Raw genomic sequence first — 57671 nt, 5'->3', positions numbered from 1 at the left:
GTTGCCTGGCCGCCAATCGGTGCCGGCGGGAACGGAGCATCCCTTGAGCCGGGTGATCCGCGAGATCGAGGATATTTTCACGGGTATGGGCTATACCGTGGAAGAAGGGCCGGAGGTGGAGACGGATTATTACAACTTTGAAGCGATGAACATGCCGAAAAACCACTCCGCCCGGGATATGCAGGATACGTTCTATGTCACCGAGGAGCTGCTGATGCGGACCCATACGTCGCCGGTGCAGGCGAGAACGCTGAAGCGTCTAGAGGGACACGTGCCCGTGAAAATTATTTGCCCCGGCAAGGTTTACCGGCGGGATGAGGACGACGCCACCCACTCCCATCAATTCACGCAGATCGAAGGGCTCGTGGTGGATAAAGGAATCCGCATGAGCGATCTGAAGGGAACGCTGCTCCAGTTCGCCAAGGAAATGTTCGGGCCGAACACCCGCATCCGGATTCGTCCCAGCTTTTTCCCCTTCACTGAGCCTAGTGCCGAGGTTGACGTTTCCTGTATGATGTGCGGGGGCGTTGGCTGCCGGACGTGCAAAGGCAGCGGTTGGATCGAGATTTTGGGCTCCGGGATGGTGCATCCCAACGTGCTGCGCATGCAGGGATACGATCCGGAGGTATACAGCGGCTTCGCCTTCGGCATGGGCGTAGAACGGATTGCTATGCTGAAGTACGGGATCGACGATATCCGGCATTTTTACACCAATGATATGCGCTTGTTGAAGCAGTTCAGCAAGCTGTAAGGGAACAGCGTTTAACAACGCAGGCAACGAAATGCAAAGTGTGTGAAATTGAAATAAGGACGTGATATAGATGAAAGTATCATACCGGTGGTTATCGGAATATGTGGACCTTTCCGGCTATACGGCGGAAGATCTGGCGGAGAAATTGACCCGCAGCGGTATTGAAGTCGATGGAGTCGAAAAGCTGAACAAAGGCGTCAACGGCGTTGTTGTCGGTTATGTTAAAGAAAAGCAAAAGCACCCGGATGCGGATAAGCTGAATGTATGTACCGTGGATGTCGGCGGGGAGCAGGATCTGCAGATCGTCTGCGGCGCCGCCAATGTGGCGGCTGGGCAAAAGGTGCCGGTTGCGGTGATCGGATCGGTACTGCCTGGCGATTTCAAAATCAAGCGGGCCAAGCTGCGGGGCGTAGAGTCCCAAGGGATGATCTGTTCCGCCAAGGAACTGGAGATCAACGATCGCTACATGCCGAAGGAGATTCAGCAAGGGATCTACGTTCTGCCTCCTGAAACGCCTGTTGGCGAAAGCATTCTCAGCGTGCTCGGCCTGGATGATGAGATTCTCGATCTGGATCTGACGCCGAACCGTTCCGATTGCTTGAGCATGATCGGCGTGGCTTATGAGATCGCAGCTATTCTCGGCCGGGATGTCAAACTGCCCGATCCGCAAGATGGGCTTGCCGTCACCGGTGAACAAGCGGCAGACAAAATCAAGCTCTCCGTCGAAGACGAAGCGGCATGTCCTTACATTTCGGCAGGATTTGCCGAAGGGCTGACCATCGCGCCGTCGCCTTTGTGGATGCAGTTACGGCTCATGGCTGCAGGCGTTCGCCCCATCAGCAACGTGGTCGACATCACCAACTATGTCATGTTGGAATACGGCCAGCCGCTGCATGCCTATGACGCCGATAAGCTGCAGAGCGGAGTCCTCGGCGTACGCACCGCCCAGCTTGGAGAAAAGCTGGTCACCCTCGACGACGTCGAGCGGACCTTGGAGCCGCACATGCTGGTTATCACCGACGGCAGGGCGCCTATCGGCTTAGCCGGCGTTATGGGCGGAGCAAGCACCGAAGTGAGTGCAGAGACAACGCGGATCATGCTGGAAGCCGCCAAGTTCTCCGGCGCTTCGGTGCGCCGCACTTCCCGCCAGTTGGCGCTGCGCTCAGAAGCAAGCCAGCGGTTCGAGAAAGAGGTTAACGCCGATGCGGTAACCGACGCGCTGAACCGCGCCCTCTCGCTGATGTGCTTGTACGCCGGTGGTAAAGCCGCCCAAGGCTATGCGGAATCCGCGCCGCGGAAGGCAGAGCCGATTAAAGTCACCTTGTCTCTGGAAAAAGTGAACGCCCATTTGGGTACGGAACTAACCGCCGATCAAGTGGCGAATATTTTCACGAAACTGGTTTTCCCTTTTACAACCGAAGGTACAGGCAGCAATACTGTATACACGGTTTATGCTCCCGGACGCCGCGGAGACATAACCGGCGGGGTTGATCTGATCGAAGAAATTGCCCGTTTGAACGGCTACGACGAGATCCCCACCACGCTGATGTCCGGGGTGACGACGCCGGGCTCGCTCTCGGCGGAGCAAAAAATCCGTCGCCGTCTGCGATCCATGCTTATTGACAACGGACTGAGCGAAGTGATTTCCTACTCGCTGGTGCATCCGGATGCGAACAAGGAGTTCCCCGGCGCTTATAAGGAAGCCAACCCGATTCCGCTGGCCATGCCCATGAGCGAGGAGCACAGCGTACTTCGCACCAGCCTTGTTCCCCAACTCTTGGAAACGGTGCAGTACAACCGCAACCGCAACATGGGGGATGTGGCTTTGTTCGAAATCGGCAAAGCGTACGTATCCATGGAAAAAGCCATCAGCGAGCAGCCTACCGAGAGATTGCTGCTGTCCGTTATTTTGAGCGGTAACCGGACGGGGATGCATTGGGCGGCCAAACCGGAGAAGTTTGATTTTTATGACCTGAAGGGGATTTTTGAAAAGGTTGCGGCCGTTCTTGGCCTTCCCGCTACGGTCTACCGGGCGGCAGCACCGGCAGGCTATCATCCGGGACGCACGGCGGAAATCGTGCTTCCTGTGGATGGTAAACAAGTACCCGTGGGCTTTTTGGGCCAATTGCACCCTGATCTGCAGCGCGAGAAGAGCTTGGGCGACACCTTCGTATTTGAAGTTGAACTGGATACCCTCAGCCAATATGCTGATTTTGCCGTCACCTATAAACCGATACCTCGCCACCCTGTGATCAGCCGGGATATCGCGGTTGTTGTGGATGCGTCCGTGCCTGTAGGCGAGATGCTGGCCAAGGTGAAGGAGACGGCAGGCGAGCTGCTGGAACATGCCGATATCTTTGATATTTATACCGGGGAACGGTTGGGAGAAAACCGCAAGAGCGCGGCGTTGTCCTTAATCTACCGCCATCCGGAAAGAACATTGACCGACGAAGAAGTGACGGAGCTCCACGGCAAAGTTGTCACGGCTCTCGAGCAAACTTTTGCGGCTGAACTGAGAAAATAGCAGGAACCGGGACGGAGTTCCGCGAATATGTAAACAACGCGTAAAAGGAGGTTTTTGATTTGAATCCGGAAGAAAAGACGCGGCTTACGGTTGACATATACGGATCATCTTACCGATTGAAAGGTACGACTAGCCCGGGCTATATGAAGCGCATCGCGGCCCAGGTTAATGAACAAATGCATCAGATCGCCGGCTCCAACGAGCGGTTGGACACGACGAAAATCGCGGTATTGGCCGCATTCAATATGGCCGATGACCTGACGAAGCTGAAGGATGAATGGGAAGAAAACACGGTTCGCACTAAGAGGCTGGAGCAAAACGTCTCCGAGCTCAGGGATAAGGCTGCCCGCGCAGATGAATTGCGGGAGCTGAACGCAGCTCAGCAGGAAGAGCTGGAGCGGTTTCACGAGGCGGAGAAGCGCTGGGCTGAGGAACGGAAGCAGCTGGAGCTTGATAGAGCGGCTGTTGCCGGCGAGCGGGACGATTACCGCAAACAGTCCGAGGAAACGTCTGCCAAACTGCTGACACTGACCGAGGAGCATGATGCGCTGACCAGCGAGACCGCTGCTTTGCGGCATGACCATGAAGCGGACCAGACAGCACTCACCGAAGAGAAAGCTGCCCGCCAGTCTGAAAAAAGCAAAGCCGACGCCAAGCTGCAACAACAGGCTGAAGAGCTGACAAAGTCGGCGGAACGCCTGAAGGAATATGAAAACATCCGCAACACCCTTGTTCAAGAACGGAAAACGCTGCAGGACAAATGGAACGTTTTGCAGACAGAGACCACCGAACTTCGTAAGGACAAGGAAAAATCGAAGGTGCGCTTGGAGGAACAAGCCCGCCGTGAGAAGGATTTGCGGGAGCGGCTGGACCGCTCCCAGCAAGAACACAGCGAAGAACTGCGCAGTTTGAAGTCGGCTCACGAGGAGCAACTGAACGGTTTGCGCAGCGAGCATCTGGAACTGCTCCAGGAAAAGGATACCTCCCATTCCGATCAATTGTCGGAAATAGAGGCAAATCATGCTGCTGAGCTTGCAGGCAAGGAGAGCGCCTATGAAACGAAGCTGCAGAGTCTGATCGAGGAGCATGCCGAAGCATTGCGCCAGACGGAAGCCTCCGATGCCGATAAGCTGAACAAATTGAGAAACGAACATATCGCAGAACTTCAAACGGTAAAAGAGAGCTACGGCGAAGAAATGAAGTCTGTCCAGGATGCCCATTGGGAAGAGCTTGTGGCTTTGAGAGGCGCCCACGATACGGAACGGCAGAATGAGCAGGAAGAATGGGAAGCCGAGAGAAGCCGTCTTTTGTCCAGCCATGAAGATGAGCGGAACAGCATAAGAACGTCCTATGAAGATGAAATCGCCAAACTCAAGGCGTCCCATCGCGACGATTTGGCGCTGATAGAGATGACCCGGGAGGAAGAACTGCAAAAGCTGGCGACAAGCCGGGCGGAGGAAGTCGAACGCAAGGATCTCTTTTTATCGGATGAACTGGATCGGCAAAAGGACGAGCTTGCGAAAGTATGGGACGTTGAGCGCACCGCTCTGGAGGAGCGGCTCGGTAGTCTTGAAGCGGCGGCTGCCGCGGAACGGGAGAGCTTCGCCTCCTCAGAGTCCAATTGGCTTGAAGATAAAGAAGGGTTGGAGTATGCCCTTTTATCGGTACGCATGGAATTAAACCAGTTGACGGAGCGGGAAAACCGGCTAGCCCATGAAAGAGAAAGCTGGGTTACCGAGCACGCGGCTACGTTGGAGTCAACGGATGAGCTTCGCGACTCCTTGGAGGAGCGGGAGAAAGAGCTTGCTTTGAAAAACGAGGAGAACGAGAAGCTGCTGGGAGCGCTGCGCCTGGAACAGGAGCGGAATGCCAATCGGCCTAACGAGGATAGCGAGCTTACCGAGAAGTATGACCGTCTGCTGCAGGAATACGAGATGCTGAAGAAAGAGTACAACGAGTGGATCGAACTGGTAATGGAAGAAGACACTGAGGAAGCAGGAAGCAGATAGGAGATGGCGATGAACGTCATTGATCTGATTATCGCCGCGGCACTTTTGGTCGCCTTTGTTGTCGGATACCGGCGGGGCATGGTCAGTCAGTTGGTCTCCCTCGTGGGACTCGTCCTTGCTTTTTATATTGCCTACCGCTATTCCGACGATTTGGCGCCGCATTTGAGCAAGTGGATTCCCGTGAGTACCTTTACCGGGTATGGGAATTACCAATACGTGCTGCACACTTTGCAGGCGGATGACTATATCCTTCGGGCGCTCTCCTTTGCGCTTTTGTTCATCGCTGTAAAAATCGTATTGTCCGCAGTCGGGCACTTGCTCAATATCGTCGCCAAAATCCCCGGCTTAAACGCCTTGAACCGCTGGGGCGGGGCTTTCCTCGGAGTAGCGGAAGCCGCATTGCTTTCTGCCGTTATCGTATACGTCTTGTCGGTTACGCCGTCGGACCCGGTGCAAAAAGCTCTTGCCGGCTCAAAAGCTGTTCCGTACATTATGGACACCGTCCCGGAACTATTGCAGGGGATAAAAGGCTCCGATCTGAACACCCCATCGACTCCATCGGACACTCCCGCAGAAACGCCGGATGTTTCGAATGGGAAGAAAATTTGATCGATGCAAAAGAAAGAGACCGTCTCTATGAGACGGTCTCTCTTTATTCCCATTAACTCACAATCAGCTTGGATACCATGTCCTTGTGGCCGCTGCCGCAAACGATGCTGCATTTGATTTCGTAGGTGCCCGGCTTATCGAGGGTCACCGTTTTACTGGCGTTGTTCCGCTTCAAATTTACTCCCAGTTCTTTGATGGCTAAGCCGTGCATTCCTTGGCTTTTGAAAGTGATTTTGACTGTTTTTCCTTTGGTTAAGTGGTATTCTTCTTTATCGAACTTATAGTTGGTCGCATGGATGACAAGCTCTTCGTCGGCAGCAACAGCCTTATCACCGGAATTTTTATCAGAAGCTGCGGAAGGCTCGTTGTTCCCGCAAGCGGATAAAGCGGAAGCTAAAGCCAGGGTGAGAAAAAGTGCCATCATTCTTTTCATGCAGGACAAAGCCCCTTTCCCGATTCGTAAATAATAATTGTTATTGTGACAATTATCATTGTACATCAATGGAAAGGGGATTTCTGTGTCTGAATTATGACGACGCACAGAACCGTTTTCTTAAGCCCTGCCGCGGTTGCGGTTCTTGTTGCGGCCGATCACGCCTGTCGGCACAAAAAGATCAATGATGCCGACAACGAGGGCGGCAAGAAGCGCTCCCAGTAAGGTCACTTTGACGTTGCCGACGATAAATTGCGAAAGCCAAATCACAAGAGCGGAGAGCAGAAAGCCGACGATTCCGCGTCCAAAGGGAGAAATATCCCGGTTGAACAGGCTTTCCACCACCCAGCCCAAAACAGCGATGACAAGGGCAAGGACCAAAGCGGATCCGAAACCTCCCACTGAGAATCCCGGAACTAACCATGCAGCAACTAACAAAGCAATGGCAGATACGACGAACCGGACTACGGCTCCGATAACTGTCATAATGGATCATCCTCCTCGATTTCGTGATATTGGGTAGTGTCTCCTGAATGATGTTGATGTATGTAAGATCCAAATGCTGCCGCGGGAGGATTTTTTTCTTATAGAAATATAGACGAATGGCTTCCGGGAGCCGCATTGGCTATAATAAAAAGGATGAAATGATGAATAGGAGAACGACGACTTTGGACAGTAAAATTATATATAAGCTGGAATTTCATAAAGTTCGCGATACCCTTGCCGGGCTTGCAGCTACATCTCTCGGTAAAAGCCGGGCGGAGGTTCTGCAGCCAAGCGGTAAGCTGGAGGAAGTGAAGCACCGCCTGCAGGCGACAGATGAAGCCTTTGCCGCAGACCGTTTGAAGGGCGGAGCGCCTTTCGGCGGCATCCGCGATATTCGGGCTTCTCTTAAGCGCTCCCGCATCGGCGGGATGCTGAATCCCGCTGAGCTGTTGGATATTGCCAATACGATGCTGGGTGCCCGCAGGTTGAGCCGTTTTCTCGAAAACGTCCATGAGAACCGGCCGATTCCTCTGCTCATGAGACTGGCTGAACAAATCAGCGAGGACCGGCAATTGGAAGATCGCATCCGCGATTGCATTGACGAAGGAGCTTTTGTGGCGGATAAAGCGAGCCCTGAACTAAGCCGTTTGCGTCAGGAACTGCGCAATGGCGAGGGCCGCGTCCGCGAGAAGCTGGAGCAAATGGTGCGGAGTTCTTCCATCCAGAAGATGCTGCAGGATAATTTGATCACCATACGCGGCGACCGGTATGTCATTCCCGTCAAACAGGAGTACCGGAGCCATTTTGGCGGAATCGTTCACGACCAGTCCGCTTCCGGAGCGACCCTTTACATTGAACCGGAATCCGTCGTGCAGATGAACAACCGGCTTCGGGAACTGCGCTTGTCAGAGGAACGGGAGATTGAACGAATTCTCATGATCTTGACCTCTCTAGTCGCCGATTTCGCCGATCCGCTCGAAACGACTCTGGAAGCTTTGGGTGAACTTGATTTCATTTTTGCCAAGGCTTCTTTGGCTCGAGAAATGAAGGCGACCCTGCCGATGATGAATGACAGGGGCTTCCTTAAAATCCGTAAAGGCCGCCATCCTCTCATAGCAAAGGATCGCGTGGTTCCCCTTGATGTGGAACTGGGTAATAAGTTTTCGACGATCATCATCACCGGCCCGAATACTGGGGGCAAAACCGTTTCGCTCAAAACCGTCGGCCTGCTCAGTTTGATGGCCATGGCCGGGCTTTTCGTTCCGGGGGAAGACGGCAGCCAGCTCTGCGTATTTGACGCCATTTACGCGGATATCGGCGATGAGCAGAGCATTGAGCAAAGCTTGAGCACCTTTTCCAGCCATATGACCAATATCGTCACGATTTTGCGGGAGATGACGCCGAAAAGCTTGGTGCTGCTGGATGAAGTGGGAGCGGGAACGGACCCTGCCGAAGGATCGGCTTTGGCTATATCGATATTGGAACACATCCACCGCATGGGCTGCCGTATGGTAGCCACGACCCACTACAGCGAATTGAAGGCATATGCCTATGAGAGGGCAGGGGTCATTAACGCCAGCATGGAATTCGACATCAATACCCTCAGCCCCACCTACCGGCTTCTAGTAGGTGTTCCCGGACGGAGTAACGCCTTTGCTATTGCGGAGCGACTCGGTTTGTCGGGGCGGATTATCGAGCATGCCCGCGGCCAAGTTGGTGAAGACGACCAGCGGGTGGAATCCATGATCGCTTCACTGGAGGAAAATCGACTGACGGCGGAAGCGGAACGGCTCAGCGCGGAGAAAGAGCACCGCGAAGTCGATCTTCTGAAGCGGCAGATGGAGGAAGAGCGCCGCCGTTTCGAGGAGGAGCGGGGCAGGCTGCTCGCAAAAGCGGAACGGGATGCGGAGGAAGCGGTAAAGAAAGCGCGGCGCGAAGCGGATGAGATCATCGCCGATCTGCGCAAGCTGGCGATGGAAGAACGCTCCTCCATTAAGGAGCATCAGCTGATCGATATGAAGCGGCGCCTTGACGAGGCGGTACCGGAACTAGCTCCGAAGAAGCCCGCTGGGATCGGCAGCACGCCCAAAAAAGCGCGGCCACTGCAGACAGGGGATGAGGTGAAGGTGATCAGCTTTGGCCAGAAAGGTCAGATCGTCGACATTAGCCCGGAGGAAGCGACGGTGCAATTGGGCATCCTCAAGATGAAGGTGGCCCTTTCCGACCTTGAGCTGCTGAAATCGGCTCCCCAGAAGCAGCAATCGGTGCAGCAAGCGACAACGGGATTGAAACGGACGCGGGACGAAGGCGCACGGTTGGAGTTGGATCTGCGCGGCAAAAACATCGAGGAATCGATCATCGATGTCGACCGCTTTCTGGATGAATCCTTTCTCGCCAGCTTTCCGCAGGTTTACCTCATTCACGGCAAAGGAACCGGCGCACTCAGGGCAGGTATCCAGGATTATTTGCGCAGGCACAAACATGTGAAAAGCTTCCGCATCGGGGCATATAATGAGGGAGGAACCGGCGTAACGGTCGTCGAATTAAAATAGGTCTTGGAATTTATGGAAAGTGAAACGCCCCGGCTCATCTCACGTATGAAAAGGATGTACGAAACATCCATTCGAAATGAAATGACTATTCATAGGGAGGAAAAGAACCATGGGTATTTTCAAAAGACTTCGCGATTTGACGGCTGCTTCTATTAACGACTTGCTGGACAAAGCAGAGGACCCGGTAAAAATGTTGAATCAGTTCCTGCGCGATATGGAGCAGGATATCCTGGATGCGGAAGCCGCTGTAGCCAAACAAATCGCAGTGGAGAAAAAGTTCCAGGGGCAATATGAAGAAGCTTACGATATGGTAGAGAAACGCCAGCAGCAAGCGGAAAAGGCACTGGAGCAAAACAACGAGGATTTGGCTCGCCGCGCCTTGCAAGACAAGAAAGAGCACCAAGTCCGCTATGACGAAATGAAACAGCAATATGACATTGCCAAGGCAAACGCCGACCGCCTGCGTGCCCAATTGGCGGAGATGAAGGACGAATTCGGCAAGATGAAGAACAAGAAGGATCTTCTTGTCGCTCGCGCCGAAGCAGCCAAGGCTCAAAAATCCATCAATCAGGCGATGTCCGGCTTCGGCATGGATAATGCGGCCCGCGGTTTCGACCGAATGAGCGACAAGGTCGCCCAATTGGAAGCGGAAGCGCAAGCCAGCGGGGAATTGAACGACAAGAACCGCGGCCTCGATAAAGAACTGGCGGAACTTGATAAGAATGATGGAGTGGAAGACGAATTGGCTGCCTTGAAGGCGAAGGTTTCCCAAAAGCAGCAAGAGCAGTAATACAGCCGGTTGATGCCCTGTTTTCAGGAGGATCCGTTGGCAGGATGACAAAAGACGAGGCTTTCCAAGCGCGGCGATTCAGGCCGGCGCCTTAAACGGCGCATGGACCATGAGCGGGTGTTAAGGAAAGCCTCTTTCTCTCTACATAAGAAATTATAAGTTTGGACTATAATTAGCCTTATTCCGCAACGGTAAACGTCGCTCGTCCTCATGGGACGGCGAAAGCCGTTTATCCTTGCGTTAAACGGAATTTTTGCAGGTCTATCGGAAATTTGTTGGTGGAGGAACAGCCATGAATAAAGAGGTGGATACCTTGCTGCAAAACCCGTACCTGAACACCCTTGCCTATTACTCTGTGGCGGCGATTGCACTTATCCTGTTTATGGTAATATTCAACCGGATCACCAAGTATAACGACTGGGAGGAGATCAAGAAGGGCAATGTTGCCGTGGCGATGGCCACCGGCGGGAAAATATTCGGGATCTGCAATATTTTCCGCTTTGCCATTCTTAACAACGATTCGCTGCTGGAATCTCTTGCATGGGCCGGCTTCGGATTTGTTCTGTTGATCGTCTCCTATTATTTATTTGAAATTTTGACTCCCTATTTTAAAATCGACGAAGAGATCAAAAACGGCAATAACGCCGTGGGACTCATTTCCTTTCTTATCTCGGTGTCCATATCGTTTGTAATCGGAGCAAGTGTATTATGAAGTATTTGTGGGGAATGCTTTTTGCTCTCGCCCTTGTTTTTCTCGCCATCGGTGTCTATTATGTGCTTCATAATTGACGCGGGGATAAATAGACCAGAGGCTTTTCGTAAGTTCGGTGAACTCGCGAAAGGCCTCTTTTAAGCTTCGGGTATTTTCTTGTTTGAATAACGGGAATTGGTGTTAAAATGATGACGTACCCCGTAATTGACCACCCCATTTTTTTATACTACCATTAGAGAATCTCGGAAAGCCGAGGATTGGCGTGAAGTCGCTTCCCCACATGACGGGTGTTTGCGTATATAATGGATGTGCTACAGGATGTGCTACATAGAAGGAGGGATTGCCCATGAGTTCCAAAGACAAACAAATCTGTCCCTGGTGCCAGACGGAAATTGTTTGGGATCCGGAAACCGGACCGGAGGAAGAATGCCCCTATTGCTTTAACGAGTTGGGCGAATACCGCAGCGTTTCGTTCCGGATGGGTGCCGAAGCCGAAGCGGATCTCGATGATGAAGATGACCAAGACCTCGACGATGCGGACGATGATGTAGTTGACGCGATCGACGACTTGGATGGCGATGACGATTATGATAACGAAGATAAATATCGTGATGCATACAGCGAAAATGTGGAACGTATCATTGATAATCAGGAGTTTGCTCCGGAATGCTCTAATTGCCGTGAATTGATGCTATATGGCGGCAGGCTGCAACTGTCGGGTCACGGGTTCACCCCGGTTAGACCGCAAGTGGTAGAGCGGGAGTTGTTGCCGGAAATTCTCGATATGAGTTTATATGTCTGTCCCTCGTGCTTCAAAACAGATACGTATCTGTCCGAACCTGGGCGGCTGCGCCTGACTCAAGTATTGGGTGAAGAGTAACGTCGAAGGGTGCGAATCGATTTTGGCTTTAACCGGATGACAAAGTTTCCTGGCGGTTTCGTGAACGGAGGCTTTGTCTTCTTGCATTTATTACATATTGGAGGGGTTATCGGTGAAAAACTTTTTCGACAAGATGAAGGACGGGGCTCAGGAAGCCGCGCGGCTTGCGCAGCAGACAGTGGAAACAACCAAATTGAAGACGCAAATCTATGGTTTGGAAAAAGACGTGGATCGTCTTTACCTTACCATCGGCCGGCAAGTATACCGCAGCTTTGAGCAGCATGGCACTCCATACGATGATCAGGAATTTATTTCGGTATTTCAGGAAATCCATAAGCTGCTTGGGGAAATCGACGAACTGGAACGGAAAATCCGCGAGATTCGCAATGAGAAAGAATGCGCTTGTGGCAAAGCGCTTCCGGTAGATGCCAAATTTTGCCCGAATTGTGGCGCTTCCTTTGCTCCACCCCGGTCCGTTGATGCGGACGTTATCCCGGTAACGCCGGAGGCATCTGATTCCGGTTCCTCTCAACCGGTGCAAGAATCTGCTCAACAAGAGTCGGCTCAAGAGCAAGAAAGTCAAGACCAGCAAGTGAAGGAGAGCAAGGATGGGATTGGCGAATAGACGGAATGTCGGCGTTTTTGCCCACGTGGATGCGGGAAAGACGACGACGACGGAATACATGCTATACGAATGCGGCAAAATCCGCGCGCCGGGCAAGGTAGATACAGGGACCTCCCAGACGGATTGGCTGGACGTCGAGCGGGAACGGGGGATATCGGTACAGGCGGCGTCTACCTCTTTTCTTTGGAAGGATACGGCGATTAATCTGGTCGATACACCCGGGCATGTCGATTTTCTTTCAGAAGTAGAACGGTCGATGCGGGTGATGGACGGAGCGGTTCTGCTGGTGTCCGCGGTAGAGGGCGTACAGGCGCAAACAGAAGCGGTTTGGCATGCCCTCAGGACGATGAATATTCCGACGATCGTTTATCTCAATAAAATGGACCGGGTCGGCGCCGACCCGGAAAGGACGCTGGCGGAGATTCGTCGGGTGCTTACACCGGTGGCAATTCCGGTGCAGATTCCGGTCGGACGGGAGCAGGCATATACGGGCAACTGCAGTCTCTGGCAGAATCCCGGCATCGGCGCGTTTTCGCTGCAAGACGCCGTTGAAAGGCTCGCGGAGGCTGATGATGCTATTCTGGAGCGTTATTTAAACGGGGAAAGCTTATCGCCGGAGGAACTTCGGCAAGCTCTCGATGAGCTTGCCCGGACCGGCTTGGCTTTTCCCGTTTTGTTCGGCTGCTCTGCTCGGGGCATTGGTGTCGCGGAGCTGCTGGACGCCATCGTGGAGTTTTTACCTGAGCCAAAGGGAAGTGCCGAGGAACCGGTATCCGGCGTCGTATTTAAAATTGAGAGGCACAAGACCATGGGCAAGCTGGCCTATGTTCGGATGTACGGAGGAACGATCCGCAACCGGGCAGCGGTATTCAACGCCACTCGGAATGTCCACGAGAAGATCACGCAAATCCGCAGGATGGAGGGACAGCGTGGCGAGGATATCGGACTGCTGGCAGCAGGGGACATTGCCGCCGTCTGCGGCTTAACTTCTGCCCAAGTGGGCGATATTTTAGGAAATCCGGCGGGGGTTCCGCCGCAGCTTCGGATGGCGGTGCCGCTCCTGATGGTGCGCGTTTACTGGCAGCAGGAGCAGGATTACCCAGCGGTCGTCGCCGCCATGCAGGAGCTGGCGGAAGAAGATCCGCTTCTTGGCATGCAGTGGCACAGGCAGGAGAGAGAACTGCATATCAACGTCATGGGGCCGATTCAACTGGAAATTTTGACGGCTGTGATGAAAGCTCGCTTCCAGTTGGACGTTACTTTCGGACAGCCTTCGGTCATCTATAAAGAAACACCCTCCCGTACGGCAGAGGGCTTCTATGCGTATACGATGCCGAAGCCATGCTGGGCGATCCTCCGCTTTCTAATCGAACCGGGGGAGAGGGGCAGCGGCCTCGTCTATCAAGGGCAGGTGCGGACGGAGGATCTGCTCCTCCAATATCAGAAACAGGTGGAGCGGCAAGTACCCGAAGCGTTGCTGCAAGGTCTCCGGGGTTGGGAAGTAACGGATTTAAAGGTGACGCTTCTATACGGCGAGCATCATGTTTGGCACACCCATCCCCTCGATTTCGTCGTCGCCACACCGGTAGCGATTATGGAAGGCCTACAGGCTGCCGGCACGACGCTTTTGGAGCCGTTGCTATCGTTTCGCATAACGGTGCCGGAGGAGCTGGGCGGCAAGGTCATGGCCGATTTGGCGCAGATGCGGGCTGAGTTTTCACCTCCGGAGACAGCGGGAGATCGCATGACGGTGGAGGGGAAAATCCCCGTGGCTACCTCTTTGGATTACTCCGTCAAGCTTTCATCTCAATCCAAGGGTAGAGGAACCATGGTCACTTCCTTTTGGGGATATCAACCGGCTCCTCCCGGCACAGATGTGTCGAGACCGCGGATCGGCGTTAACCCGTTGGATCATTCCCGTTACATCTTGAGCGTAAGGAACGCGCTATCTGAGGAGTGGTGAGTATTGCGGTCTGACGTTAAATGGTGACCGCCTAGTGAAAGGCATCATTCCACTGACATGCAACGATTCCATCCGGTTTGGGTATGTTAATGACGTTCTTCGTCCAGATCCGACCGGCAGGTGAATCGATGAATCCTAACCGAAAGAAGAAAGCAAGAACCGTAGACTTGTCCCTTCAGGCAAAATGGCTGCTCCTGGTTAACGGTCTGTACGTTGTGGCCAACGCGCTATCCGGCACTTTCGTTAACGTCTATTTATGGAAGGTGAAAAACGATCTGGCCATGCTGGGCTGGTTCGCTCTTTATCAGCAAGCTGCCATGGCTCTCACCTTTTGGCTTTGCGGCAAGTGGGCGAAAGAAGGCAACATCATGAACTGTCTGCGAACGGGACTGGCGACGGCAGCTTTGTTTTACTTGGTTGTTCTTGTCCTGGGCTCCACGGCCGTTCAATGGATACCGCTATTGGGCATCGTGCAGGGGCTTACTTCTGGCTTTTTCTGGCTCGCCTTCAATGTGCTTTACTTTGAAATTACAGGACCCGAGGATCGGGACAGCTTCAACGGCTGGGCAGGACTGTTGGGCTCCGCTGCGGGTATGGCGGCTCCCTGGATTTCGGGGCAATTGATTTTCCGATTGAAAGATGTAAATGGATACCGGCTGATTTTCGCTCTGTCCCTCGGCGTATTTGTCGCGGCTTTCTTTTGCTCGTTTCTGCTGAAAAAGCGTAAGGCGGAAGGACGCTATCTCTGGAGCTTCGGAGCTCGGATAGTTCGACGGAAAAACGGGGTTTGGCGGCGTGTGCTTCCGGCTCTCGTCGCGCAAGGGCTGCGGGAGGGAGTCATCGCTTTCATGATTCCGGTATTGGTTTACATAAGCACGCGAAACGAAATGAAGCTGGGCAATTACTCTCTGGTCACCTATGGGGTTGCGTTGTTTACCTTTTTGGCAGCAGGTCGTTACGTTCGTCCCCATCGCAGGAAATGGGCTATGTTGATAGGTGGAGCGGGCATGACGGCGGTGGTACTGCCTTTTTTCAAACAGGTAAGCTACGGAACGCTTCTTTTCTATGGAGTGGGTACAGCGTTGTTTCTTCCCCTGTTCTTTATACCGGTAACATCTGTAGTCTTCGACTTGATCGGAAGGGAACAAGACGGCGGCGCCAACCGCGTCGAGTACATTGTCGTCCGGGAAGTGGCGATAAACGCAGGGCGAATCATCGGAACGGTGGTTTTTATTGGCGTCGTCTCCGCCACAACCTCCAGTCTGGCGACGAATCTGCTGCTTTTTGGAATCAATCTTTCGACAATAGCAGTATGGCTGCTGCTAATTCCGTGGCTTGGTGCTAAAAAAGGCAAGCTTTCCGGTATGAAGGGCAGCTAATTTCTCTTTTACAGCCGTAACCTTTCGTTGTATAGTGGTAATAACATTTTTTTCTCCATAAGAGCTTATAAGTTTAGCACTATAATAAGCCTTATTCCCAATGGTAAACGCCGTTCGTCTTGAAATGGACGGCGTTAGCCGTTTATCCTTGAGTCACCATGCATCGCCATTACACGATCGGAGGGTTTCATATGAGTGAACTGAAGTTGAAAATTCTGGACCTGCTCAAGGAGGATGCCCGAATGGACGCGGCAACGCTTGCGACCATGTTGGGAACGAACCGGGAGAGTGTTGATGCGGCGATCGCGGAGCTTGAAGCGGAACATGTCATTGTCAAATACGCGGCGGTAATCAACTGGGGCAAGGTCAACGACAAAGTCACCGCACTCATTGAAGTTCAGATTACGCCGGAACGTGGCCGTGGTTTCGATGCCATCGCCGAGCGAATTTATCTATATCCGGAAGTGAAATCGGTTTATTTGATGTCAGGAGCCTACGATCTGCTGGTTGAAATCGAAGGCCGCACTCTGAAAGAGGTCGCTTCTTTCGTTTCCAGTAAGCTCTCGCCAATCGACAGGGTATTGTCGACGAAAACGCATTTCATTCTGAAAAAATACAAGCAGGACGGGATTACGTTCGAGGATCATGAAGAAGATCATCGGCTCCCGGTCTCCCCGTAGGTGAGCGGCCATGATTGAGAACACACCAACAAAAACAAAGTCGATGCGGGATTTCCTCAATCCGATCGTTCGCGATATTCCACCTTCCGGAATCCGTAAGTTTTTTGATCTGGTCAGCGGAAGTAAGGACATCATTTCTCTTGGGGTTGGGGAGCCGGATTTCTCTACGCCCTGGCATGTAAGAGATGCTGCCGTTTATTCTCTGGAGCGTGGCCATACCCGCTACACCTCCAATTCCGGCATGATTGAGCTGCGGGAAGCCATTTCGTCCTATTTGGCGAACTCCTTCCATGTTGAGTATCAACCACAGGATGAAGTGCTCGTTACCATCGGCGGCAGCGAAGCCATCGATTTAGCTTTGCGCGCTTTGATTACGCCAGGGGATGAAATTCTCGTTCCCGAGCCCTGTTATATTTCCTATAATCCGATCACCAGCATAACCGGCGGCGTTCCCGTAGGCATTGAAACCTTCGCCAAGGATGGCTTCAAGCTTACCGCAGAATCTTTGCAGGCCAAGATTACACCCCGGTCGAAGATACTCGTTCTATGCTATCCCAGCAATCCGACAGGGGGAATCATGACCTACGAGGATTATCTCCCCATCGCTAAAATCGTCGAGGAAAACGATCTGATCGTGATATCCGATGAGATTTACGCTGAGCTGACTTATGAAGGCAAGCATGTGAGCTTCGCTTCTTTGCCAGGTATGAAGGATCGGACGATTCTTGTCAGCGGCTTCTCCAAAGCTTTTGCCATGACCGGCTGGAGGCTCGGTTATGCCTGCGGTCATCGGGAATTGATCGCCGCGATGATGAAAATCCATCAATACACGGTGATGTGCGCTCCGATTATGGCTCAAGTGGCCGGAATTGAGGCGCTGACAAACGGGATGGAAGAAAAGGATAAGATGATGGAGTCCTATAATCAGCGGCGCAGGTTGGTGGTAAGCGGATTCCGGGAGCTGGGCTTGTCCTGTCATGAACCTCACGGAGCATTTTACGCTTTTCCCAGTATCGAATCGACGGGTCTCTCATCCGAAGAGTTTGCTGGGCGCCTCATTAAGGAGGCGAAAGTAGCAGCTGTGCCCGGGAACGTATTTGGCCTGGGGGGAGAAGGGTTTCTCCGTTGTTCTTATGCGACTTCCGTCGCACAATTAAACGAAGCTCTTGAGCGGATGGGCGTATTTTTGCAGAAAATCCGACAAGTGTAAGCCTTTGGAACCAGGTCTATATGAGCTGGGTAATGAGAAAGTTCTATATCTTTTATGACATTATTATGATATATTTATGGCATTAAATTATAGAATTTGTAAATAAATTTAATTTTTCCCTTGCTGTTTCAATTGTATATCGCTCCCTTTTGCAAAGCTTTCATTCTTTTTGCAGGAATCGGTTAAGACAAGGAGGGATCAGGATTGTTATACAAGGGCGGCATTGCTGTCACTTCTGATGGCACTTTTGTCATTCGAGAGAGTGGATCCGGTATTTTTGGCAAATCCTATCTGCCTTCTCCAACCTCTTCTCTTTATTTCCTGGAGGAAGAAATTCGAATTTTGCGTCTGCGCATGGAAGAATTGGTAGAACGGGAGAAGTCACTCACCGCGCCCCGGGTTGTGGAAGCAAGCAGCAAGCTGGACATCAAGATCAATGAATATATGTATACGATAGGAAGCTGCTGATGCAGCTTCTTTTCACTGTATAAGAAAAGAAAATACTTCGCATCCTTCCTTCTGTCAGCTTGCATCAAATGGTAGCATCCCCTATACTTTTGACTAAGAGATTAGCTTGAACCCGATGAATTCATTTACTGTCAGGTGCCCGGATATCGCCGAAAAGCGTACGGGTTAAAAGGGAAGCCGGTGCAAATCCGGCACGGTCGCGCCACTGTAACCGCGGGATTGCCTCAGATCAGCCACTGTCCGATAAGGGCGGGAAGGCGAGGCGGTCGGCAACTGCGGAGTCAGGAGACCTGCCTGGCGGTTAGCTGACGAAATCCTTCGCGGAAAAGGATGCGGCTTACCGGGACTTGTCACGGCATTGTTCTGCCGTCCCGTCGTATGTCGAACCCCATCCGTTAGGATGGGGTTTTTCGTTGTGCGTGAGATCGGCCCGGTATCAAGCTCCTCTCATATGGCGGAATGCCAAACCATATGGATAGGAGAGAGATCAGGATGATGGAAATGAAGCTTTGGGGGAAACGCATCGGGGCGGTAGCGCTATCGGTGGCTTTGGCGGCAGGCTTGACGGCTTGCGGCGGATCGAAGAAGGACGACGGCGGTGCGGCAACGGCAGCTCCTACGGTGGCAGCAACAGCTTCCATGGCTCCGTCTGCAGCGCCAACAGCAGCGCCGACGCAAGCGGCTGCGGCGAAGACGGTATATCCGCTAACGCTGACGGATGCCACGGGACAATCGATTGTATTTGAAAAAGCTCCGGAGCGAGTGATAACCCTTGCGCCTAGTGAAACCGAGGTTGTTTATGCGATTGGCGGCGGCGATACGGTTGTAGGCGTGGACCAATACAGCAATTATCCAAAAGAGGCGAACTCGAAGCCAAAGGTGGGCGACATGACGACTGATATTGAAGGGGTAGTTGCCCTTAAGCCGGATGTTGTGTTTGCTGGCGCGTCTTTGAATGCAAAAGCGATTGAAGCATTGCGTAAGCTGAATGTGAAGGTTTATGCGTCGGAGCCAAAGACCTTCGATCAGGTTGTGGAGAAAATTGAAACGGCGGGCGTCATTTTGGACCGTCAGGAAGACGCTGAGAAAACGGCGAATCATATGCGCGAGGAAAAAGCACGCATTGTTAACGCAGTGAAGGATTTACCGAAGAAAAAAGTATACATGGAATTTTCTCCGGGCTGGAGTGTTGGCAAAGGCGAGTTTATGGATGAGCTGGTTACCCTTGCAGGCGGCGAAAATGTTGCTCAAGATCAGCAGGGCTGGTTCGAGATTAACGCCGAAACGATTATCAAAAGCAACCCGGATGTCATTCTGTACACAACAGGACCGGGTATTGGCGATGCGGTCAAGGATGCCATCAATAAACGTCCGGGCTTTGACTCTCTGGCGGCAGTTAAAGAAAATCGTATGTTCGCGCTCAATGAAGATATCGTTTCCCGCGTAGGCCCGCGTTTATTGGATGCACTCGTCGAAATGGCGAAGGCGATCCATCCGGAAGCGGTGAAGTGAAGCAATATAAATTGAACGAAAGAAAGGGATGAAGGAGCGGAGAAACCGATTGTTCTGGAAAAGGTTCAGCGGTCGCCTTTGCGACGATATCGGAAAGTATAAAACTTCGGAGCATCGGCTTCCTGATATCGCAAGAAAAACTACCTTTATACGCGGTCTGGCTTCTTTGAATGTACATCGATAGGTGTTTTTCTTATCAGATTCCTACCTTTAAACAACTATATAATCAAGGAATCTTAGCGCAACAGCGACTCTCCAGAATAATCAGGTTTTGCAGTGACGGAATCCTTACAATCTTAAGTTCAACTTATATTGAGATCGGCTGGTGAGTTATGGGTAAAGGAAGAGCTTGGGTTTATGGAGGAGGCGCCTGCCTCCTCTTACTACTATCCGTTGTCGTTAGCCTTTCTCTTGGTTCAGCGAGAGTGCCGCTGAAAGAGGTTTGGGATATCCTTCTGCATCGACTGCCTTTTATCGGCGATCTTTTCCCTTCGGGCGGATGGAAGCCAGAGAATGAGGTGATCGTTGCTCTGGTTCGTCTGCCGCGGGTTGTTTTGGCTATGCTGGTAGGAGCATCACTGGCCGTTGCTGGGGCTGGTTTTCAAGGGGTGTTGCGCAATCCGTTGGCTGACCCTTACACGCTGGGCGTGGCTTCCGGTTCTTCGGTGGGGGCGGCATTTGTCATTCTTTTTGGCATGCAATCCTTGTGGGGAATGTGGGCAGTGCCTTTCGCGGCTTTCGTTATGGGACTACTCACCTTAGTGATTGTCTATTTTTTGTCGGGGCGTTCCGGCAGGCTGCGTATTGAAACGATTATTCTTTCCGGAGTTATCGTGCAGGCCTTTTTCGGTTCGTTTGTTTCCTTGATGGTGTCGCTTTCCCGCAACGTTGTGAATGAGATCGTTTTTTGGCTGATGGGCAGCGTTGCTATGCGAGGATGGGAATATTCGCGGTTGGTAGCTCCTTTTTTGATCGTGGTAACGGTAGTTTTAGTCGCATTCAGTCGAGCGCTTAATCTATTTACACTTGGCGAAAAGCAGGCAGAGCATATGGGTGTCAACGTGCAGGTAACAAAGCTTGTGGTACTTGGTGCTTCCAGTTTATTGACTGCAGCGGTTGTGTCCGTTTCCGGCGTTATCGGCTTTGTCGGGCTTATCGTGCCTCATCTCGTGCGGCTTTTTGCAGGGCCGGATCACAAGCTGTTGATTCCACTGTCTGCGATAGTTGGAGGGATTTATGTCGTGTGGGCGGATACGCTGGCGCGTCTTGTTTTAAGCGGGCAGGAAATTCCTCTCGGCGTTGTCACTGCGCTGGTCGGCGCTCCTTTCTTCGTCTATTTGCTGAAAAAAAGGGATAGGGAGGCGACCCGATGATCGACGTGAAGAAGCTTTCGGTAGTTGCCGGGGGGACGGAGATCTTAAAAAATATCGCCTTCAACGTCCCGACCGGGGTGTTTTATGGCATTATCGGCCCGAACGGCAGCGGCAAGTCTACCTTGCTGCGGGCCATTTCGGGGCTTGCACCGGAAATGAAAGGGACCGTGCGGGTGGAAGATAAGCCGGTTCATTCCTATTCCCGCAAAAAACGAGCGCAGCTGGTGGCGGTTCTCGCCCAAGAGGGACTCGAGCCGGTGGAGTTTACGGTCCGGGAAGTGCTGGAAATGAGCCGCTTTCCCTATCAAAATTGGTTGGGGCGCGAAAAGGGAGATTCCTCCCGAGTCATTGAGGCTGTCATGGAAAAGCTGAGTTTAGCGCATCTGGCTGACCGCGGCATCGCCAGCCTGAGCGGCGGGGAACGGCAGCGGGTCGCTTTGGGACGGGCGATGGTGCAGTCGCCGCGGCTGCTTTTGCTGGATGAGCCAACGACCTTCCTCGACATCGGGCATCAGGTGCAAATGATGGACTACGTGCGGAAATGGCAGCGGGAAAGCAACTTGACGGCGGTGGCGGTACTGCATGACTTGAATTTGGCCGCTCAGTACTGCGACCGGATTTTGGTGCTGCATGAAGGCAAAGTTGTTCATATCGGCACCCCGGAGGAAACGATGCGGGAAGAGCTGATTGAACGGGTATATGGCACCCGGCCAACGATTTTGCCCCATCCGGAAACGGGATCGCCGCAGCTTTTGCTGCGTCCGGGCCATGCCGGTCAGCAGGCCGGGAAGGCGGATGCCTTTCGGGAGGGTTTGCAGCAGGCAGAGGATTTGGAAAGCCGGCAAAATTATGAGAAAATGAGCTCAGACTTGGCAGTCGGAGCAGGGAAGGTGAGACCGTGATGAAGATCTATACGAAGTCGGGAGACAAAGGACGGACGTCGGTCATCGGCGGAAGGGTAGAGAAGGATGACCCACGGGTGGAAGCCTACGGTACCGTCGACGAACTGAACAGCTTTCTCGGCCAAGCCATCTGCTTGATGGAAGGTCCGCTTTACGAAGACATGCGGGCGGATATGGAGATGGTCCAGCATGAGTTGTTCGACTGCGGCGGAGATTTAGCGATTTTGCCTCCGGAAGGCGTGGACGAGTCGATTCCGCGTCCTTATAAGCTGCAGGCTGACAAAGTGGATAATCTGGAAGCTTGTATCGATAAGTACGATGCGGAAACACCGGATATCACCAAGTTTATTTTGCCGGGAGGAAGTCCATTAGCTTCGGCCCTGCATATATGCCGCACCGTCTGCCGCCGTGCTGAACGCCGAGTGGTGACGCTGGCGAAAGAGGCGGTCATCAACGAGGAAGCGCTGCGGTATTTGAACCGGCTGTCAGACTTGTTTTTTACGGTGGCCCGTACGGCGAATTTCCGGGAAGGCAAAAGCGACGTGGAGTACGTGCGCAGCGCGGATGTATTCCACACCCGGAAGGATAAAGAGTAAAGATCCGTTTCACGCTTGAGCCACCGATCAGTATAAGTTGAACGAAAGGAAGGATGAAGGAGCGGAGAAACCGATTGTTCTGGATACGCCACACATGCCGCTTGCACGTCACGAGCGAATGTGTGAAAATCGGCGAAGCCGCCTGAAACCGATCTTAGATTAACTAAGATTCGTTCAGGATAGCTTCAGCGGTCGCCTTTGCGACGATATCAGAAAGGATAAACTTCGGAGCTTCAGCTTCCTGATATCGCAAGAAAAATAACCTCTATACGCGGTCTGGCTTCTTTGAATGTGCGTCGATAGGCGTTTTTCTTATCGGATTCCTATTTTTATGAAGTAGTCTAATCATGGAATCTGAGCGCAACAGCGATTGGAAGAATAATCAGGTTTTGCAGGGACGAAATCCTTACAACCTTTTGTTCAACTTATTTTATGGCAGCCGCAAACAAGATTTTACGAAGAGGATGAAACCGTTGAAAGAGAGCGAGCTTACCTATTATCAGCCTTTAGTCCACGTCGTCACAGATGAGCAGGACGGTCTTCTTTTACGGACGCTGCTTTTGAACAAGATGGGTTTGTCCCGCAAGCTTCTATCCCGCCTTAAGCTTACGGAGCAAGGCATTTTGGTTAACGGCGAAAGGCGGTACACCAACACGCGGGTAGCGGCCGGCGACCGGGTGGAGATTCGCATGCAGGAGGAGGAATCGGAGGAGATTTTGCCCGAGCCGATGCCTTTGGCTATTTTATTTGAGGACGAGCATCTGCTCATTCTGCATAAGCCGGCGGGAATCATCGTCCATCCGACCCACGGGCATTACACCGGCACTCTGGCCAACGGAGTCGTTCATTATTGGCGGGAAAAAGGCGAAAACGTCCGCTTCCGGCCGATCCACCGATTGGACCGGGAGACCTCGGGGGTGCTGGCGGTGGCGAAGACGCCTTACGTGCACCAGCATGTCTCAGCCCAGATGATGGCGGGAACAGTGGAAAAGGCGTATACCGCTCTGGTGAGGGGATACCTGGAACCGGCGGAAGGCACCGTGACGGGACCAATTGATCGGCATCCAGAGGCTCCCTATTTCCGCATCGTCACTCCTGACGGCTATCCGGCCGTGACCCATTACCGGGTGGAGGAAGCCTACGCCGCCGGTTCGGTGGTGGACATCCGTCTGGAAACCGGACGGACCCATCAAATCCGTGTACACATGCGGCATTTGGGCCACCCGGTGATCGGCGACAGCATGTACGGACCGGACACGGATCACCCCGACAATCCGATGGCTGGGTCGGCAATACTCGATTCGATGGAATGGAACTACCCCATCGAGCGGCAAGCGTTGCACGCCCGGATGCTCGCTTTTCAGCACCCGGCAACAGGCGAGCGTATGTCATTTGTTGCGCCGATGCCGGAGGACATGGAAGAAACGACGGCATATCTGCGACAGAGCAAGGAATAGCAGGACGCACGCATACACGAAAGGGGCAAGTTGGCGTGGAGCTTACGATGTACGGGATTCCCAATTGCGGCACATGCAAAAACGCCAAGAAATGGCTGGAATCCCACGGACATAAAGTGGAGTTGGCGGATTTGAAGATGAGTTCGCCCTCGGAGACGACTTTATTAACATTAATCCAGCAAAGCGGGCTGGACGTGGATCGATTTTTCAACACGTCGGGAGAGGTTTACAAGACGCTGAGCCTGAAGGACAAGATCAAGTCGATGAGTTTGGATGAGAAACTCCACATTCTCTCGAGCAACGGAATGTTAATGAAACGCCCCGTTGTCACCGATGGGAAAACGACAACTGTGGGCTTCAAAGAAGAAACCTACCAGTCGGTATGGGGCTCACATTAATTCGAAATCAGCCACGAGTCATTGGCCTGGTATATAAGACAGGGCTAGTCTAGCCTTTTTGTACCTCCATGCCGGTTGTGGCAGTGGAGGTTTTTTAAATGGCAAAGGTCATCATGGTGCAGGGAACGATGTCTAACGCAGGGAAAAGCTTGATTGTAGCAGGTTTGTGCAGAATTTTTAAGCAGGACGGGTACCGTGTGGCACCTTTTAAATCCCAGAACATGGCGTTAAACTCCTATATTACGGAGGAAGGGCTGGAGATGGGAAGAGCACAGGTCATGCAGGCGGAAGCGGCGGGCATAAAGCCCTCCGTACGGATGAATCCGATCCTTTTGAAACCGACAAATGATATCGGCTCGCAAGTGATTGTGAACGGGGAAGTCCTTGGCAACATGAGTGCCAGAGATTATTTTGCCTATAAGAAGAAGCTGATTCCTGATATTATCAAAGCCTATCGAGCTCTGGAAATGCAGTCGGATATTATCGTTGTTGAGGGCGCGGGAAGCCCGGCTGAGATCAACTTGAAGGAAAATGACATTGTAAACATGGGACTCGCTGATCTGTTGGATGCGCCTGTCCTTTTAGTCGGTGATATTGACAGGGGCGGCGTATTTGCTCAATTAATTGGAACGTTGATGCTCTTGGAGGATCAAGAGAAAGCAAGAGTTAAGGGACTTATCATTAATAAATTTCGCGGGGATAAGACCATTCTCGATCCTGGCATTACGATGTTGGAAGATAAAGGGCGCGTCCCGGTAGTCGGCGTTGTTCCCTATATGAATATATCTCTGGAGGACGAGGACAGTCTGACCAGTCGTTTTGACAAAAGAGAAGCGGCACAGATCGATATTGTGGTCATTCGCCTGCCAAGGATTTCCAATTTTACGGATTTTGCCGTTTTTGAGCTGATTGAAGGCGTGTCTGTCCGATATGTGGACTCTGTCTCCCAGTTGCAGCATCCGGATATGATTATCCTGCCGGGCAGCAAAAATACGATAGGCGATCTGAAGTGGATGAGACAGAATGGGTTGGAGGCGGCAGTTAAAAAGAAGAAAGAGGAATGTATTATCTTCGGGATCTGCGGCGGCTATCAGATGCTCGGTCGCTCGATCTCCGATCCCTATCGTATCGAAGAAGGTGGAAGCATTCTTGGCATGGAATTACTTCCAATGGATACGGTGCTGGAAAAAGAAAAGATTCGCACCCAGGTGCAAGGGGGATTTGGAGAACTATCCGGATTATTCTCAGAGTTGTCTGGAATGGAACTCACGGGTTATGAAATCCATATGGGCATCAGCACCGCAGATCAGGGCAGCAGGCCGCTGTGCACCTTAACGGATGTGCGGGAAGGGAATAAGAAGGCGGATGGCCTGTCAGCGGACAATATTTACGGCACTTATGTACATGGCCTATTTGATCATGGGGCACTCGCATCTGTGATCATAAGAAAGCTTGCTGAGAGAAAAGGGTTGTCCATGGAAAGCGGCTTGACGATGGATTATGCGACGTTTAAAGAGACTCAGTACGATAAGTTGGCGGATACCTTGCGGCAATATCTGAATATGGATGAAATCTATCGAATGATGAATGAAAGGAAGAGTGACGATGAAAGAGTTAATTGAATTCGCGATTGATAGACCGGATGAAGCGATGAGACAAAGAGTAAAGGAAGTCTGGGACGGAATCGCCAAGCCTTTGAACGGCATGGGACAATTTGAGCCGATCATTGCGCAAATTGGCGCGATCACGGGAACGGCTGATATCGATATTTATAAAAAAGCGGTCATCGTAATGTGCGCGGACAATGGAATTGTCGAAGAACAGGTAAGTCTGTTCGGATATGAGATGACCGCCATTATCGCGGGTGAGCTAGGTAAAGGAAGCACCTCTGTCTGCAAAATGGCAAGACAGGTCGGAGCTGATGTCATCCCGGTGGATATTGGCATTCATCAAAAAGAAGAAATCCCGGGACTTATTCGGCATAAAGTGGCACATGCTACGAAAAATTTTATAAAAGAACCCGCGATGTCGGAGGAAGAGGTTCGAAAGGCGATTGAAATTGGAATCGCAATGGTGAGTGATTGTAAAGATAAGGGCTACCAGCTTATAGCCACGGGCGAACTAGGCATGGGCAATACGACGACCAGCAGTGCCATGGCAGCAGCCTTGCTGCAATGTAAGGCGGAAGAAACGACCGGCACGGGAGCGGGACTCAGTAGGGAAGGATTAATGCATAAAAGCGAAGTGATCAATAAGGCTTTAGAGAAGTACCGGTTCTCCAAGGACGAAACCCTTCGCATCCTTGCGAGTGTCGGGGGTCTTGATATTGCAGGACTTGTGGGCGTATTTATCGGCGGCGCCGTCTATCATATTCCGGTCATTATAGATGGAGTCATCAGCGCGGTGGCGGCATTGACGGCTGAACGCCTCGTTCCAGGGGTTAAAGAATATGTGGTGCCTTCTCATTTAAGCAGGGAACCAGCGGCAAAAAGAATACTGGAGGAGCTTGGCGTACATCCGATCATCGATGCTGGGTTAGCATTGGGAGAAGGGACAGGGGCGGTGATGATGTTTTCCCTGCTTGATATCGCCTTATCCGTATACCACAGCGGAGCTACCTTTGGCGATCTCCATTTGGGCAGCTGAGTCTAAGATCGGGGGAGAACATGCGCGTATTCATTATCGGCGGTGTTGGCAATGGGAAATCCGTTTATGCGGAAAAGGTAGTAAGTGCATTAGCGGCAGGTCAAGATAATCTGTACTACGTGGCAACGATGCAGATCTATGATGAAGAGAGCCGGAGAAAAGTGGATCGGCACCTGGACGTAAGGGCGGGCAAAGGATTTGAAACCATTGAGCAGCCCGCTAATGTTGCAGAAACTCTGGCTCATATGAAGGATGGCGCGACCACTGTATTATTGGAGTGTATGACGAATTTGGTGGCAAACGAAATGTTCTCCGAGGCAGAAATGAAACCTCCCCTTGATGTCGCTGCCAAAATTTTTGAAGACATATGTTTCCTTAGCGAGAGGGTCGACCATCTGGTTATTGTCAGCAATAACGTGTTTGAAGACGGCATTCCATATGAAAATGGAACCAGAAGCTATATCGAAGCGCTTGGGAAGGTGCATGAACAGATCGCAAGCTGGGCGGATGTTGTAACGGAGGTCGTGGTCGGCATTCCGGTTCCGATTAAGGGTGAGCTATATAAATTGAACAAAAGAAACGGATGAAGGAACGGAGAAACCGATTGTTCTGGAAAAGCGTTAGCGGTCGCCTTTGCGATCCGATTCCTACTATAGGGTATTGTCTAATCGGGGAATCGGATCGCAACAGCGATTGGAAGAATAATCAGGTTTTGCAGGGACGGAATCCTTACATTCTTTTGTACATCTTATATAGTCATTTGACGATAGGAGTTTTTCTTATGGGGGAAGGCATATGTCGGTACTAAAAGCATTCGTGATCGCATTTTCCATGTACTCGAAAATCCCGATGCCACAGTTTGAGTGGAAGGACCGGGATATGAAATATGCCCTTTGCTTTTTTCCATGGGTCGGAGCTGTGATCGGACTTCTAACTTACGGTTGGGGAATGCTTTATCAGCATTATGAAGTCGGGCCGCTTTTCTTTGCAGCCGTTGGCACGGCAATCCCCATTCTCGTATCCGGCGGGCTGCATGTCGATGGGTATATGGATTCTATGGATGCCTTTCATTCTTATCAAAGCAGGGAAAAAAAGCTGGAGATCCTAAAGGACCCCCATATCGGCGCATTTTCTGTGATCCGAGTGATCGTGTATTATCTGCTTTATGTGGGCGCCTATTCGGAGTTAGGAAATCTGAAAGCGGTGGCGCTGGTGGGGGCAGGCTTTTTTCTTTCCCGCACCTTATGCGGAATTGGAGTAGTGAGCCTTCACGGTGCTAAAAAAGAGGGCCTGTTGTACATGTTCTCGAGCATTGCGCACGAAAAAGCGGTGAAAATCGCTCTGTATGCTCAGCTAGCGGGATGCGCGGCTGTCCTGCTCTATCTATCCCTATGGGTAGGAATAGCCGCTCTGGCAGGCGCATTACTGACCTTTTGCTATTACCGGTATCGCTGCTACAAAGAATTGGGAGGTATTACCGGTGATACGTCAGGATACTTTGTAACCCTCTGTGAAGGTGCAACGGTGATTATTGTCGCTGTATGCTGCATAGGCAAATTCATTTAAGGACCGGTGATTATGGAGCTCTATATTGGGGGATGTGCCCAAGGCAAATTAAACTATGTGCTAAAACAGACAGGCATTTCCGAGGAACGGGTAGTAGATGCTGCAACCTATTCTGATGGTGACGTTGAGGATGGGGCGAGAATTTTTAATCATTTTCATCGTTGGGTACGAAGCCAGGTTAAAGCGGGAAAAGATCCAGAGGATATGATCGCGAGGGTGCTATCCCGAAATCCTCATCTCATCATTATCAGCGATGAAGTCGGCAGTGGAATCGTGCCTATGGAAGCGGAAGAGAGAGAATACAGGGAGAAACTGGGCAGAATTCTTTGCAAACTGGCGGAAAAGGCGGTTAAGGTGGAGCGAATCCTATGCGGAATCGGACAGAAACTCAAATAAATCTGGTATTGATTAGGCATGGAGCAACTCCATCCAATGCAGAAGGCCGATATCTTGGACGAACGGAAGAGGATCTGTCTGCGGCCGGAAAAGAAAAGCTGCTTTTAAACAAGAAGATGGGAAAATATCCGCCGGCATCTATCGTTTTTTCAAGCCCCATGAAGCGTTGCAGGCAAACGGCGGATCTTCTCTATGACTGCAAGGATCCTATTTTGATAGAAGAGTGGAGAGAAGCGGATTTTGGCCGCTTTGAAGGAAAAAACCACCTTGACTTGAACGGCGATGCAGAGTATCAGAAGTGGATAGACAGTAACGGGGAATTGCCTTTTCCGGACGGTGAGAGCAGAGAAGATGTCATGGATCGATGCAAAATGGGCTTGATGAAGGTTGTAGACGAGCTATCCGTAAACGGCTTGACCGCAAAAGAGTCGTTCATAGCCGCTGTGGTACATGGAGGGAGCATGATGGCGCTTTTAAGCTCCTTTGGCGGCGGCAATTATTTTGATTACCAGTGCAGCAACGGAGAAGGGTATGTGTGCCGACTCACTTTTCTGGAGCACTCGCAGCCGAGTCTGGAAATATTGCGGAAATTATAGAGGGATATAGAATGACCTATCATATTGCAGCCTTTTTTATTGGCTTTGCGCTGGATCTGATGTTTGGTGACCCCTATTGGCTTCCCCATCCCATCCGGCTGATCGGAAGATGGATTGCGAAACTGGATCGCGTGCTTTTTGGCGATATCGGAAGGCAGCAGAGGGATAACAAAAGAGAGCTGCAAAAGGGGATTCTCTTGACGGCTCTCGTGTTGATTATGACAGCAGCAGGGAGCTTTTTTATTCTGTGGGGAGCTTACAAGATCGCACCTGTCTTTGGGCTGGTAGTGGAAAGCCTTATGACTTATCAGATTCTTGCCACCAAGTGCTTAAAGCTGGAGAGCATGAAGGTCTATGCCAAATTAAAGGAACAGGATCTGGAAGGCGCCAGGACGGCAGTATCGATGATTGTAGGACGGGACACGCAGAGCCTTGATGAAATCGGCGTAACCAAAGCTGCGATTGAAACCGTGGCTGAAAACACTTCAGACGGCGTTATTGCACCGATGCTCTATCTGGCGGTCGGTGGACCCGTTCTTGGTTTTCTCTATAAAGCGATTAATACCATGGATTCTATGGTGGGCTATAAGAATGACCGCTATTTGTATTTTGGAAGGGCCGCGGCGAAGCTGGATGATGCAGTCAATTTCATTCCGGCCAGAATCAGTGCAGCTATTATGATTTTTTCTTGCTATTTTGCAGGAATTGGGTACAACGGGCGGAATGCGTGGAGAATTTATAAAAGAGATCGAAAAAACCATGCCAGTCCCAACTCGGCTCATACGGAAGCGGTTTGTGCAGGGGCATTGGGTATCCGTCTAGCGGGGGATGCCAGTTATTCCGGAAAGATCGTCAAAAAGCCTTATATTGGAGATGCGCAAAGAGAAGTGGAGCGCGAAGATATTGCTCGTGTCAATCGTCTGCTGTATATTACAGCGGGCTTTTGCGAGGGAATATGCCTGATTTGCCTTTTTGCGGTTTATATGGTTTTGAAATGAGAGGGGTAAATCATGATTCATGGCGGTGACATTTATCGTAACAAGGTGAGTATTGATTTTTCGGTTAATGTGAATCCCCTTGGCATGCCGGCTTCCGTGAAAAGGGCCTTATTTGAAGCTGTGGAGCAGTGCGAAGCGTATCCGGATATCAAGGCGGAGAAGCTCGCCCAAGAGCTATCCCGAATGATAGGGGTTAGTAAAGAAACCATTCTCTTAGGAAACGGTGCCTCTGAATTATTTATGGCGATAGGGCGCGCTCTTGCTCCAAAACGGATTGTGATTCCGGTTCCCTCTTTTTTCGGTTACGAGAAGACGGCTATCTCTACGGGTGCCGAGATCTTTTATTATGAGATGAAAGAAAATAAGGGCTATCAATTGGATGAAGGGATTTTGGATCATCTTACCTACGATACGGATATTCTGTTTTTGACTAATCCTAACAATCCGGTAGGAAACAGGGTGGAGAGCAACCTGCTGGAGCGGATCGCGGAGGATTGCCGGAAGAAACAGATTTTCGTTGTGCTTGATGAATGCTTTCTGGAGTTTACGGGAGAGGATGAGCAACGCTCTTTTAAAAATAAGCTGGAGGACTATCCGAATGTCATTGTCATTCGTGCCTTTACCAAAATATTTGCCATACCGGGCGTAAGGCTCGGGTATCTTTTATGCGGAAATGAAGAGGTAAGGAAGCGGATTGAAAGACAGCTGCCGGAGTGGAACCTGTCTGCCTTTGCGCAATTGGCGGGTGTAGCCGCCTGTCAGGAGCGGGAATATATCTGGAATACCGTTCTGGTTGTGAGGGAGGAACGAGAATTTCTAGAGAGAAGCTTGCAGCAAATGGGTGTTCACGTGTACCCAAGCGAAGCGGACTTTCTTCTGTTAAAGACGGATATCGCTTTGTATGAAAAGCTTTTGGAGAAAGAAATACTCGTTCGGGACTGCCGTAATTTCCGGGGGTTAGGGATGGGATATTATCGGATTGCCGTCAAAAACCATTCCGACAATGAAGCGTTGATTCATGCGGTCAGAGGACTTGCTTCGAAAGAATGAAGAGGTACGAAAGTTGAAAAGGATTCCGCGGCAGTTGATCAGAAGATCAGCTGCTTTTTTTATTAAGCTAGGATCTTGCACATCATTTTTATATGTGTTATATATGTAATATAACAGATAATAAAACGGGCAGGTAGTTTATATGAACGGCTTCGGCATGTCAAAGCAGCAGTACCATAAGGAGAGATATCCATGTTCATAGAGCTCGATCTGCAATCGGAAACCCCGATTTACGCACAACTAGTTGACCAAATCGTCGAAGGGATCGCCTCCGGTACCTTGCAGCCGGGGGACCCGCTTCCGTCGGTCCGGAGCTTGGCGGAGGATTTAGGGATTAATCTCCATACCGTCAACAAGTCCTATAATTTGCTCAAGCAAGAGGGCTTTCTTCAAATACACCGGAAAAAGGGCGTTATCGTTCAATCCGACGGGATGCCCGGCGTGACGGAGGCCTTCGAGGAGAAGCTCCGACAGCAGCTGCGATCGCTTGCGGCAACAGCTGCGGTACGAGGCATGTCGGAAGAGACATTCGCGCAGATGAGTAGTTTGGTGTACCGGGATACCATTACAAATCGAGGAGGGAAACAATCTTGACACAAGAAACGATGATCATGATGTCGGGCCTTTATTTGATGTTTGCGCTGATGATCAGCATACTGGTTTTTTCTGGATCGCGGACCCTGCTGTTCGGCATCGCGCTTCCGACGGAGGCTTTGCAGGATGCGGCTGTCCGAGGCATTCGCAGGAAATATGTTTTGCTCACAGGCGGTTTTGCCGTCGTCATCGGGGGGGCTTGCTTGCTATTGACGCGTCATCAAACGGCGGGGCTGAGTTATCTGTGTTGGATAATGGCCATCTTGCTTTTAGCGATTATTTCACTCTGCGCCATTCGGATCAGTCGAATCTCCGCGCAACGCTTGAAGGCGGCTAGGGGCTGGCAGGTTGCCGTGCAGATGAAGCGCACAGCAAATCTTTCGGTCAGCCGGACGCATAGCTCGGTGCTGAGCTCTTGGTGGTATTCGGCGCATGTTGCCGCAATGACGCTATGTATCGTTTTTGCCGTTGCAAGGTGGGATGTGATTCCTCAGTGGATTGCCACACATATGGGGCCGAACGACTTTCCGGATCATTACATATTCAAATCCGTACGGACCGTATTCATGATGAACATCGTGCAAGCGTTGATGACCCTGTTTTTCACCGGCATTCATCTAATGATCGGCCGTGCCAGGATGTCTCTGGATCCCCAGGACCGGGAAGGTTCGCTAAGGAAACAGTTGAGGCTCAAGAAAATTCATTCGATTACGGTTTGGGGCATCTCGCTGCTGGGGGTTGCAAATATAGGGTTGCTGCAAGCCGTAATGCTATACGGCTGGAAGCTCAATCTGCTCTTCCGCTTCAACATCTCGTTTCTAGCAGCGTTCTTCTTAGCGCTGATCGTTGTCGTGCTTTACCCGCGAATCAGAGGCTTTGATCAGCATAGGGACGTTCCGTCGCAGGAGGAGAGGCGCTGGAAGTGGCTCGGTAGCGTTTATGTGAACTCTGAAGACCCGGCATTGTTCGTTCCGGATCGATACGGATTTGGCTGGACGATCAATATGGCTAATCCACTCGGTAGGATCATAGCCGCTGCGACAATAGCCGTTTTGGTGGCCGCCTTACTTGTATCCTTTTTCAATTTTCGATAAGTGAATCAATCTCCGGAAGGAGAGTTCAACTGATGAATAGTCGATGGACAATAGGAGCTGTGCTTGTCTGACACTTTCGGTGTTGTATTTTGCTCCCGCACAGTATAGAATGAATTGATAAAAAATAACTGGAAGGAGTGGGAATATGAGGTGGAAGATGAAGGCTTATAACAAGTCGACTGTTACAATTTCATATTCTCGTTCCATTAAGACACTAAAGCACTCGTTGCTTTAGTGTTTTTTATTTGCGCGGAGGTGTTCATTTGACAAGGTACAAAAGAGTTCTTATTAAACTAAGCGGTGGAGCAGTTGCCGGAAACACAGAATTTGGTTTTGAGCCTGAAAGGTTGGACCATATTGCCAATGAAATTATGTCAGTCGTGAATCTAGGCGTTGAGGTATCATTAGTTATAGGTGGAGGGAATATTTTTCGCGGTAATATGGCGGAAAGCTGGGGAATAGAAAGAGCAGAAGCTGACAACATCGGGACGCTTGCAACTGTTATTAATAGCCTGATGCTTCGAGGAGTTCTTAAAGCCAAAACAAACAAAGAAGTTCGTGTAATGACAGCAATACCTACTACATCTGTTGCAGAACCATTCATCAGACTAAGAGCAGTTCACCATCTGGAAAAGGGCTACATCGTAATTTTTGCAGGAGGAAACGGACAACCCTACGTTACAACGGATTACCCTTCCGTTCAAAGGGCAATCGAAGTAAATTGTGAAGCTTTGTTAGTTGCAAAACAAGGCGTAGATGGTGTTCTCAATGCAGACCCTAAGTTCGACAAAGAAGCAAGGAAGTTCAAGTCACTTCACTACAACGATGTTTTAAAAAATAACTTGAAGGTAATGGATCAATCAGCTTTCATCTTAGCTAGAGACTACAATCTGCCAATGCATGTATTTAATTTTGATAAACCGAGCTCAATGAAAGAAATTTGTGAGGGGAAAGATAATGGTACGATAATTAGCGGTGAGTCCATTTTGGAATTGGAATGAGTTGAAGATTATGAGGGAGCATAATAACGCTCCCTCTTTTTTCGTAATACTTGCCCTTACAGACAGCACGGTGAACCGAACCACATATATTTGGTAAAGTGTAGAGGGTTGATTAAGCTAATGGGTACGATCGATCAAAAAGCCGCCTCTTGAAAAGGCGGCTTTTTGATCGATCTAATTTTACATAGTCTTAGCCATTATTCTTTGAGGTCGTTCCCTAACTATTTGGTTTCACAAGATCCGTGACGTCGAAACTCTATTCAGCCAGCTCATTCAGCTTGACCGCGCACTTGCGGGCAGCAGCCAGGTTGGAGGCTTCCATCAGGCGGGTGAGGTCGACGGCTAACTGGATGTTTTCATCCGCAGTGGTGCCGTTTTGAATGTGGCCGACCCATTGGCTGAAAGCAGGCTCCCGGTTTTCAAGTAGCGGAAGTTCCTCCCACTCGTTGCCCACCTGTTCGACGGTTTCCAAATAGATGCGGTCGGGATTCGGTGCGCCATAGACCAGGGTTCCCTTCGTGCCGTTGATCTCGATGGTAAAGGGAGAGCGCGGATTCATGAAGCCCGCTTCCACGACGGCGACAGCGCCGTTTCCATATTGCAGAACCGCCACCGCGTTGTCTTCCACTTCTTTGCCTGAGATGTATCCGTAGGTAGCGGTAACGCTTTCCGGCAGACCCAAAAACAAACGGGCCAAATACATCGGGTGGCAGCCCAGGTCGATCAGCGCCCCGCCACCGCATTGTTCCTTGTTGAAGAAATGCTCGGGCAGCCATCCGGCCAAAGCGCCGTCATGGGACAGGCGGGTACGAACATGGATCAAGTCACCCAGCTTTCCGGCTTTCAGCACATCTTGAATCGCTAGCGTATATCCGTCATTCAACCGCGGCAGGGAAACGGTAAGTTTAACGCCGTTTTTTTCAACGGCTTGGAGGATATCGTTGACTTCATGGAGTGTGGGGGCGATGACTTTTTCCGTAAAAATATGTTTACCTGCATTTGCTGCTGCGATCATAACCTCCCGGTGCCGGTTGGTCGGAGTAACGATGATGACACCGTCGATATCTGGAGATGCCAGAAGTTCGTCCAGATTTTCGTAAAACGGAACGTTCCGGGCTTCCGCCTCTTTCCGGCCCCGTTCGGGAATTTCGTCCCAAATGGCGACGATTTCCGTATCGGGATGAGCATCGGCTTCTCTTGCGTAATCCTTTGCGTGTACATGCCAATAGCTGAGCAAGGCTAATTTGATCATAGGGTTCACCCTCCGGTAATGGAATACCCTAGTAGTATAGCATATCGCATCTGAGACGATGGCAAACGGAATCCCTTGAAACCTTTTGAATTATCCTATGAAAATATGGGAAAGGGGGAGTTTCGAGAGAAAACAGAGTATAATAGAAACACGCCTGACTAATAGGCACTCTATGAATAAAAGATTGGAGAATCATCTACGTGGATACGAAAACAATCGCCGAACCGAATCCGAAAGTATTGATCGTCGACGGGATGGCCTTGCTGTTTAGAGCCTATTACGCTCAATCTTATTCCGCACGGCTAGTTAAAGGCGTCCCCACCAATGCCATTTTCGGCTTTCTGCATTATCTATTCGATGCAATTCATACCTTTGAACCGAGCCACGTCGTCTGCTGCTGGGACATGGGTAGCAAAACCTTCCGCACCGAGCTTTATGATGGCTACAAGCAAAACCGCGGCGAACCGCCGTTGGAGCTGATACCGCAATTTGACCTGGTGAAGGAAGTCGTTGCGGATATGGGGGTCACGAACATCGGCATCGCAGGTTTTGAGGCGGACGATTGCATCGGCACCTTGGCAAAGCAGCTGAGCACGCAAGCGGAGGTCTATATTTTGACCGGCGATCACGATATGCTCCAACTGGTAAGTGAAACGATCAAAGTCGTCATCATGAAAAAGGGCAAGCTGAACTACGCCGTGTACGATCCGGATTTCCTCTTCGCCGAAAGGCAACTCACCCCGCTGCAGGTCATTGATTTAAAAGGTTTCATGGGCGACACCAGCGACAACTACCCCGGTGTAAAAGGCATCGGCGAAAAGACGGCGCTGAAGTTGATCGTTGACTACGAATCGGTTGAAGGCGTACTGGCCAATTTGGACAAGCTGCCGAAAGGTGTCCGCGGCAAAATCGAAGCGGACCTCGATATGCTGCATCTGTCCCGGGACTTGGCGCGGATTCGCCTGGATGCTCCCGTTACCTGCAAGCTGGACGATTGTCTGTGGAACGTGCGACTGGAGCCAGCGAAGAAGCGATTCATGGATCTGGAATTCGGCAGCTTGGTTAAGCTGTTGGAAAAGCACGCCAAAGCGGAAGGCGACGCCGATCTTTTTGCCGAGCCGGAAGTGCAGACTCTATTTTAGTCGGAAATTAATGTGATATGGGGTTGCCCTAAAAGGTCATCAAGATCAGACCTAGGGGCGCCTCTTATTTTTTTTGTGAAAAGTTCGATGAACAACTCTCCAACTTTTATAATGAACTAATGCGAGCGCGTGTTCGATATACAGGCGCTCATGAAGCTATTAATTTCTTTTTGGTGTTTTCAGCCGTTCATCGATTTAATCTTGAATCTTCGTAATGATGCGATTAATATGAAATGGCCGATTGCGGACGAAGAGCACAACTGGTTAGCCCGATATATCGGCTGCGAAAAACAGACTCCATAATTCATAATGAGGTGACAGAATTGAAAAAAGTGTTGCTGCTCGGAGATTCGATCCGTTTGGGTTACCAGCCTTACGTTCAGGAAGGTTTAAAAAACGAGGCCGTCGTTGTCGGGCCGGAGGAGAACGGCCGATTCGCCAAGCATACGCTTTGGGGCGTAAATCTATGGATCAATGAATTGGGCGTACCCGACATCGTGCATTGGAACAACGGGTTATGGGACCTGCATCATGAAGCGCCAATGGTGGAAGCGTTGACGCCGCTGCCCGAATACCTGGATCAAATGCGCCGGATTATTAACGAATTGGAACGGTACGGCGCAAAAATCATCTTCGCTACGACCATTCCCGTATTGCCGGACAGCATAGGCAGGAGTAACGCGGAGATCGATTTGTACAATCAGGCCACAATAGAGCTGATGCAGACCAAAAAAATTGAGGTCAACGATCTGAACCTGCTGGTGAAACAAGGGCTTCCGGATCTCATTTGCGAGGATCGCTTGCATCTGACGGAAGAAGGCTCCCGTCTGTGCGCCAATCAGACCATGGAGTTCATCCGCAAATATCTCTAATCGAATCCTTATAAAACGGGCTTTCCGAAGGTAGTTATGCTACTGCAGGAAAGCTTTTTTTGTGTAACGTAGAGGATGTCATATTATGGAACGAATAAATCCTCCATTTTTCTTAAAAAAAGTGGAATTATTCTTCAGGTGGTGATACACTATCTTCAGAGGCAAGAAACCGGTGCCTTGAAGCAAAACCGAATAAAACGATTGAACATCATTACACCTATCTTTTGTAAGCGTTTCATGCTCAGTTGCTTTTCCGGTTTCGCGGAACATGTGTTTTCCAAACAGTATGGGGGGTTAGCGGGAACAACAAGCCATACTAAAAAACAACAAGAAAATCGAGAATGAAAGGGTGTAAGACAGATGAAAGTGAAGATGAAACGTGTAGTATCCATGCTTCTTGTATCCATGATGGCCGCAGGGCTGTTGGCCGGCTGCGGTGGCGGTTCGAAATCCGAAGGGGACGGAAACGGAAATGCTTCCACCGGGACGAAGGAAAAGAAAGTCGAGCTGGAGTTCTGGACCATTTCGCTCCAACCCACCTTCAATGACTATTTCAAAAAGCTGATCACCGAGTTTGAAGGCCAGCATCCGAACGTGAAAATCGATTGGAAAGACTACCCTTACGATGCGATCCAAAACAAATTGCTCACCAGCATCGCTAGCGACCAAGCTCCGGACGTCATCAACTTAAATACGGAAATGGCTAACCAAATGGGCACGAAAAACGCGATGGTCGATCTCAATGCGGAATTGACGAATGAGCAGAAGGCCTTGTATTTCCCAGGTCTCTATGATTCAACCGTGATCAACGGTAAAGCCTATGCGCTGCCATGGTATACCGGCCTTCCTGTACTTTTTATGAATAAAGAATTGATTGAAAAAGCTGGTTTAGATATCAACAATCCGCCTAAAACGAACGAAGAGTATAACGCTTGGGCGAAACAAATCAAGGAAAAAACGGGCAAAGCGGGTTACACGATCAAAGCAGACGCCGAGCTGTTCGTGGCTGAAGGCGAGAAGCTTCTGACGGATGACAACAGCGCGCCGGCCTTTAATACGCCGGGAACCGAAAAAATCCTGGCTGACTATGTTCAAATGATCAAAGACGGATACATTCCGAAAGAAGATGCGATCTACACGAAACAAATTCAATACTTTGCCAGCGAACAAGTTGCCATGACCGTGTCTACTTCTTCCTTCATCAATCAGTTGAAAACGTCTTCCCAAGATGTTTATGCCAAAACCGTAGCGGCTCCTGCTCCTGTAGGTAAAGGCAATGTACGCTTCTCGCAGACGATGAATATCGGGGTTCCAGCGGCAACCAAAAATAAAGCAGAGGCGATCGAGTTTGCTCTGTTTGTAACCAATGCGGCTAACCAGCTTCAATTCTCCAAAGAAGCCAATACCCTGCCATCCACGGTGGACTCCATTAAGGATCCGTTCTTTACGGAGGACGACGGAACTTTGGAAGCCAAAGCAAAAGTGGCGTCGGCCCAAAGCTTGGACAAAGCGAGAGACTTCCTGCTTGGTGTGCAAAACGCGAACGATATCCGCGATGCGGTAGCAAAACGATTGCAAAGCGTAATCCTGAACTATTCCGATATCGCTAAGGAATTGAAAGCGGCAGAAAAGGATGTCAAAACCATAATGAGCAGATAATAGTTTTAGGGCGATAGGCAGGGGTGTTGCTATAATTCTCCTGCCTATCATTATGTTAAGGTGGTGGGTTAAAGTGTCTGCACAAGCAGTGAAAAAAGAATCCTTGAAATCCAAATTCGGCAAGGGCAGGAGATCGGAAGCGATGCTCGGATGGTCGTTCATGGCCCCTGGGTTGATCCTGCTTGCACTATTCGTTTTTTGGCCGATCGTTTATAGCGTTCCGCTTGCCTTTACCAATTACTCCGTCATTGATAAAACCCGGTTTGTCGGCTTCGATAACTTCGTTCGTGCCTTCCAGGACGATAAGTTTCTGATCTCTTTATGGAATTCCTTCGTCTATATCATCGTGGTGCCTTTTATCCAAATCATCTCCATCTTCATGGCGATCTTGGTCAACAGTAAAGTGAAGGGAATCAACGCCTTCCGTACCGCCTATTACATTCCGGTCGTTACCTCGATGGTCGCGGTTGCAATCATTTGGAGTTGGCTGTTGTCTTCGAACGGGGTTATTAACTACCTCTTCATGAGCTTGGGACTGATGGATGAACCGCTCGGCTGGTTAACGAACCAGAAAACCGCTCTCGCGTCGGTCATGTTCGTAACGTTGTGGAAGGGCATAGGCTACTACATGATGCTTTATTTGGCCGGCTTGCAATCCATACCTAAAGATTTGCAGGAAGCGGCGATGATCGACGGTGCGACGAAATTCCAAACGATCCGCAAAGTCACGATTCCGATGCTGAAGCCTTACGTTTTCTTCTGCTCCCTGATCTCCCTGATGGGCGCCATCCGGGTGTTTGATGAAGTGTTCGTCTTGACGTCGGGCGGACCCGGCACCGCAACGTTGACCTCCAGTCTGTACATTTACGAGCAAGGTTTCAAAAAATTCGATTTCGGTTATTCCTCCGCTTTGGGTCTAATCGTCAGCATAATTATCGCGCTTCTTAGCATTTTGATGTTCCGCGTCAACAAGAAGGGTGGTGTCAATCCATATTAATGGATGAATCTTATGAAGAAGACTATTCTCAATGGTTTTAATAAAACACTCATCTATCTGCTTCTCATATTGTTTGCGCTCTTAATGATGGGCCCTTTTCTATGGCTGTTAAGTGTGTCGCTCATGCCGGGAAAAAATATTTTTGCGTTCCCGCCGGCGATTCTGCCTACCTTTATTAATTTCGGTAACTACGTTCAAGTTTGGAAATTCATGGACTTCCCTAAATATATCACCAACACCCTCATCATGGCGGTGATCGGGGTGATCATGAACGTCGTATTGTCTTGCCTGACCGCCTATCCCCTCGCCGCTTTCAAGTTTAAAGGCAGAGATTCCGTTTTTACGCTGCTTGTGGCTACCATGATTATCCCTGCGGCTGCGGGTATGGTCGTGAACTATTTGACGATTGATGCGTTAGGTGTCATGGGGAATTACATGGCGGTCATCCTGCCGTCCGGGGTCAGCGTATTTAATATTTTCCTGATGCGTCAGGCGTTTATGACGGTTCCTTTTGAGTTAAGGGATTCCGGGAAAATCGACGGGGCAAGCGAACTGCGCATATGGGGTCAGCTCATGCTTCCGGTCGTAAAGCCGAGCATCGCCGTCATCGTGCTGCTCGAGTTCATGGGGAGATGGAACGATTTCTTGTGGCCGATGATCGTGTTGAACGATACCGGCAAGTATCCGCTCGCCTCGGCACTGAGCTTCCTGAACGGACAATTCGCTTACAATTTCGGTTGGATCGCTGCAGGGACAGTTATCTCGGTGGTTCCGATCATCATCGTATTCCTGTTTACGCAAAAATATTATATGGAAGGAATTTCGGGTGCGGTTAAAGGTTAAGGCTGTCGACATCGCACCGAATAGGTAATAATGCCATGAAAGACTACCATTATTATTTCAGGGATATGTATCACCACGGCGAGTACGTGGAATTCGAAGGGAAAAAGCTGGTTTGCGAGTTATCGTCGCGTTTTGGGATGAATCAGGAATTCGAAGGTATCATTTCTTCCGACTTGATTGAGATCCAGACGATGTACAAAGAATACGTCGAAGAAGATTATGAACTCGGCAATGTCAAGCTGCATTTCGAATACAACGGCGAGCTTGCTCAAGACGGTTATATTTTGCAAATTGAGCAAGAGACCATCACGGTGTTCGCCAGCAACAAACGCGGGATCAAATATGCGATCGATGCGTTGGGGCTGCTGCTTGAGCCGTGCGAAAAAGGGTTGCGGCTGCCGAAAGCGACGATCCACGATGAGCCGTCTTTTCCGATCCGGGGCATCATCGAGGGGTTTTATGGAGTGCCATGGAGCTTCGAGGACCGGATGGATTCCATCGATTTCATGAGCAAGCATCGCATGAATGCCTATATGTACGCGCCAAAGGACGACGAATATCACCGGGAGCTATGGAGAGAACCGTACCCTGCCGAGGAATTCGATAAGATCAGACAGTTGAAACAGCACTGTGACAAGCACCAGGTCGACTTCTTCTATTGCATTAGCCCGGGTAAAGATATGAAATTTACGTCGCAAGACGATTTTGCCTTGATTCAGCAAAAACTCAAGTCAATGATGGACATCGGCATCCGGAACTTCGCCATTTTGATGGATGACATCGATTACGTGCTGAAGGAAGAAAATAAAAATTTCCTGGGAAGAGCGGGCGTGGCCCATGCTTATCTGGTGAACGAAATCAATCGATACTTGAAACAAGAGCTGTATCAGTATCAATTGGTAATGTGCCCTTCGGAATATTGGTCCTACTGGGATACGGAATACAAGAAGGATATCCGCGGACTCATGGATCCGGAAGTGCTCGTGTTCTGGACGGGATACTTCGTGTTTGCGCCGACGATTGACCGGACCCATGCGAAGAATAACCGGGAGTATTACGGCCATGACTTCATTCTTTGGGATAATGTTCCGGTAAACGACGCAGATAAGGACCGGATCTTCCTGGACCCGGTACGGAACCGCTATTCGAAATTGAATCAGCACGGACATGTCGGCTTTGTGAGCAATCCGATGAACCAATGGGAACTGTCGAAGATCAGCCTGGTGACCCTGTCCCACTATATGTGGAACAGCGAACGGTACAATGCGGATTATTCCTGGAAGCTCGCTATCGAACAATTTGCACCGGACCATGTGGATTCAATGACATTTTTCTGCCGCAACAATGAGAACCGTCGTTTATGGTTCGGAAAGAACGAGCAGTTGGAACAGGCGCTCAAAGATCGCAGCATGCAGGAAATCGACCGGCACTTTAAGAAATTTGCAGAGGTCCTTGCCGATTTGTCCGGGATGAGAAACGAGAAATTCCATGTTGAAGTGAAGCCGTGGTTCGAGCGGGCTGAAATGGATATCCGGCTTTGGCATGCGATCTTGGCTTGCGAAAACGATCCGACGGACGGCAACCGGGAGAAGGTACGGGAGTGGGTTGAGAAGTGCAGCTTTTGCAGCGTGCGCATCGGCAGCGATATGGCGATGAAGGCTGCGCAGGAATGGGGATATGCAAAGAAGCAGGAGAACAAAAAAGAGACAACTCACGAAGAGTTGATAGAATCGGCATCATCGCAATCGCTATCTTAAGCCGATCCTGAGAGATAGGAGAGGAAGCCAAATGAAACCACGCAAAAAGATTCTATATATTCCTTTGGACGAACGTCCCTGTAATTATCAATTTCCTTTAGATTTGGCGTCGGGAACTGACATGGAAATCATTGCGCCCCCGCTCGAAATGATGGGGCAGAAGAAACAACCCGGAAACACAGAACAGCTTTGGCAGTGGCTTAAGGAGCATGCGAAGGAAGCCGACGGAGCCGTGCTATCTCTGGATACGCTATTGTACGGCGGAATTATTCCTTCTCGGTTGCACCAACTGACGATAGCATCCTGTGAAACCAAACTGGAGCAATTGGCTCAATTGAAACAGGCGAACCCGGATTTGAAAATATTTGCCTTCAGTTTGATCATGCGCTGTCCTCGTTACTCCAGCAGCGATGAAGAACCGGATTACTACGGAGAATGGGGAGCGGAAATATTCCGCCAAGGCTACATCGCCCATCGAATCGAACTGGGAATCGCAACAGAAGAAGAACAGTCGGCGAAGGCACAGCTGGATACGGCCTTGCCAAAAGACGTATTGGAAGATTACTTAGCCAGACGCGCGGTCAATATCGAAGTGAACAAGTTGGCCGTCCGGTATGCGAAAGACCGGATTATCGATTTCATGATCGTTCCGCAGGATGATTCTGCTCCCTTCGGCTTAACCGCGGTGGATCAGCAGAAGGTGCGGGAGTACGTGAAAGTGCAAGGCGTCGAATTGAACGTATATATGTACCCTGGGGCTGATGAGGTCGGTTGTACGCTTTTGGCCCGGATGATCAACGCGTTCAAAGGATGCAAGCCGCTCGTATACCCTCATTTTGCAAGCGTGCAGGGTCCTTTTGTTACTCCTTTATATGAAGATCGGATTTTCTATGAAAGTTTAAAATATCAAATTATCGCGGCCGGCGGCCTCGTTGCGTCCTCCATGACCGATGCCGATTTGGTGCTGCTCGTAAATAGCCCCGGTGACAAGATGATGGAGGCTGTCGCGCAAGAGACAGCCAATGCAGGCTATCACGTATTGCGGAATATCGTCGAGTTGACCGAAATGGCGGATTATGTCGTGCATAACCTGAAGAAGCCTTGCGTCGTGGCGGATATCGCCTTCGCGAATGGGGCGGATTTGAATCTGGTTCGTTTGCTTCGCGAGAAGAAGCTGCTGTTCAAGCTGGCCGGCTACGCGGGCTGGAACACGAGCTCGAACTCGCTCGGCACTTGCATTGCCCAAGGCATGATTTACAACATTTACGGCGAAACCGAGCCTCATCTGGATTTTCTGGCGCTCCGGTATACGGAGGATGCGGGATATTGCTCCAAAGTACGCCACGTAGTATGCGATCATATGCTTCCGGACTATCAAATGGATTACTTCGAAGTGGACGGACTGCGGGGCGTGGCAGCTCGGTTGGTGCGGGAGCAACTGACGGAATTTGTGGATAGGCATATCAATGATGAAGAACATCGCGTCGTAATCGACGATTGCTATATGCCGTGGAGCCGGATGTTCGAAGTAGGGCTGCGAACGCATCTGGTTCGAACGATGCCGGAGCGGGGGTGAGTTTATGAATCTGAGCTATGAACGTATTCATGAACAAGATACAGGTATAATGCTGGACCTGTGGAACCGGAACATCGGAGCTCTTTTTCCGCTGGATGAGCAGCTTCTGCGGCAAAACGTATTCGGACTCGGCACGGCTAGGCCAACGGAATTGACTGGCGCCTACGCCAGTGACACGAAGGAACTGATTGGCATGATCGCCTATCAGCAGCAGACCGCGCCGATGGGCCTCGTACCCTCCGATCCTACCGTTGGTACGATTCGGTTCCTGATCGTGGATTTTCGTTATCGCAGACAAGGTATTGGCACTCGATTGCTTAACGATGCAGAAAACCATCTTCGCTCGTCGGGGGTTCAATCATTGCAACTGGGCGGAGAACTGAGGCACTTCTTCCCCGGTATCCCTTCGATTTGCCAAGCGGCGCGGGACTTTTTCCGCAAACATGGCTATGAAGAAGGCGGCGCTGCATACGATTTGATCGGCGACCTTAGCCGGACGAATCTTCATGAAGCCATTAAGCCGAAATGGCGGACGGATTATGAACGTTATGTCGTCACGGAGATGCAACAAGAAGATGAAGAGGAAGTTATGGCTTTCTTCAAACGAAATTTTCCCGACCGTTGGTATGAAGAAATGTCGGCGTTTCTGACGAACGTAGCCCAACATGAGCATGTTGCCATACTGAAAGAGAAGGGCGGCAGCCGGGTCATCGGCTTTAGCCGCATTCACGACAAAACGTCCCGTTTCATCGGTTCATCAATTTACTGGCGTGGGCAGCTTGGCGACGATTTCGGTGGGCTGGGGCCGATCGGCTTGGACGGGGAATATCGGAAGCACGGTTTGGGACTCTTTTTATTGTATAAATCATTAGAAATGTTGCAGCAAAGAAATGTAAAATATTGTATTATTGATTGGACCGTATTATTGGATTTTTATGGATTTTTCAATTTTATCCCTTGGAAAGAATACGTCCTTTCAAGCAAGATGCTGACTGCAGCTAGGGAAGGTGAACATTGTGAGTGATTCGGTTTTTGAAAAGGTAGAGAAGGGGTTAATCGTATCCTGTCAGGCACTGGAGCACGAACCGCTGTTTGGCTCCGAAATGATGGCGAAAATGGCGAAAGCGGCCGAAATGGGCGGGGCAGTAGGAATCCGGGCAAATACGGTTCAGGATATCGCGGCCATTAAGCGGGAAACCTCGCTGCCGATCATCGGGCTGATCAAACGGGACTACGATGGCAGCGACGTTTTCATCACGCCGACCCTTCGTGAGGTGAAAGAGCTCATGGAGGTGGGCGTCGATCTGGTCGCCCTGGATTGCACGCGGAGAAACCGCCCCCATGGGGAGAAGCTTGAGGATATCATTCAATATATGAAGCAACATGGACAAAAGGTCATGGCGGACATCTCGACGCTGGAGGAAGCCCTCTACGCCGAATCGATCGGCGTCGATTGCGTATCAACGACCTTGTCCGGCTATACCTCTTACTCGCCGAAGCAATCGGGTCCTGACTTCGACTTGGTAAAGGACGCAGCATCCCGTTTACGTATTCCCGTGATAGCCGAGGGAAAAGTTTTTATGCCATCCGAAGCATCAAAAATGTTAAAATTAGGTGCGTATGCAGTAGTTGTCGGATCGGCGATTACGAGACCGCAGCTCATTACGGAAAGGTATGTAGACGACGTTAGAAAGGCGTTGGGGTAATTGGATTTAAATGCGCAAATCAGGAGCTATTTTCCTTCGCTAACCAAATCGGAACAAAAAGTTGCCCAGCGCGTGCTGGATCACGCGGATGAGGTCATATTTCATTCGGTTACGGAACTGGCTGAGCACTCCAAAGTTGGGGAAACGACGGTCATCCGGTTCTGCCGCAAGATAGGATTTAAGGGTTACCAGGAATTCAAACTGGCTCTGGCGCAGAATCAGACCTACAAGATGATGGAAGCCACTAAGAACGACGAAGGAAGCGCGGAAGACTTTATTCAGGTCATTAGCAACAGCGCTATTCATGTTCTGCAAGTCAGCATGAGCTTATTGGACAAGCAAAAATTGCACGAGGCGATCGATCTGATCGATCAGGCGCGCCATATTCAATTTTTTGGCGTGGGTTCTTCTGGAATAACGGCGCTCGATGCGAAGAACCGCTTCCTCCGGATCGGCCGCCGTTCGGAAGCGACGGCGGATAGCCATATTCAGGCGATGTCGGCCGTTCTGCTGGAAGAGGGCGATGTGGCCATCGGCTTCTCTGTTTCGGGAAGTACGATGGATACGAACGATATTCTTGCCAAGGCGAAGAAAAACGGCGCCAAAGTGATTGCAATTACGAATTACGCCAAATCACCGATAACGAGCATTGCCGATATTGTGCTGCTGACGGCCGGGAAGGAATCTCCGCTTGAGGGTGGATCGATTACGGCCAAAATTTCGCAGCTGTTCGTCATCGATCTCATCTGCGAAGGCTTGTCCTTGAAAGATTCGAACCGGGCGAAGTCGATGAAAGAAAAGACGGCCAGAGCGGTAATCGACCGGATTTATTAGCAGCCTGAAAGGTGTGTGAGCTTCTTGAAAGTGATAGGAATCGACATCGGGGGCACATCCATTAAGGGACTTGCCGTAGACGAAAATGGCGTTATTCTTGGACAATCCCGTACTGCAACGGATGCTTCGCAAGGCAAGGATCATATTGTTGAGAAAGTGAGAGAAACGATCCGGGTCCTGCTTGATCAGCATCCCGATGCGGAGGCGATCGGCATCGGCACGGCGGGGCGAGTCAATACGATTACCGGACAGGTCGTTTACGCTACGGCAAATTTGCCCGGCTGGCAGGGCTTCAATATCAAGGACTGGGTGGAGTCCGAATTTCGTCTCCCGACGGCTGTCGACAATGACGCCAATACAGCATTGCTGGGCGAGCAATGGCAGGGTGCAGGCAAGGACTTGTCGGATATCGTGATGCTTACGCTCGGGACGGGCGTCGGCGGCGCCAACATGATCGGCGGCGAACTCGTTCGAGGCGCGGATTGGAACGGTGGGGAATGGGGACATGTCGTCCTCATTCCGGGCGGACACCCTTGCAACTGCGGTCGGCAGGGCTGCATCGAGCAGTATTTATCCGGCACTGCGCTGGTGAGACTAGCTTCGGAAGCTGCCGAGCATGCGTATTCGTCGGGCCAGGAGGTGCTTGCTGAGTTTCAGCGCGGAAACCTGCGGATCGTCGAAGTAATGGAACGTTATGTGTTCCATTTGGCGCTGGTGCTGCACAATTTGCATATCGGGATCAATCCCCAATCCATCGTCCTTGGCGGCGGGCTGATCCATGCCAAGGAATTATGGTGGGATAGCTTGATGGAGCAGTTCAAGGATATGAGAGCGCCGGAGGTCGATGTCCGGCCCGCCTTGTTGGGAAATCAGGCCGGTGCCATCGGCGCGGCAAAGCTCGCATTTTCCATGATGCGGGTTTGATGAATAAATGGTTTTGGACCCGTTCCGGTTATTGAGGAGCGGGTCATTTTCATGATTGGCTAAATCTTTTGCTGACGCTCATCTTCCTTTTGGTATTTTTCGATTCTCCAATTGACCGGATGTTTTTGGTGCATTTATGGTGCATACCGCTACGAAAAGTGATAAGATTGTAAAAATGATTTTTAGTACGCAAGGATGGAAGGGGAGTTAGGAAGCGAAATGGAAAATGCGAAAATGAGAAGCGACATGATCAAGAAGGGCTTTGACCGCGCTCCGCACCGTAGCTTACTGCGAGCGGCGGGAGTAAAGGAAGAGGATTTCGGCAAACCGTTTATTGCCGTCTGCAACTCGTACATTGATATCGTTCCCGGCCATGTACACCTTCAGGAATTCGGTAAAATCGTCAAGGAAGCGATCCGTGAAGCCGGCGGCGTTCCTTTTGAGTTCAATACGATCGGCGTCGATGACGGAATAGCCATGGGGCATATCGGGATGCGGTATTCCTTGCCCAGCCGTGATATCATCGCCGACTCCGTAGAAACAGTGGTCAACGCCCACTGGTTTGACGGCATGGTCTGCATTCCCAACTGCGACAAAATTACCCCAGGTATGATGATGGGCGCACTTCGTGTCAATATCCCGACGGTATTCGTCAGCGGCGGCCCGATGAAAGCCGGCCGTGACAGCAAAGGCAACGCGCTATCCCTGACGTCCGTATTCGAAGGCGTTGGTGCGCACCAAGCCGGACAACTGGACGATGCCGGTCTTTTGGAGCTTGAACAATACGGCTGTCCTACCTGCGGTTCTTGCTCCGGCATGTTTACCGCCAACTCCATGAACTGTTTGGCGGAAGTACTCGGCCTCGCCCTCCCGGGCAATGGCACGATCCTCGCCGTGTCTCCGGAACGGAGGGAATTTGTCCGTCGTTCGGCTACGCAACTGATGGAACTGATCAAGCTGGACATCAAGCCTCGGGATATCGTCACCGAGAAAACCATCGACAACGCCTTCGCTCTGGATATGGCAATGGGCGGCTCGACCAATACGGTGTTGCACACCTTGGCACTGGCTCAAGAAGCAGGCATCCATTACCCTATTGAACGGATCAACGAAGTGGCGAAACGCGTTCCCCATCTGTCTAAGCTGGCTCCGGCTTCCCAGTACCACATCGAGGACCTGCACAATGCCGGTGGCGTCAGCGCCATTCTGAACGAGCTGTTCAAAAAGGAAGGCGCGCTGTATGGCGAATGCATCACCGTAACGGGCAAAACCTTGCGGGAAAATGTCGCCGGCTGCGAAATCACGGACGAAGCGGTCATTCATCCGTTGGATAACCCGCATAGCCCGGAAGGCGGCTTGTCCGTTCTCTTCGGAAACCTGGCACCGGAAGGCAGTATTATCAAGGTAGGCGCCGTAGATAAATCTGTCGGCAACTATTTCAAAGGCACCGCCATCTGTTTCGATTCCCAGGAAGATGCTTTGTCCGGCATCGCCAATGGCAAAGTGAAGGAAGGCCACGTCGTGGTCATCCGCTACGAAGGACCGAAGGGCGGCCCAGGCATGCCGGAAATGCTGGCTCCCACCTCGCAAATCGTCGGCATGGGTCTCGGCACTAAAGTCGGCTTGATCACCGACGGGCGTTTCTCTGGCGCATCCCGCGGCATCAGCATCGGACACATTTCTCCGGAAGCGGCGGAAGGCGGTCCTATCGCTTTTGTTCACGATGGCGACACTATCGAGTTGGATTTGGGCAATCGGACCATCCATTTGGAGATCAGCGACGAAGAAATGGCGAAGCGTAAAGCGGAATGGAAGGGCTTCGAGCCGAAGATTACCACCGGTTATCTCGCCCGCTACTCGAAGCTGGTCACCAATGCCAGCATGGGTGGCGTACTGAAAATTTAATCGACAAAAGGAAGAAGCCTGTCCGGGAACGTTCGCGTTCCTTGGACAGGCTTATTTTTTGCGTTTAGGCATAGGGTGAGGAACCATTAAAGGTCTGTGAAATTAACGACTCCGATAATGGGCATCAGAAAAGAAGCAAGCTCGGCGGCAGCCGCTTCCGGTAGACCGAACACATACTCTAAATAGCCTTCCTCTTCCAGGTCGTCGGCTCCGAGAATGACGGTTTTCCCGTTTTGCAGATCCGTGACCAATTGCTTGCCGAAGAAGCGACTGGTGCTGGTGATGGCCAGATCGAAGCGATGCATGCTGGCGGTGATAAATGAAATGAACCTGGTGGAAGTAGATTCGGTCGTGTCGTATAAGAAATCAAATTCATCCTGCAGCATGGGCCACCTCGTTTTTTAAGGGTAGAGTTTAGTTTTAGATATCAGAAAGATCATCTTCAAAGCACCGGCTTCCTGATATCGCAAGAAAAACAACCTCTAAAAGCGATCTGTCTTCTTTGAGTTGCTTCGATATTTGTTTATCTTTAGATATCAGAAAGACTATCTTCAAAGCACCGGCTTCCTGATATCGCAAGAAAAACAACCTCTAAAAGCGGTCTGTCTTCTTTGAGTTACTTCGATATTTGTTTATCTTATGATAGCATTCCTCTATTTGATTTGTAAAAAAGAGTGGAAAAGGGGCTTGTAAACGGTTTACAGTCATGCTAAAATAAAGCCAATTTCAGGAAAAACGAGGAAGCACCTCGTTTGCCTTCGGGCAAACGGGGTGCTTTTTGTTTTATCCTGATGTTATTCAATATGCGGAGGTGCAGGATGAATCTTATTTTTGCCAACACGTTTGAGAAAAAGCTAGACGAGAATCGCGCCCGTTCCGCCCAGGTTTCCATAAGCGAGCATCAAGGGGCTTGGACGGTATTATGGTCGGAGATGGATGGAGAAGCCCATCCCGTTCAGGAAATTTGGTTTGAGGGGACGCCGTGGACCGATATGCTTGATGCGTTCCGCAGTGGAGTGAAGAGGAAGCTGGGAGAGGGATATGTGCCGTTGATCGAAGGTATTGAGGGAAGAGAGCGCCTGCGTTTTCAAGGCAGCCGGAGGATGCAGACTTTGTGTTATTACGCCGATGTTAACGGAAACGAAGAGGCTTATCAAGCTCTGAAGCTTTGGCGGCGGGAGGTGGCCCGCAAAGAAAACAAGGCGGCCTACATCGTCGCAACTAACCGCCTTTTGCAGATGATCGCTGCTTTTACGCCTCACCAAATGGAGGAACTGGCGCAAATCCCGGGGATGGGCGACAGTAGGCTAAACGCCTATGGCGAAGCGATTTTGGCGATCACCCAGAGCTATCCGAAGCAGGTGCAGTTCCCGCTGGATTGGGTCGAGGCGGAGTTGGATGAAGAGAAATTCCAAGAATGGCTCGCTCTTCAAGAGAACCGCCGAGAGCAGCAGGAAAATAGCCGTTTGGAGATGAAGCGCCAGCTTCTGGAGTCGCTGCATCACGGTGCAACCCTTGCAGCTATTTCCGACCAGACCTCTATTAACCGGCGGGATATCGTCCTGGCTGTCGAACAATTGGACAAAGAGGGGTATGACATCAGCAACTGGGTGGAGACAGAACTGGGAGAGATCAGCCTCGACGAGCTAGTGGCAGCGGAGCGCTTGTTCCGGGAACTGGGCGATCGTTATCTGAAGCCGGTGGTGAGCCGGATGTACTCGGAAGAGGAACTCGGCAAAAAGGACGTCAACCGGGTGTACGAGTGGCTGCGGCTGTACCGGTTGAAATACCGCCGAATGGCGAGCTGAGTGTGACATCGCGAGTTCGCGGGGATTGATTTTAGGCAAGGGGGAGTAAATTAAAAGGCAAATCCGCCAAGAATCACGAGAATACAGGAAAGAGGGCGATGCAGAAAGCTAAGCTCAGACAACAGTGCATGGGAGCGAATGTCGTTAAGAGTTTGATAGTGTATGAAGCAAACGAACGGGTACCGCAAGAGAAAAGGCATAGTACGGCAAATCGCCGCACTATGCCTCGTTTTTTAGATGAGATGAAATTCGTCAATTGAGACCCGCGATATGGGGTTCTCCCACGACTTTCAGCCATTCTTTCGCGATGACTTGATGGCCAACCGCCGTCGGATGAACGCCGTCCCATATCCAATAAGCGGGTTCGGCGACTTCTGCCGCACGGTTGAAGGCTTCTTGCAGCGGTACGAAAATCGCACCGTATTGATCGGCCAGCTTGCGCACGGTTTCCTGGTACCGGTTAATCCCGGCCTTCCACTCTTCCCAATTCTCGGAGGTTGCCCCTGTCTTCAAGAGGAACGGCTCCATAAGAACGAGCTTTGCATTCGGCAGTACTTCCTTTGTCTCCTCAAGCAGATGCCGGTATGCCCGTTCAAACCGGTCCGTGGCGCCGCTGGGTTCTCCGGACATCGTCCGCCATAGATCGTTGACGCCGATTAAAATGCTAATCAGATCGGGCTGCAGCGCGATTGCGTCTTCGTTCCAGCGAGCGTACAGGTCGGACACCCGGTTGCCGCTAATTCCCTTATTGATGAAGATAGGCTTGCTTGCAGCAAGCTCTTCACCCAGCTTGGCGGCAATGATGTACGGGTAGCCGTGGCCTAAAATATGGTTCAAATCATCGTTTCGGCCCCGGGCTCCGTCTGTGATGGAATCGCCCTGGAACAGTACGGTATAACCTTTCGTTTCAGTCATAGGATTGAACGCCTCCAAGCCAAGGTTTAGTCCTTGCATTTCCAAACGTATCATGACGTGCAGTCGAACGCAACCATATGCTGCCGTTTATTTTGGCAGCTTGTTCTTGTACTCCAACGGGCTGCAGCCGACACTTTCTTTGAACACTTTGGAAAAATAATGCTGATCGCTAAAGCAGAGGGTATCCGATATTTCTTTGATCAGCATCTCCGGTTTTGTTTCCATCAGCCTGCGCGCCTCGTTAATTTTCATACTCGTGTAATACTGCACAAAGGTCAGGCCGGAGTATCGCTTCATGATGCGGCTGATATAAGAGGGGCTGATGTGGAATTCGGCAGCCAGGTCCTGAATGCTGACGTTGGCATACAGATTCATGCTTAAGTGGCGCTCCATCTGTTCGAACAGCTCGTCACCGCTTTTTTTATTCTTCAGGATAATGTCCTGAAACGTCTCTTCGGCCTGCCTCAACAATTCCGCGCAAAAGGATTCATAATCCTCCATCCCGTACAAACGCGTGAAATCACCGAACCGCTTCGTCTTTTCCTCCCCGTCGACGATGGCTGCAAATGCTCCTGCAAGCTGTCCGACAAACCGCTTCAATTCGATCAGCAAGAGTCCGCTTCCTTGCCATTTGGTCAATTGTTCCGAAAGCATGAGAGAAAACCGTTCCTTATTATACTGCTCTATGATGGTTGTATAGACCCCAATGAGCTTGTTGATCTCTTCAAAGGATGGGGTCGGATAGAGCCAAGGCTGGCCGAAGTCCATCACAATCGGTTTGAATACGGGAAGATGGTCATCGAGACGGGGGGAGAATGCCCGTATTTTTTCCGGGATGAGGTTCCAAGGCAGCGGGTCAAAGCTCCCTCCCAAGGAAACCGTCATACCTGCCGCAAGCAGTTGCCGGCGTAAGTCTTCGAGTTGCGCGGCGGGAGCTCTGTCGGTTTTTACCCAAGTTTCATCGGCCAAGAGCAACAGTTGTCTCGGCTCGGAAGACGGCAGAACCCATAATGCTTCCGGGTTATTCAGGCATTCAGCGACAAAAGATGGCGTCAGCTCGGTCGTACTCCCCGTTAACGGCTGTTTGTGGATCACGATCCATACCTTCGGGTTTTCATAAAATGACGGCTGAAGCTCCACATCCCGCCAATAGTCTTCGTCCACGATGCCTCTAAACAGTGAAACCGCTTGGCTCTCCGCCTCTTGCAACTGACGAATTACCCGCTCCATCACCTCGATCAGTTGCCCACGCGTAATCGGCTTCGGCAAGTAATCGATGACTTGCAGGCTCAGCGCCTTGCGAATGTATTCGAAATCGTTGAAGCCGCTGATCAGAATGGCCTTCAGATTCGGACGGATTTGTTTAGCCTGTTCAATTAAGGTCAAACCGTCCATTTTGGGCATACGGATGTCTGTCAAAATAATATCGATGGGCTGATCCGCAACTACAGCCAATGCTTCTTCGCCGTTGGCGGCAGTCGCGGCAATCTGCACCGGCAAACCTGACGCTTCGAGATGTCCTTTGATGTTTCGCAAGATCGGCTTGCTGTCTTCAGCGATCAGGACGCTATACATTCGGTTAACCTCCTGCTGTCAATAGAAGTCCCTCTCCAGAGACGCGATAATTTGAACGGTCATGCCGCCGCCATCGGTATTGTTGAACATGTTGAAGAAAAGCCGGTTTTTGTACATCAGTTTAAGCCGGTTCACCGTGTTGACGATGCCCATGCTGCCGATTCCCAGGGTCTCTTTTCGCAATTCCTCTAACCCGTGATCCGATTCCTCGATTTTGTCCAAAATCTCCTTGATCTTCTCTTGTTCGATTCCACTGCCGTTATCGGTAATTTCAATGGCCCAAAGCCCGTTATACAGCTTGATCTTGATATGAATCCGCCAGGGCGGGTCCGTTTGGCTGAAGGCGTGTTCAATGCAATTTTCCACGGAGGGTTGGATGACCAGGCGAGGCAGTTGAATCGCTTCAGCGAAAGGATCCATTTCGATCTCCCAGACGAGATCGTCCTCATAATTCCGTTTGACGAGAGAAAGATATCGCTTTGTGTGCTCGAATTCCTCCAGCATATTGACGTGTTTGTATGGTGAGGAGACAATGTATCGCAAGCTTTCGGACAATTGCTGGCACATTTCGGAGACAACCTCTGATTTTCCTTCCTGGGATGCGATGCTGATCAAATAAAGCGCATTATGGATAAAATGCGGCGCGATATGAGCTTGCAAGGCGGAGTTCCGTGCCATCACTTCCTCGTGGACAGCCAACTTTTCTCTCTCGATGGAGGCCTGCAGACGTTCCAGCATATCCTCGAAGGCATTGTTAAGCAGCGACAGATCGTTGAAGATCAGCTTGTCATCGGTTTTCAGGCTTAAATTGCTGTAGTTCATCCGTATGATCTGACTGCGCAGCCTGCGTATGGGCAGGACGAAGTTGCGCGACGAAATATACACATATACAAGCGATAGGAGCATCAGAGCGGAAATAATGAAGATGGCGAAGTGTTTGATGGAATTGACGGAGCCCAGAACAGACGCTTTTGAGGTGACGATAAAAGTCGTCCATCCGCTGCTCTCTGACTTTTGATATGCGACGTAATTTTGCGCGTTGTCCAAATAGATCCCGCTGTTTGATGTGACGGCTTGCATCCGTTCGATATTGTCTTTGCTGTCCTTCGCATCTCGCGACTTCGCGATTTCCTTCCCGTAGGGATCGACGACGTAGATGGCTGAACCGACGATGCCGCTTGCCACATTTTGCAGGTACGCGTTGTCCATTTGAATGTATAAGTAGCCGTATAGCACTCCGTCGATGTTACTTATGGAGCGAATGAAAGCCAATGTGCCTTGTTCGTCGGAATACAGTACAAATTTCCTGTCATTCAGCTTGTCCGCAAATTCCTTGTCGTTTATAACCGGCAGTAGGGAAGCTGGCATGGGCATGCCGATATACGAGGCAACCGGATTTCCCCGCAGATTGTAGATAGCCATATCACGGATATCGAGGCTCGGTCCGAGGGCTTGAAACATCATGTCTTTCAGCTCGCGGACCCGAGCTAACCCTTCAGAGGCGGGAAGTGTACCGCTTTCCATTAAACTAAACAGGTTCTGGTTGGATAATATTCTTTGCGAGAGCTGATTCTGGACAGCGATGTAATCATCCAATTGCCTGGATACTTTCGTCGCCGTCAGCATCGTCTCATCCACGGTTTTCTCGCGCAAAGGCTTCACAATGAACCAATTGACATAGACAAGGAAACAGATAAGGATGACGAGCAGCAGGGGGACAAAGGTGACGATCAGCTTCGTTTGCAAGCTGGACCGGTTGGTTATCGTCCCTAAATTCCATTTCTGAGGAGCCATGGGATCATCCTTCTCATTTGGTCGGTTCAGAATTTTACACATCAAGAGTAAACCACAAACATGTACCCGGTGTCAGCCCAATTTTATAATGGATATTGTAATCGCATTCAACACAAGATACAACATATGAAGAAATGGGGGAACATACATGAGCAATAAATGGACCAAAACGTCTGCTAGTTTGCTAACCCTTGCTCTTGCCGCATCCTTGACTGCATGCGGGGCAAGCAAATCAAATGAGGGCACAGGAACCACAAGCCCAGGCGCTACGACCAACACGGCTAAGGGTGATAAAGTCACCATCGAGCTGGCGATTTCCAAAGCTTCTCAAGATTCCGCCTTCGTAAACGCGGATCTCCTGAAACAATTCGAAGATCAAACGAACATTCACGTTAACCTTCAACTGCTCCCGGCTGAGCAGGTGACCACGGTGCTGCAAACGAAGCTGGCTGTTGGGGATACGCCGGATGTCGTTCAATACAACTTGGCCGCCGCAACTCATGATTTGAACCTGGAGCGGAACTTTGAGATTCTTGACAACGAACCATGGGTTAGCCGCTTGTTGAACAAAGACGTACTTTCTGCAAGCGGACACGTCTACAGCTTCCACATCAGCCAAGACACCGGTATGCAAGGTGTTGTCTATAACAAGGACATTTTCAACGACTTGGGCATATCGATACCGAAGAACTATGACGAATTCGTCGCAGCAGCCGAGAAGATCAAAGCGAGCGGCATCACCCCGATATTCATGCCTTTCAAGGATATGTGGGCGACGAATATTTGGACCGCTGCAGCATTCGCTGACTACGCTAGCAAGAACGACCCGACTCTGTGGGACGACATCAACGCGAACAAGAAAAAGTGGACCGACACTCCTGAGTTTGAAAAGATCATCGACCAGCAATATCAGCTTTACAAAAAGGGCTTGACCAATAGCGACGCTTTGAGCGATAGCTACGACATGTCTGTCGGCAAGTTCCTGAATAAAGAAGTGGCCATGATGTTCATGGGCGACTGGCTTATCCAAGACGTAGCCAACAAAGATCCGAACATGCATCTCGGACTGTTCCCGATCCCTTACGCCAATGATGCAAAAATGGGTGCCAGCCCTCTTGGCGGCCAATTGTTCATTCCTAAGAAAGCCAAGCATATGGAAGAAGCGAAGAAATTCCTCGATTTCATCGCATCGAAGGATGTCGCTCAGAAAATCGTTACGGATCAGAAATACGTATCCAACTTGAACGATGTGACCACGCCTGAACTTCCGGCTTACAAGCAAGAGCTCGTCGATCAGTACATCACGCCGAAGAAGACCGTCATTACATCGGACGCTTACATGCTCGTCGATATCAGTGAGCAATACCGTTACTATCAAGACATCTACGCGGGCACCAAAACTCCGAAGAAAGCTCTTGAAGCTTGGGACAAGAAGTTTGCACAACTTATGAAAGATAAAGGCATCGCCGGATTCTAATCAGAAAAAGCGGATTAGGACAGAACAAAAGCCCAAAGGCTTCGTTCTGTCCCCTTCCGTTATGGAGAGTGGATCATGAAAATTACAAAGAAACTATACCCGTACTACCTGGTGCTGCCGGCTTTACTGATCTACGTCATCTTATTCGTCCTGCCTACGATCATCGGTCTTTTCTATTCCTTTACGGATTGGAGACTGGACCGGACGGCTATCCATTTTAACGGGTGGGCGAATTTCCATACCATCTTTTCCGATGAGACCCTTATTCTCGCGCTGCGGAATACGCTTATTTTCGCCATCGTTACGGTTATCGGAAAGAACTTGATCGGTTTGTTGCTTGCCGTCGTATTAAATATGAAGCTGAAGACCCGCAACGGACTAAGGG

53 protein-coding genes and 1 riboswitch (1 of these 54 running past the window's edge) are annotated in these 57671 nt (G+C 50.7%); of the genes, 46 read left to right on the top strand and 7 right to left on the bottom strand.

Annotation, left to right across the window (positions count from 1 at the left end):
* From pheS to TJ79_RS11220, 4 genes are all read left to right on the top strand, one after another.
* Positions 1 to 751, top strand: the 3' portion of a protein-coding gene (gene pheS / locus TJ79_RS11235; RefSeq protein WP_040950420.1) for a phenylalanine--tRNA ligase subunit alpha. The gene continues 287 nt to the left of window position 1, outside the view; the window shows 751 of its 1038 coding nt (coding positions 288-1038); its start codon lies beyond the left edge, outside the window; the stop codon is at positions 749 to 751.
* A 70-nt stretch (positions 752 to 821) separates the two neighbouring features.
* The gene (pheT, locus tag TJ79_RS11230; protein ID WP_040950394.1) at positions 822 to 3275 is read left to right on the top strand and encodes a phenylalanine--tRNA ligase subunit beta; all 2454 of its coding nucleotides are present in this window, start codon (positions 822 to 824) and stop codon (positions 3273 to 3275) included.
* A 59-nt stretch (positions 3276 to 3334) separates the two neighbouring features.
* Positions 3335 to 5284, top strand: a complete 1950-nt coding sequence (zapA, locus tag TJ79_RS11225) for a cell division protein ZapA (protein ID WP_040950393.1) — start codon at positions 3335 to 3337, stop codon at positions 5282 to 5284.
* 9 nt (positions 5285 to 5293) lie between these two features.
* On the top strand, positions 5294 to 5893 hold the full coding sequence (locus TJ79_RS11220) for a CvpA family protein (protein WP_238322960.1): 600 nt from the start codon (positions 5294 to 5296) through the stop codon (positions 5891 to 5893).
* A gap of 52 nt (positions 5894 to 5945) precedes the next feature.
* Here the strand turns inward: TJ79_RS11220 and TJ79_RS11215 are convergent, their stop codons facing one another.
* Both TJ79_RS11215 and TJ79_RS11210 read right to left on the bottom strand, forming a co-directional pair.
* On the bottom strand, positions 5946 to 6326 hold the full coding sequence (locus TJ79_RS11215; protein ID WP_040950392.1) for a cupredoxin domain-containing protein: 381 nt from the start codon (positions 6324 to 6326) through the stop codon (positions 5946 to 5948).
* Positions 6327 to 6446: 120 nt separating this feature from the next.
* Entirely contained in the window at positions 6447 to 6812 is a 366-nt protein-coding gene (locus TJ79_RS11210) for a phage holin family protein (RefSeq protein ID WP_040950391.1), read from the bottom strand.
* A gap of 182 nt (positions 6813 to 6994) precedes the next feature.
* On the opposite strand from TJ79_RS11210, the gene TJ79_RS11205 reads away from it, so the two are divergent.
* From TJ79_RS11205 to pyrH, 27 genes are all read left to right on the top strand, one after another.
* Positions 6995 to 9364, top strand: coding sequence for an endonuclease MutS2 (locus TJ79_RS11205; protein ID WP_337588941.1), 2370 nt, complete (start codon positions 6995 to 6997; stop codon positions 9362 to 9364).
* A 109-nt stretch (positions 9365 to 9473) separates the two neighbouring features.
* A complete protein-coding gene (locus TJ79_RS11200; RefSeq protein ID WP_040950390.1) occupies positions 9474 to 10154 on the top strand; it encodes a PspA/IM30 family protein in 681 nt (226 codons plus the stop codon).
* A gap of 292 nt (positions 10155 to 10446) precedes the next feature.
* Complete coding sequence (locus tag TJ79_RS11195) at positions 10447 to 10866, top strand: DUF350 domain-containing protein (RefSeq protein ID WP_040950389.1); 420 nt, start codon at positions 10447 to 10449, stop codon at positions 10864 to 10866.
* Between the two features lie 346 nt (positions 10867 to 11212).
* On the top strand, positions 11213 to 11746 hold the full coding sequence (locus tag TJ79_RS11190) for a hypothetical protein (protein WP_040950388.1): 534 nt from the start codon (positions 11213 to 11215) through the stop codon (positions 11744 to 11746).
* Positions 11747 to 11858: 112 nt separating this feature from the next.
* Positions 11859 to 12371 carry a zinc ribbon domain-containing protein gene (locus tag TJ79_RS25950; RefSeq protein ID WP_052339501.1) on the top strand — a complete coding sequence of 171 codons (513 nt, stop codon included), beginning with the start codon at positions 11859 to 11861 and terminating at the stop codon, positions 12369 to 12371.
* Complete coding sequence (locus TJ79_RS11180; protein ID WP_040950387.1) at positions 12355 to 14334, top strand: GTP-binding protein; 1980 nt, start codon at positions 12355 to 12357, stop codon at positions 14332 to 14334. The genes TJ79_RS25950 and TJ79_RS11180 overlap by 17 nt, the downstream gene beginning before the upstream one ends.
* A gap of 128 nt (positions 14335 to 14462) precedes the next feature.
* Positions 14463 to 15713: an MFS transporter gene (locus TJ79_RS11175; RefSeq protein ID WP_040950386.1), complete on the top strand. Its 1251-nt coding sequence runs from the start codon at positions 14463 to 14465 to the stop codon at positions 15711 to 15713.
* 191 nt (positions 15714 to 15904) lie between these two features.
* Positions 15905 to 16393, top strand: a complete 489-nt coding sequence (locus tag TJ79_RS11170) for an Lrp/AsnC family transcriptional regulator (protein WP_040950385.1) — start codon at positions 15905 to 15907, stop codon at positions 16391 to 16393.
* Between the two features lie 10 nt (positions 16394 to 16403).
* On the top strand, positions 16404 to 17603 hold the full coding sequence (locus TJ79_RS11165) for an aminotransferase class I/II-fold pyridoxal phosphate-dependent enzyme (RefSeq protein ID WP_040950384.1): 1200 nt from the start codon (positions 16404 to 16406) through the stop codon (positions 17601 to 17603).
* A gap of 204 nt (positions 17604 to 17807) precedes the next feature.
* Entirely contained in the window at positions 17808 to 18071 is a 264-nt protein-coding gene (locus TJ79_RS28115; protein ID WP_052339500.1) for an aspartyl-phosphate phosphatase Spo0E family protein, read from the top strand.
* A gap of 116 nt (positions 18072 to 18187) precedes the next feature.
* Positions 18188 to 18383, top strand: a riboswitch (cobalamin riboswitch).
* 180 nt (positions 18384 to 18563) lie between these two features.
* Positions 18564 to 19583: an ABC transporter substrate-binding protein gene (locus tag TJ79_RS11155; RefSeq protein WP_052339499.1), complete on the top strand. Its 1020-nt coding sequence runs from the start codon at positions 18564 to 18566 to the stop codon at positions 19581 to 19583.
* Positions 19584 to 19915: 332 nt separating this feature from the next.
* The gene (locus tag TJ79_RS11150; protein WP_040950383.1) at positions 19916 to 20956 is read left to right on the top strand and encodes a FecCD family ABC transporter permease; all 1041 of its coding nucleotides are present in this window, start codon (positions 19916 to 19918) and stop codon (positions 20954 to 20956) included.
* Positions 20953 to 21858 carry an ABC transporter ATP-binding protein gene (locus TJ79_RS11145; protein WP_081756855.1) on the top strand — a complete coding sequence of 302 codons (906 nt, stop codon included), beginning with the start codon at positions 20953 to 20955 and terminating at the stop codon, positions 21856 to 21858. Before TJ79_RS11150 ends, TJ79_RS11145 begins: the two co-directional genes overlap by 4 nt.
* On the top strand, positions 21858 to 22454 hold the full coding sequence (locus TJ79_RS11140) for a cob(I)yrinic acid a,c-diamide adenosyltransferase (RefSeq protein ID WP_040950382.1): 597 nt from the start codon (positions 21858 to 21860) through the stop codon (positions 22452 to 22454). Before TJ79_RS11145 ends, TJ79_RS11140 begins: the two co-directional genes overlap by 1 nt.
* A 464-nt stretch (positions 22455 to 22918) precedes the next feature.
* Positions 22919 to 23911: an RluA family pseudouridine synthase gene (locus TJ79_RS11135; protein WP_040950413.1), complete on the top strand. Its 993-nt coding sequence runs from the start codon at positions 22919 to 22921 to the stop codon at positions 23909 to 23911.
* Positions 23912 to 23958: 47 nt separating this feature from the next.
* Entirely contained in the window at positions 23959 to 24309 is a 351-nt protein-coding gene (locus TJ79_RS11130; RefSeq protein WP_040950412.1) for a Spx/MgsR family RNA polymerase-binding regulatory protein, read from the top strand.
* A 98-nt stretch (positions 24310 to 24407) separates the two neighbouring features.
* Positions 24408 to 25931: a cobyric acid synthase gene (locus TJ79_RS11125; RefSeq protein WP_040950381.1), complete on the top strand. Its 1524-nt coding sequence runs from the start codon at positions 24408 to 24410 to the stop codon at positions 25929 to 25931.
* Positions 25915 to 26955 (top strand): nicotinate-nucleotide--dimethylbenzimidazole phosphoribosyltransferase, encoded by a 1041-nt coding sequence (gene cobT, locus TJ79_RS11120; protein ID WP_202903312.1) that lies wholly within the window; start codon positions 25915 to 25917, stop codon positions 26953 to 26955. The genes TJ79_RS11125 and cobT overlap by 17 nt, the downstream gene beginning before the upstream one ends.
* Before the next feature lie 20 nt (positions 26956 to 26975).
* Complete coding sequence (locus TJ79_RS11115) at positions 26976 to 27542, top strand: bifunctional adenosylcobinamide kinase/adenosylcobinamide-phosphate guanylyltransferase (RefSeq protein ID WP_040950379.1); 567 nt, start codon at positions 26976 to 26978, stop codon at positions 27540 to 27542.
* Positions 27543 to 27750: 208 nt separating this feature from the next.
* Positions 27751 to 28521, top strand: coding sequence for an adenosylcobinamide-GDP ribazoletransferase (locus TJ79_RS11110; protein WP_040950378.1), 771 nt, complete (start codon positions 27751 to 27753; stop codon positions 28519 to 28521).
* Positions 28522 to 28533: 12 nt separating this feature from the next.
* Positions 28534 to 28917 (top strand): bifunctional adenosylcobinamide kinase/adenosylcobinamide-phosphate guanylyltransferase, encoded by a 384-nt coding sequence (locus TJ79_RS11105; RefSeq protein ID WP_040950377.1) that lies wholly within the window; start codon positions 28534 to 28536, stop codon positions 28915 to 28917.
* The gene (locus tag TJ79_RS11100; RefSeq protein ID WP_040950376.1) at positions 28890 to 29513 is read left to right on the top strand and encodes a histidine phosphatase family protein; all 624 of its coding nucleotides are present in this window, start codon (positions 28890 to 28892) and stop codon (positions 29511 to 29513) included. The genes TJ79_RS11105 and TJ79_RS11100 overlap by 28 nt, the downstream gene beginning before the upstream one ends.
* Positions 29514 to 29524: 11 nt before the next feature.
* Positions 29525 to 30511 (top strand): adenosylcobinamide-phosphate synthase CbiB, encoded by a 987-nt coding sequence (gene cbiB, locus TJ79_RS11095; protein WP_040950375.1) that lies wholly within the window; start codon positions 29525 to 29527, stop codon positions 30509 to 30511.
* Positions 30512 to 30523: 12 nt separating this feature from the next.
* Entirely contained in the window at positions 30524 to 31561 is a 1038-nt protein-coding gene (locus TJ79_RS11090; protein WP_040950374.1) for a pyridoxal phosphate-dependent aminotransferase, read from the top strand.
* Positions 31562 to 31753: 192 nt separating this feature from the next.
* Entirely contained in the window at positions 31754 to 32155 is a 402-nt protein-coding gene (locus tag TJ79_RS11085) for a GntR family transcriptional regulator (protein WP_040950373.1), read from the top strand.
* Positions 32152 to 33249 carry a DUF5808 domain-containing protein gene (locus TJ79_RS11080; RefSeq protein WP_040950372.1) on the top strand — a complete coding sequence of 366 codons (1098 nt, stop codon included), beginning with the start codon at positions 32152 to 32154 and terminating at the stop codon, positions 33247 to 33249. The genes TJ79_RS11085 and TJ79_RS11080 overlap by 4 nt, the downstream gene beginning before the upstream one ends.
* A gap of 263 nt (positions 33250 to 33512) precedes the next feature.
* Positions 33513 to 34250: a UMP kinase gene (pyrH, locus tag TJ79_RS11075; protein WP_040950371.1), complete on the top strand. Its 738-nt coding sequence runs from the start codon at positions 33513 to 33515 to the stop codon at positions 34248 to 34250.
* A 256-nt stretch (positions 34251 to 34506) separates the two neighbouring features.
* Here pyrH and TJ79_RS11070 read toward each other — a convergent pair whose 3' ends face one another.
* Positions 34507 to 35502, bottom strand: coding sequence for a Gfo/Idh/MocA family protein (locus TJ79_RS11070; protein ID WP_040950370.1), 996 nt, complete (start codon positions 35500 to 35502; stop codon positions 34507 to 34509).
* A gap of 215 nt (positions 35503 to 35717) precedes the next feature.
* Between TJ79_RS11070 and TJ79_RS11065 the strand changes: the two genes are divergently transcribed.
* The 12 genes from TJ79_RS11065 to ilvD all read left to right on the top strand — a co-directional run bounded on the left by TJ79_RS11065 (position 35718) and on the right by ilvD (position 49717).
* The gene (locus tag TJ79_RS11065) at positions 35718 to 36644 is read left to right on the top strand and encodes a 5'-3' exonuclease (protein ID WP_155987848.1); all 927 of its coding nucleotides are present in this window, start codon (positions 35718 to 35720) and stop codon (positions 36642 to 36644) included.
* A gap of 314 nt (positions 36645 to 36958) precedes the next feature.
* Positions 36959 to 37516, top strand: a complete 558-nt coding sequence (locus TJ79_RS11060; protein ID WP_238322958.1) for an SGNH/GDSL hydrolase family protein — start codon at positions 36959 to 36961, stop codon at positions 37514 to 37516.
* 360 nt (positions 37517 to 37876) lie between these two features.
* Positions 37877 to 39175 carry an ABC transporter substrate-binding protein gene (locus TJ79_RS11055; protein ID WP_081756854.1) on the top strand — a complete coding sequence of 433 codons (1299 nt, stop codon included), beginning with the start codon at positions 37877 to 37879 and terminating at the stop codon, positions 39173 to 39175.
* A gap of 73 nt (positions 39176 to 39248) precedes the next feature.
* Positions 39249 to 40172 carry a carbohydrate ABC transporter permease gene (locus tag TJ79_RS11050; protein WP_238322956.1) on the top strand — a complete coding sequence of 308 codons (924 nt, stop codon included), beginning with the start codon at positions 39249 to 39251 and terminating at the stop codon, positions 40170 to 40172.
* A 3-nt stretch (positions 40173 to 40175) separates the two neighbouring features.
* Positions 40176 to 41015, top strand: coding sequence for a carbohydrate ABC transporter permease (locus tag TJ79_RS11045; RefSeq protein WP_052339497.1), 840 nt, complete (start codon positions 40176 to 40178; stop codon positions 41013 to 41015).
* Positions 41016 to 41050: 35 nt separating this feature from the next.
* Positions 41051 to 42772, top strand: a complete 1722-nt coding sequence (locus TJ79_RS11040) for a protein O-GlcNAcase (RefSeq protein WP_052339496.1) — start codon at positions 41051 to 41053, stop codon at positions 42770 to 42772.
* 31 nt (positions 42773 to 42803) lie between these two features.
* The gene (locus TJ79_RS11035; protein ID WP_040950367.1) at positions 42804 to 44348 is read left to right on the top strand and encodes a DUF4127 family protein; all 1545 of its coding nucleotides are present in this window, start codon (positions 42804 to 42806) and stop codon (positions 44346 to 44348) included.
* A gap of 4 nt (positions 44349 to 44352) precedes the next feature.
* Positions 44353 to 45372, top strand: a complete 1020-nt coding sequence (locus TJ79_RS11030; RefSeq protein ID WP_052339495.1) for a GNAT family N-acetyltransferase — start codon at positions 44353 to 44355, stop codon at positions 45370 to 45372.
* Positions 45362 to 46054: an N-acetylmannosamine-6-phosphate 2-epimerase gene (locus TJ79_RS11025; protein ID WP_040950406.1), complete on the top strand. Its 693-nt coding sequence runs from the start codon at positions 45362 to 45364 to the stop codon at positions 46052 to 46054. Before TJ79_RS11030 ends, TJ79_RS11025 begins: the two co-directional genes overlap by 11 nt.
* The gene (locus TJ79_RS11020) at positions 46055 to 46888 is read left to right on the top strand and encodes a MurR/RpiR family transcriptional regulator (protein ID WP_040950366.1); all 834 of its coding nucleotides are present in this window, start codon (positions 46055 to 46057) and stop codon (positions 46886 to 46888) included.
* A gap of 30 nt (positions 46889 to 46918) precedes the next feature.
* The gene (locus tag TJ79_RS11015; RefSeq protein ID WP_238322961.1) at positions 46919 to 47812 is read left to right on the top strand and encodes an ROK family protein; all 894 of its coding nucleotides are present in this window, start codon (positions 46919 to 46921) and stop codon (positions 47810 to 47812) included.
* Between the two features lie 219 nt (positions 47813 to 48031).
* On the top strand, positions 48032 to 49717 hold the full coding sequence (gene ilvD / locus TJ79_RS11010) for a dihydroxy-acid dehydratase (protein WP_040950364.1): 1686 nt from the start codon (positions 48032 to 48034) through the stop codon (positions 49715 to 49717).
* 86 nt (positions 49718 to 49803) lie between these two features.
* Here ilvD and TJ79_RS11005 read toward each other — a convergent pair whose 3' ends face one another.
* Positions 49804 to 50103: a DUF3055 domain-containing protein gene (locus TJ79_RS11005; protein ID WP_040950363.1), complete on the bottom strand. Its 300-nt coding sequence runs from the start codon at positions 50101 to 50103 to the stop codon at positions 49804 to 49806.
* Positions 50104 to 50535: 432 nt separating this feature from the next.
* Here TJ79_RS11005 and TJ79_RS11000 point away from each other — a divergent pair, with 432 nt between their 5' ends.
* On the top strand, positions 50536 to 51525 hold the full coding sequence (locus TJ79_RS11000; protein ID WP_040950362.1) for an HRDC domain-containing protein: 990 nt from the start codon (positions 50536 to 50538) through the stop codon (positions 51523 to 51525).
* 252 nt (positions 51526 to 51777) lie between these two features.
* On the opposite strand, the gene TJ79_RS10995 is transcribed toward TJ79_RS11000, so the two are convergent.
* From TJ79_RS10995 to TJ79_RS10985, 3 genes are all read right to left on the bottom strand, one after another.
* Positions 51778 to 52440 (bottom strand): SGNH/GDSL hydrolase family protein, encoded by a 663-nt coding sequence (locus TJ79_RS10995; RefSeq protein WP_040950361.1) that lies wholly within the window; start codon positions 52438 to 52440, stop codon positions 51778 to 51780.
* 87 nt (positions 52441 to 52527) lie between these two features.
* Entirely contained in the window at positions 52528 to 54015 is a 1488-nt protein-coding gene (locus TJ79_RS10990; RefSeq protein ID WP_040950360.1) for a response regulator, read from the bottom strand.
* A gap of 18 nt (positions 54016 to 54033) precedes the next feature.
* Complete coding sequence (locus TJ79_RS10985; protein ID WP_052339493.1) at positions 54034 to 55809, bottom strand: sensor histidine kinase; 1776 nt, start codon at positions 55807 to 55809, stop codon at positions 54034 to 54036.
* 148 nt (positions 55810 to 55957) lie between these two features.
* On the opposite strand from TJ79_RS10985, the gene TJ79_RS10980 reads away from it, so the two are divergent.
* On the top strand, positions 55958 to 57286 hold the full coding sequence (locus TJ79_RS10980) for an ABC transporter substrate-binding protein (RefSeq protein WP_040950359.1): 1329 nt from the start codon (positions 55958 to 55960) through the stop codon (positions 57284 to 57286).
* A gap of 75 nt (positions 57287 to 57361) precedes the next feature.
* A partial coding sequence (locus TJ79_RS10975) for a carbohydrate ABC transporter permease (protein WP_040950358.1) occupies positions 57362 to 57671 on the top strand: 310 nt, incomplete at its 3' end.

It is taken from the genome of Gorillibacterium massiliense (assembly GCF_000455485.1).
Taxonomy (GTDB): Bacteria; Bacillota; Bacilli; order Paenibacillales; family NBRC-103111; genus Gorillibacterium; species Gorillibacterium massiliense.
The sequence above is the reverse complement of the archived record's forward strand: the minus strand, read 5'-3'. Positions and strand labels throughout refer to the sequence as shown.

What these genes read in the sequence shown, in the direction of transcription:
- TJ79_RS11100 (WP_040950376.1), top strand. Translation starts at nt 28,890, where the DNA reads ATGCGGAATCGGACAGAAACTCAAATAAATCTGGTATTGATTAGGCAT.
- TJ79_RS11005 (WP_040950363.1), bottom strand. Translation starts at nt 50,103, where the DNA reads ATGCTGCAGGATGAATTTGATTTCTTATACGACACGACCGAATCTACT.
- TJ79_RS11220 (WP_238322960.1), top strand. Translation starts at nt 5,294, where the DNA reads ATGAACGTCATTGATCTGATTATCGCCGCGGCACTTTTGGTCGCCTTT.
- pheT (WP_040950394.1), top strand. Translation starts at nt 822, where the DNA reads ATGAAAGTATCATACCGGTGGTTATCGGAATATGTGGACCTTTCCGGC.
- TJ79_RS11195 (WP_040950389.1), top strand. Translation starts at nt 10,447, where the DNA reads ATGAATAAAGAGGTGGATACCTTGCTGCAAAACCCGTACCTGAACACC.
- TJ79_RS11130 (WP_040950412.1), top strand. Translation starts at nt 23,959, where the DNA reads ATGTACGGGATTCCCAATTGCGGCACATGCAAAAACGCCAAGAAATGG.
- TJ79_RS11170 (WP_040950385.1), top strand. Translation starts at nt 15,905, where the DNA reads ATGAGTGAACTGAAGTTGAAAATTCTGGACCTGCTCAAGGAGGATGCC.
- TJ79_RS11180 (WP_040950387.1), top strand. Translation starts at nt 12,355, where the DNA reads ATGGGATTGGCGAATAGACGGAATGTCGGCGTTTTTGCCCACGTGGAT.
- TJ79_RS11145 (WP_081756855.1), top strand. Translation starts at nt 20,953, where the DNA reads ATGATCGACGTGAAGAAGCTTTCGGTAGTTGCCGGGGGGACGGAGATC.
- TJ79_RS10985 (WP_052339493.1), bottom strand. Translation starts at nt 55,809, where the DNA reads ATGGCTCCTCAGAAATGGAATTTAGGGACGATAACCAACCGGTCCAGC.
- TJ79_RS11105 (WP_040950377.1), top strand. Translation starts at nt 28,534, where the DNA reads ATGGAGCTCTATATTGGGGGATGTGCCCAAGGCAAATTAAACTATGTG.
- TJ79_RS11135 (WP_040950413.1), top strand. Translation starts at nt 22,919, where the DNA reads ATGAAACCGTTGAAAGAGAGCGAGCTTACCTATTATCAGCCTTTAGTC.
- TJ79_RS10995 (WP_040950361.1), bottom strand. Translation starts at nt 52,440, where the DNA reads ATGACTGAAACGAAAGGTTATACCGTACTGTTCCAGGGCGATTCCATC.
- TJ79_RS10990 (WP_040950360.1), bottom strand. Translation starts at nt 54,015, where the DNA reads ATGTATAGCGTCCTGATCGCTGAAGACAGCAAGCCGATCTTGCGAAAC.
- TJ79_RS11165 (WP_040950384.1), top strand. Translation starts at nt 16,404, where the DNA reads ATGATTGAGAACACACCAACAAAAACAAAGTCGATGCGGGATTTCCTC.
- TJ79_RS11150 (WP_040950383.1), top strand. Translation starts at nt 19,916, where the DNA reads ATGGGTAAAGGAAGAGCTTGGGTTTATGGAGGAGGCGCCTGCCTCCTC.
- TJ79_RS11070 (WP_040950370.1), bottom strand. Translation starts at nt 35,502, where the DNA reads ATGATCAAATTAGCCTTGCTCAGCTATTGGCATGTACACGCAAAGGAT.
- cobT (WP_202903312.1), top strand. Translation starts at nt 25,915, where the DNA reads ATGAAAGAGTTAATTGAATTCGCGATTGATAGACCGGATGAAGCGATG.
- TJ79_RS11055 (WP_081756854.1), top strand. Translation starts at nt 37,877, where the DNA reads ATGAAAGTGAAGATGAAACGTGTAGTATCCATGCTTCTTGTATCCATG.
- TJ79_RS11085 (WP_040950373.1), top strand. Translation starts at nt 31,754, where the DNA reads ATGTTCATAGAGCTCGATCTGCAATCGGAAACCCCGATTTACGCACAA.
- TJ79_RS10980 (WP_040950359.1), top strand. Translation starts at nt 55,958, where the DNA reads ATGAGCAATAAATGGACCAAAACGTCTGCTAGTTTGCTAACCCTTGCT.
- TJ79_RS11210 (WP_040950391.1), bottom strand. Translation starts at nt 6,812, where the DNA reads ATGACAGTTATCGGAGCCGTAGTCCGGTTCGTCGTATCTGCCATTGCT.
- TJ79_RS11035 (WP_040950367.1), top strand. Translation starts at nt 42,804, where the DNA reads ATGAAACCACGCAAAAAGATTCTATATATTCCTTTGGACGAACGTCCC.
- TJ79_RS11140 (WP_040950382.1), top strand. Translation starts at nt 21,858, where the DNA reads ATGAAGATCTATACGAAGTCGGGAGACAAAGGACGGACGTCGGTCATC.
- TJ79_RS11030 (WP_052339495.1), top strand. Translation starts at nt 44,353, where the DNA reads ATGAATCTGAGCTATGAACGTATTCATGAACAAGATACAGGTATAATG.
- TJ79_RS11090 (WP_040950374.1), top strand. Translation starts at nt 30,524, where the DNA reads ATGATTCATGGCGGTGACATTTATCGTAACAAGGTGAGTATTGATTTT.
- TJ79_RS11045 (WP_052339497.1), top strand. Translation starts at nt 40,176, where the DNA reads ATGAATCTTATGAAGAAGACTATTCTCAATGGTTTTAATAAAACACTC.
- TJ79_RS11155 (WP_052339499.1), top strand. Translation starts at nt 18,564, where the DNA reads ATGATGGAAATGAAGCTTTGGGGGAAACGCATCGGGGCGGTAGCGCTA.
- TJ79_RS11215 (WP_040950392.1), bottom strand. Translation starts at nt 6,326, where the DNA reads ATGAAAAGAATGATGGCACTTTTTCTCACCCTGGCTTTAGCTTCCGCT.
- ilvD (WP_040950364.1), top strand. Translation starts at nt 48,032, where the DNA reads ATGGAAAATGCGAAAATGAGAAGCGACATGATCAAGAAGGGCTTTGAC.
- TJ79_RS11040 (WP_052339496.1), top strand. Translation starts at nt 41,051, where the DNA reads ATGAAAGACTACCATTATTATTTCAGGGATATGTATCACCACGGCGAG.
- TJ79_RS11125 (WP_040950381.1), top strand. Translation starts at nt 24,408, where the DNA reads ATGGCAAAGGTCATCATGGTGCAGGGAACGATGTCTAACGCAGGGAAA.
- TJ79_RS11110 (WP_040950378.1), top strand. Translation starts at nt 27,751, where the DNA reads ATGTCGGTACTAAAAGCATTCGTGATCGCATTTTCCATGTACTCGAAA.
- TJ79_RS11175 (WP_040950386.1), top strand. Translation starts at nt 14,463, where the DNA reads ATGAATCCTAACCGAAAGAAGAAAGCAAGAACCGTAGACTTGTCCCTT.
- TJ79_RS11190 (WP_040950388.1), top strand. Translation starts at nt 11,213, where the DNA reads ATGAGTTCCAAAGACAAACAAATCTGTCCCTGGTGCCAGACGGAAATT.
- TJ79_RS11000 (WP_040950362.1), top strand. Translation starts at nt 50,536, where the DNA reads ATGAATCTTATTTTTGCCAACACGTTTGAGAAAAAGCTAGACGAGAAT.
- cbiB (WP_040950375.1), top strand. Translation starts at nt 29,525, where the DNA reads ATGACCTATCATATTGCAGCCTTTTTTATTGGCTTTGCGCTGGATCTG.
- TJ79_RS11200 (WP_040950390.1), top strand. Translation starts at nt 9,474, where the DNA reads ATGGGTATTTTCAAAAGACTTCGCGATTTGACGGCTGCTTCTATTAAC.
- TJ79_RS11115 (WP_040950379.1), top strand. Translation starts at nt 26,976, where the DNA reads ATGCGCGTATTCATTATCGGCGGTGTTGGCAATGGGAAATCCGTTTAT.